Origin of the sequence: Allokutzneria sp. NRRL B-24872, from assembly GCF_002155965.1 — a bacterium.
Lineage (GTDB): Bacteria > Actinomycetota > Actinomycetes > Mycobacteriales > Pseudonocardiaceae > Allokutzneria.
In genome coordinates, this window is record NZ_MUMH01000043.1 from 1 (window position 1) to 57,671 (window position 57,671).

Annotated in this window: 49 protein-coding genes, 1 tRNA gene and 1 riboswitch (1 of these 51 running past the window's edge); of the genes, 19 read left to right on the plus strand and 31 right to left on the minus strand. The window is 71.0% G+C overall.

Going from position 1 to position 57,671, the window contains the following annotated elements; genetic code table 11:
* Positions 1-44: 44 nt before the first annotated feature.
* The gene (locus CCN37_RS12390; protein ID WP_086820894.1) at positions 45-878 is read right to left on the minus strand and encodes a lytic transglycosylase domain-containing protein; all 834 of its coding nucleotides are present in this window, start codon (positions 876-878) and stop codon (positions 45-47) included.
* Positions 879-917: 39 nt separating this feature from the next.
* Entirely contained in the window at positions 918-1,721 is an 804-nt protein-coding gene (locus CCN37_RS12395; protein WP_246842980.1) for a lytic transglycosylase domain-containing protein, read from the minus strand.
* Positions 1,722-1,991: 270 nt separating this feature from the next.
* On the opposite strand from CCN37_RS12395, the gene efeU reads away from it, so the two are divergent.
* From efeU to pip, 4 genes are read left to right on the plus strand one after another with little or no spacing between them, the layout of a single operon-like run.
* A complete protein-coding gene (efeU, locus tag CCN37_RS12400) occupies positions 1,992-2,819 on the plus strand; it encodes an iron uptake transporter permease EfeU (RefSeq protein ID WP_086820895.1) in 828 nt (275 codons plus the stop codon).
* Positions 2,816-3,928 carry an iron uptake system protein EfeO gene (gene efeO / locus CCN37_RS12405; protein WP_086820896.1) on the plus strand — a complete coding sequence of 371 codons (1,113 nt, stop codon included), beginning with the start codon at positions 2,816-2,818 and terminating at the stop codon, positions 3,926-3,928. The genes efeU and efeO overlap by 4 nt, the downstream gene beginning before the upstream one ends.
* Positions 3,925-5,157: an iron uptake transporter deferrochelatase/peroxidase subunit gene (efeB, locus tag CCN37_RS12410; RefSeq protein WP_086820897.1), complete on the plus strand. Its 1,233-nt coding sequence runs from the start codon at positions 3,925-3,927 to the stop codon at positions 5,155-5,157. The genes efeO and efeB overlap by 4 nt, the downstream gene beginning before the upstream one ends.
* Before the next feature lie 47 nt (positions 5,158-5,204).
* Positions 5,205-6,164, plus strand: a complete 960-nt coding sequence (gene pip / locus CCN37_RS12415) for a prolyl aminopeptidase (protein WP_086820898.1) — start codon at positions 5,205-5,207, stop codon at positions 6,162-6,164.
* A gap of 50 nt (positions 6,165-6,214) precedes the next feature.
* Here pip and CCN37_RS12420 read toward each other — a convergent pair whose 3' ends face one another.
* From CCN37_RS12420 to CCN37_RS12440, 5 genes are all read right to left on the minus strand, one after another.
* Positions 6,215-9,415, minus strand: a complete 3,201-nt coding sequence (locus CCN37_RS12420; protein WP_086820899.1) for a S41 family peptidase — start codon at positions 9,413-9,415, stop codon at positions 6,215-6,217.
* A 132-nt stretch (positions 9,416-9,547) separates the two neighbouring features.
* A complete protein-coding gene (locus tag CCN37_RS12425; RefSeq protein ID WP_246842981.1) occupies positions 9,548-10,543 on the minus strand; it encodes a MazG family protein in 996 nt (331 codons plus the stop codon).
* The gene (locus CCN37_RS12430; RefSeq protein WP_086820901.1) at positions 10,540-11,514 is read right to left on the minus strand and encodes a SurA N-terminal domain-containing protein; all 975 of its coding nucleotides are present in this window, start codon (positions 11,512-11,514) and stop codon (positions 10,540-10,542) included. The genes CCN37_RS12425 and CCN37_RS12430 overlap by 4 nt, the downstream gene beginning before the upstream one ends.
* Positions 11,515-11,585: 71 nt before the next feature.
* Positions 11,586-15,149 carry a transcription-repair coupling factor gene (gene mfd, locus CCN37_RS12435; RefSeq protein ID WP_086820902.1) on the minus strand — a complete coding sequence of 1,188 codons (3,564 nt, stop codon included), beginning with the start codon at positions 15,147-15,149 and terminating at the stop codon, positions 11,586-11,588.
* Positions 15,150-15,224: 75 nt separating this feature from the next.
* A complete protein-coding gene (locus CCN37_RS12440) occupies positions 15,225-16,061 on the minus strand; it encodes an SDR family oxidoreductase (RefSeq protein ID WP_168200644.1) in 837 nt (278 codons plus the stop codon).
* Between the two features lie 543 nt (positions 16,062-16,604).
* On the opposite strand from CCN37_RS12440, the gene CCN37_RS12445 reads away from it, so the two are divergent.
* Together CCN37_RS12445 and CCN37_RS12450 are read left to right on the plus strand one after the other, a co-directional pair.
* Positions 16,605-17,765, plus strand: a complete 1,161-nt coding sequence (locus CCN37_RS12445) for a sorbosone dehydrogenase family protein (RefSeq protein WP_086820982.1) — start codon at positions 16,605-16,607, stop codon at positions 17,763-17,765.
* A complete protein-coding gene (locus tag CCN37_RS12450; RefSeq protein WP_086820904.1) occupies positions 17,762-19,717 on the plus strand; it encodes a polysaccharide lyase 8 family protein in 1,956 nt (651 codons plus the stop codon). Before CCN37_RS12445 ends, CCN37_RS12450 begins: the two co-directional genes overlap by 4 nt.
* Before the next feature lies 1 nt (position 19,718).
* Here CCN37_RS12450 and CCN37_RS12455 read toward each other — a convergent pair whose 3' ends face one another.
* Positions 19,719-20,318 (minus strand): TetR/AcrR family transcriptional regulator, encoded by a 600-nt coding sequence (locus CCN37_RS12455; RefSeq protein ID WP_086820905.1) that lies wholly within the window; start codon positions 20,316-20,318, stop codon positions 19,719-19,721.
* 150 nt (positions 20,319-20,468) lie between these two features.
* Positions 20,469-21,431, minus strand: coding sequence for an acyl-CoA desaturase (locus tag CCN37_RS12460; protein ID WP_086820906.1), 963 nt, complete (start codon positions 21,429-21,431; stop codon positions 20,469-20,471).
* Positions 21,432-21,635: 204 nt separating this feature from the next.
* Here CCN37_RS12460 and CCN37_RS12465 point away from each other — a divergent pair, with 204 nt between their 5' ends.
* The 9 genes from CCN37_RS12465 (at position 21,636) to pth (ending at position 31,484) form a co-directional block, all read left to right on the plus strand.
* Positions 21,636-22,856 carry a S9 family peptidase gene (locus tag CCN37_RS12465; protein WP_086820907.1) on the plus strand — a complete coding sequence of 407 codons (1,221 nt, stop codon included), beginning with the start codon at positions 21,636-21,638 and terminating at the stop codon, positions 22,854-22,856.
* Positions 22,857-22,972: 116 nt separating this feature from the next.
* Positions 22,973-23,043 (plus strand) — tRNA-Gln (locus tag CCN37_RS12470).
* Between the two features lie 90 nt (positions 23,044-23,133).
* Positions 23,134-25,098, plus strand: a complete 1,965-nt coding sequence (locus tag CCN37_RS12475) for a GGDEF domain-containing protein (RefSeq protein ID WP_086820908.1) — start codon at positions 23,134-23,136, stop codon at positions 25,096-25,098.
* Positions 25,099-25,235: 137 nt separating this feature from the next.
* Positions 25,236-26,876 (plus strand): diguanylate cyclase, encoded by a 1,641-nt coding sequence (locus tag CCN37_RS42150; RefSeq protein WP_086820909.1) that lies wholly within the window; start codon positions 25,236-25,238, stop codon positions 26,874-26,876.
* A 107-nt stretch (positions 26,877-26,983) separates the two neighbouring features.
* Positions 26,984-28,507, plus strand: coding sequence for a bifunctional UDP-N-acetylglucosamine diphosphorylase/glucosamine-1-phosphate N-acetyltransferase GlmU (glmU, locus tag CCN37_RS12485; protein WP_086820910.1), 1,524 nt, complete (start codon positions 26,984-26,986; stop codon positions 28,505-28,507).
* 26 nt (positions 28,508-28,533) lie between these two features.
* Positions 28,534-29,505 (plus strand): ribose-phosphate diphosphokinase, encoded by a 972-nt coding sequence (locus CCN37_RS12490; protein WP_210407993.1) that lies wholly within the window; start codon positions 28,534-28,536, stop codon positions 29,503-29,505.
* Positions 29,506-29,594: 89 nt separating this feature from the next.
* Positions 29,595-29,915: a hypothetical protein gene (locus CCN37_RS12495; RefSeq protein WP_086820911.1), complete on the plus strand. Its 321-nt coding sequence runs from the start codon at positions 29,595-29,597 to the stop codon at positions 29,913-29,915.
* Positions 29,916-30,186: 271 nt separating this feature from the next.
* Entirely contained in the window at positions 30,187-30,804 is a 618-nt protein-coding gene (locus CCN37_RS12500; protein ID WP_086820912.1) for a 50S ribosomal protein L25/general stress protein Ctc, read from the plus strand.
* Between the two features lie 95 nt (positions 30,805-30,899).
* Entirely contained in the window at positions 30,900-31,484 is a 585-nt protein-coding gene (gene pth / locus CCN37_RS12505; protein WP_086820913.1) for an aminoacyl-tRNA hydrolase, read from the plus strand.
* 3 nt (positions 31,485-31,487) lie between these two features.
* On the opposite strand, the gene CCN37_RS12510 is transcribed toward pth, so the two are convergent.
* The 10 genes from CCN37_RS12510 to CCN37_RS12555 all read right to left on the minus strand — a co-directional run bounded on the left by CCN37_RS12510 (position 31,488) and on the right by CCN37_RS12555 (position 42,842).
* A complete protein-coding gene (locus CCN37_RS12510) occupies positions 31,488-32,045 on the minus strand; it encodes a 3'-5' exonuclease (RefSeq protein WP_086820914.1) in 558 nt (185 codons plus the stop codon).
* 67 nt (positions 32,046-32,112) lie between these two features.
* Positions 32,113-33,753 carry a fatty acyl-AMP ligase gene (locus CCN37_RS12515; protein WP_086820915.1) on the minus strand — a complete coding sequence of 547 codons (1,641 nt, stop codon included), beginning with the start codon at positions 33,751-33,753 and terminating at the stop codon, positions 32,113-32,115.
* A 48-nt stretch (positions 33,754-33,801) separates the two neighbouring features.
* Complete coding sequence (locus CCN37_RS12520; protein ID WP_086820916.1) at positions 33,802-35,604, minus strand: ABC-F family ATP-binding cassette domain-containing protein; 1,803 nt, start codon at positions 35,602-35,604, stop codon at positions 33,802-33,804.
* 112 nt (positions 35,605-35,716) lie between these two features.
* Entirely contained in the window at positions 35,717-36,673 is a 957-nt protein-coding gene (locus CCN37_RS12525; RefSeq protein ID WP_210407989.1) for a 4-(cytidine 5'-diphospho)-2-C-methyl-D-erythritol kinase, read from the minus strand.
* 57 nt (positions 36,674-36,730) lie between these two features.
* The gene (locus tag CCN37_RS12530; protein ID WP_086820918.1) at positions 36,731-37,546 is read right to left on the minus strand and encodes a MetQ/NlpA family ABC transporter substrate-binding protein; all 816 of its coding nucleotides are present in this window, start codon (positions 37,544-37,546) and stop codon (positions 36,731-36,733) included.
* Positions 37,547-37,579: 33 nt separating this feature from the next.
* Positions 37,580-38,263, minus strand: coding sequence for a methionine ABC transporter permease (locus CCN37_RS12535; RefSeq protein WP_246842982.1), 684 nt, complete (start codon positions 38,261-38,263; stop codon positions 37,580-37,582).
* Positions 38,260-39,273: a methionine ABC transporter ATP-binding protein gene (locus tag CCN37_RS12540; RefSeq protein ID WP_086820919.1), complete on the minus strand. Its 1,014-nt coding sequence runs from the start codon at positions 39,271-39,273 to the stop codon at positions 38,260-38,262. The genes CCN37_RS12535 and CCN37_RS12540 overlap by 4 nt, the downstream gene beginning before the upstream one ends.
* A gap of 210 nt (positions 39,274-39,483) precedes the next feature.
* Positions 39,484-39,574: riboswitch (SAM riboswitch) on the minus strand.
* A gap of 147 nt (positions 39,575-39,721) precedes the next feature.
* Positions 39,722-40,588 (minus strand): 16S rRNA (adenine(1518)-N(6)/adenine(1519)-N(6))-dimethyltransferase RsmA, encoded by an 867-nt coding sequence (gene rsmA, locus CCN37_RS12545; protein WP_246842983.1) that lies wholly within the window; start codon positions 40,586-40,588, stop codon positions 39,722-39,724.
* An 86-nt stretch (positions 40,589-40,674) separates the two neighbouring features.
* On the minus strand, positions 40,675-42,006 hold the full coding sequence (locus tag CCN37_RS42155) for a resuscitation-promoting factor (RefSeq protein ID WP_086820920.1): 1,332 nt from the start codon (positions 42,004-42,006) through the stop codon (positions 40,675-40,677).
* On the minus strand, positions 42,003-42,842 hold the full coding sequence (locus CCN37_RS12555; RefSeq protein ID WP_086820921.1) for a TatD family hydrolase: 840 nt from the start codon (positions 42,840-42,842) through the stop codon (positions 42,003-42,005). Before CCN37_RS12555 ends, CCN37_RS42155 begins: the two co-directional genes overlap by 4 nt.
* Before the next feature lie 423 nt (positions 42,843-43,265).
* Here CCN37_RS12555 and CCN37_RS12560 point away from each other — a divergent pair, with 423 nt between their 5' ends.
* Positions 43,266-44,582 (plus strand): aminodeoxychorismate synthase component I, encoded by a 1,317-nt coding sequence (locus CCN37_RS12560; protein ID WP_086820922.1) that lies wholly within the window; start codon positions 43,266-43,268, stop codon positions 44,580-44,582.
* 9 nt (positions 44,583-44,591) lie between these two features.
* Here the strand turns inward: CCN37_RS12560 and CCN37_RS12565 are convergent, their stop codons facing one another.
* A complete protein-coding gene (locus CCN37_RS12565; protein WP_246842984.1) occupies positions 44,592-45,431 on the minus strand; it encodes an inositol monophosphatase family protein in 840 nt (279 codons plus the stop codon).
* Between the two features lie 158 nt (positions 45,432-45,589).
* Here CCN37_RS12565 and CCN37_RS12570 point away from each other — a divergent pair, with 158 nt between their 5' ends.
* Both CCN37_RS12570 and CCN37_RS12575 read left to right on the plus strand, forming a co-directional pair.
* Entirely contained in the window at positions 45,590-46,237 is a 648-nt protein-coding gene (locus CCN37_RS12570) for a TetR/AcrR family transcriptional regulator (RefSeq protein ID WP_086820923.1), read from the plus strand.
* Positions 46,230-47,012: an alpha/beta fold hydrolase gene (locus CCN37_RS12575; RefSeq protein ID WP_086820924.1), complete on the plus strand. Its 783-nt coding sequence runs from the start codon at positions 46,230-46,232 to the stop codon at positions 47,010-47,012. The genes CCN37_RS12570 and CCN37_RS12575 overlap by 8 nt, the downstream gene beginning before the upstream one ends.
* Here CCN37_RS12575 and CCN37_RS12580 read toward each other — a convergent pair.
* The 6 genes from CCN37_RS12580 to CCN37_RS12605 all read right to left on the minus strand — a co-directional run bounded on the left by CCN37_RS12580 (position 47,005) and on the right by CCN37_RS12605 (position 51,716).
* Positions 47,005-47,307: a DUF3017 domain-containing protein gene (locus tag CCN37_RS12580; RefSeq protein WP_246842985.1), complete on the minus strand. Its 303-nt coding sequence runs from the start codon at positions 47,305-47,307 to the stop codon at positions 47,005-47,007. The genes CCN37_RS12575 and CCN37_RS12580 overlap by 8 nt on opposite strands.
* A 14-nt stretch (positions 47,308-47,321) precedes the next feature.
* Positions 47,322-48,173, minus strand: coding sequence for a bifunctional methylenetetrahydrofolate dehydrogenase/methenyltetrahydrofolate cyclohydrolase (locus CCN37_RS12585; protein ID WP_086820987.1), 852 nt, complete (start codon positions 48,171-48,173; stop codon positions 47,322-47,324).
* Positions 48,174-48,191: 18 nt separating this feature from the next.
* Positions 48,192-49,154, minus strand: a complete 963-nt coding sequence (locus CCN37_RS12590) for a DMT family transporter (protein WP_246842986.1) — start codon at positions 49,152-49,154, stop codon at positions 48,192-48,194.
* Positions 49,155-50,393, minus strand: coding sequence for an MFS transporter (locus CCN37_RS12595; protein ID WP_143261574.1), 1,239 nt, complete (start codon positions 50,391-50,393; stop codon positions 49,155-49,157).
* A gap of 94 nt (positions 50,394-50,487) precedes the next feature.
* Positions 50,488-51,102 carry a pentapeptide repeat-containing protein gene (locus CCN37_RS12600; RefSeq protein ID WP_246842987.1) on the minus strand — a complete coding sequence of 205 codons (615 nt, stop codon included), beginning with the start codon at positions 51,100-51,102 and terminating at the stop codon, positions 50,488-50,490.
* Positions 51,103-51,125: 23 nt separating this feature from the next.
* Positions 51,126-51,716 (minus strand): TetR/AcrR family transcriptional regulator, encoded by a 591-nt coding sequence (locus tag CCN37_RS12605; RefSeq protein WP_086820927.1) that lies wholly within the window; start codon positions 51,714-51,716, stop codon positions 51,126-51,128.
* A 44-nt stretch (positions 51,717-51,760) separates the two neighbouring features.
* On the opposite strand from CCN37_RS12605, the gene CCN37_RS12610 reads away from it, so the two are divergent.
* On the plus strand, positions 51,761-52,330 hold the full coding sequence (locus CCN37_RS12610) for a dihydrofolate reductase family protein (RefSeq protein WP_086820928.1): 570 nt from the start codon (positions 51,761-51,763) through the stop codon (positions 52,328-52,330).
* Here CCN37_RS12610 and CCN37_RS12615 read toward each other — a convergent pair whose 3' ends face one another.
* The 5 genes from CCN37_RS12615 to CCN37_RS12635 form a co-directional block, all read right to left on the minus strand.
* Positions 52,331-53,692 carry an RNA polymerase sigma factor gene (locus CCN37_RS12615; RefSeq protein WP_246842988.1) on the minus strand — a complete coding sequence of 454 codons (1,362 nt, stop codon included), beginning with the start codon at positions 53,690-53,692 and terminating at the stop codon, positions 52,331-52,333.
* Positions 53,693-54,041: 349 nt separating this feature from the next.
* Complete coding sequence (locus CCN37_RS12620; RefSeq protein ID WP_086820929.1) at positions 54,042-54,491, minus strand: YciI family protein; 450 nt, start codon at positions 54,489-54,491, stop codon at positions 54,042-54,044.
* A gap of 495 nt (positions 54,492-54,986) precedes the next feature.
* Positions 54,987-56,558 (minus strand): bifunctional phosphoribosylaminoimidazolecarboxamide formyltransferase/IMP cyclohydrolase, encoded by a 1,572-nt coding sequence (gene purH, locus CCN37_RS12625; RefSeq protein WP_086820930.1) that lies wholly within the window; start codon positions 56,556-56,558, stop codon positions 54,987-54,989.
* Positions 56,555-57,172: a phosphoribosylglycinamide formyltransferase gene (gene purN, locus CCN37_RS12630; RefSeq protein WP_086820990.1), complete on the minus strand. Its 618-nt coding sequence runs from the start codon at positions 57,170-57,172 to the stop codon at positions 56,555-56,557. The genes purH and purN overlap by 4 nt, the downstream gene beginning before the upstream one ends.
* 126 nt (positions 57,173-57,298) lie before the next feature.
* Positions 57,299-57,671, minus strand: partial view of a DUF6350 family protein gene (locus CCN37_RS12635; RefSeq protein ID WP_143261575.1) — the 3' end only. 1,202 nt of this gene lie beyond the right edge of the window; 373 of the gene's 1,575 nt are visible here — the last part of the coding sequence; its start codon lies beyond the right edge, outside the window — the gene reads right to left on this strand; the stop codon is at positions 57,299-57,301.

Genomic DNA, 57,671 nt, shown 5'->3' on the forward strand with positions numbered 1-57,671 from the left:
GGGTTTGGGGGTCTTGAAGACTGCCCAACCCCCGGGCGACACCGTCAACGGGGGAGGCTGCGGCGGGCGTAGGTGTCGGCGAGACCGAAGACCTTTTGGCCGTACTCCGTCGAGTTGTTGTAGGCGAAGACGGCGGCCCACCAGCCCTTGGCGTCGCTGAGGTCGCGGTTGGCGGAGCAGAGGTAGCGCGCGGCGGTGACGGCGGCGTCGTCGATCTGCTGGGGGTCGGCGCGGCCGTCGCCGTTGCCGTCGGCGGCGTAGCGCTTCCACGTGCCGGGGATGAACTGCATCGGCCCGACGGCGCGGTCCCACGTGGTGTCGCCGTCGAGGGTTCCGCCGTCGGTGTCGGGGATGGCGCGCACGTTGGGGCCGCCGTCGAGCGGGATGCCGATGATCGGCTTGGACGGCCTGCCCTCCTCGGTGAGGGTGGCCCCGCCGTAGCGGCCGTGGTTGGACTCGATGCGGCCGATGCCGGCGACGGTGGCCCAGGACAGGCGGCAGCGCGGGCGCTCAACGCGCATGGCCAGGTCGGCGAGGGCGTAGGCGCGCAAAGCACGAGCGGGCACGTCGACGGTGTCGGACAGGCGGTTGGCCCACTCGGTCAGGGAGTCGCGCGCGGCGGGAGAGCCCTGCGGGGTGGGCTGTTGCTGGTCGGGCACGACGCCCGCGTCACCGGGCACGACCGAGCCGGGCCGCACGGGGGCGGCGGTGACCGGGGTCTCGGGTCGGTTGTCCCGCGAAGGCGTCACCAGATCGACCAGAACGGCCAAGCCGGCCCCGCCGACGCCGAGCACGAGGACGACGATGAGCAGCCGCCCCAGCAGCGAACGACCGCGACGCGGCGGGGTCGGCGACAGCACGGGGGCGGGGGTTACCACCCGGTCAGGTTACGTGCACTTGAAGCCCAGTGGTCGGGCTCAACGGCTCAACCTGCCATAACGATCAGCGCGGTCGAGGACGTCCTGGGCGTAGCGGCGGCTCTCGTTGTAGGTCAGCACCCCGCGCCACCAGCCGCTCTCCGTGCCCAGGTCGCCGCCGGAAGCGCACAGGTAGCGGGCGGCGGCGAGGGCGGCGTCGTCGAGGTCGTTGGGGTCGGCGCGCCCGTCGCCGTCGGCGTCGGCACCCCAGGAGCGCCAGGTCGTCGGGATGAACTGCATCGGCCCGACGGCGCGGTCCCACACGGTGTCCCCGTCGAGCACTCCGCCGTCGGAGTCCGGGATCGACTTCACACCGGGCCGCCCGTCCAGCGGGAGCCCTCGGATGGGCACGGTCGGCCTGGCCTCGGCGTCCAGTCGCGCGCCGTTGAAGCGGCCGTGGTTGGACTCGACCTGGCCGATGCCCGCGAGCAGGGTCCAGGTGATCCGGCAGGCCGGGCGCTCGCGCTGGAGCCGCGCGGTCGCGTAGCCGTAGGCCTGCATCGCCGCGCGCGGCACGTTGAGCCGGTCGGAAAGCCCACCGGCCCAGCCGGCGAGCTGCCGCTGGGGCGTCTGGCCGAACACGGTCAGGTGCGCGGCGACCCCGAGCATCGGCAGCGCGGTGCCGCCGTTGGGTGGGGCGTTCGCGGGCAGCAGCGGCTCGGTGGGGCCGGTCGGCTGCTGCCTGGCCGTGACCCCGGCATCACCTGCGACCAGCAGCGTCGCGAGCGTGCACGCCGCCACGCCCAAGGACCCGAGCGCGAGGGCGGACCACCGTTTTCGCCTCCAGGGAACGTCGAAACGCAAGGAAGCCTCCTCTCCAACCACCCAGCGTGCCGGTAACGGAACGGTTTCGGCAGAGTAGACGGGAGGACACGCGCATTGGTCACGCCGCCAGGTGAGAAGGTTCGCCCATCCGATTGACCATGATCCGGTCGACCACCGGACATGGGGAAAATTGTCGGATTTGCCGCCTTGTCCGGGGACATCCCACGCAGAACCCTCGAACGGCACTAGACAGCGCAGGTCAGGCTAACCTAATTTCGCCCGTCGGGTTCGCGACGGGAGGACGTCAGAGTGCTGTTCAGCAACGCCCTCATCGGGCTGCGCGAGGGGCTGGAAGCCGCCCTCGTGATCAGCATCCTGGTGGCCTTCCTGGTCCGCACCGACCGCCGCTCCGCGCTGCCGCTGGTGTGGACCGGCGTCGCCGTCGCGATCGGGCTCTCGGTCGCCGCGGGCGCCCTGCTCACCTTCACCGCGGCCAGCCTCAGCTTCGAGCAGCAGGAGGCCTTCGGCGGCTTCGCGTCGATCGTCGCGGTCGCCCTGGTCACCGGCATGATCTTCTGGATGCGCCGGACCGCGCGCTCGCTCGCCGGTCAGCTGCGCGACAAGCTCGACCAGGCGCTGGACATCGGCCCCGTCGCGGTGATCGCGGTGGCCTTCCTGGCCGTCGCCCGCGAGGGCCTGGAGACCGCGCTGTTCTTCTTCTCCAGCGTGCAGGCAGCGGGCGGCGGAACGCTGGAACCGTTGCTGGGCTTCGTGATCGGCATCGTCGTGGCGGTCGTGCTGGCGTGGCTGCTCTACCTCGGGGCCGCGCGGGTGAACCTGGCGAAGTTCTTCACCGTCACCGGCGTCCTGCTGGTCTTCGTCGCGGCGGGCGTGCTGGCCTACGGCGTGCACGACCTCCAGGAGGCCGCGATCCTGCCCGGCCTGTACACCCTGGCCTTCGACGTCAGCGAGTACGTGCCAGCCGACTCCTGGTACGGGACCCTGCTCAAGGGAATCCTCAACTTCTCCCCGCAGACCACCGTGCTCGAAGCCGTGGTGTGGGGCTCCTACGTCCTCGTCGTGCTCACCCTTTTCCTTGCCCCGCAACGCAAGCGCACTCAGGAGACCGCACAGTGAACAGAAAGCCGTACATCGCAGCACTGGCGCTGGTCGCGCTCTCCGGATGCGGCTCCCCCGCAGGGAACGGCGGCCCGATCGCGGTGCGCGCAACCGACTCCGAGTGCGCGGTCGCCAAGAACACGACGGCGGCCGGGACGATCACCTTCGAGGTGGCGAACAAGGGCACCAAGGTCACCGAGTTCTACCTCTACGCAGAGGGCGACCGGATCATGGGCGAGGTCGAGAACATCGGCCCCGGCCTGACCCGCAAGCTCAACGTGGAGGTCTCCGAGGGCGGCAAGTACACCACCGCCTGCAAGCCGGGGATGAAGGGCGACGGCATCCGCGCCGACTTCACCGTGACCGGCGGCGCGGCCAAGGCGGTCGACGGCGACGCGAAGCTGGCCGAGGCGACCAGGAGCTACCAGCGCTACGTGAACTCGCAGTCCGACGCGCTGCTGGCGAAGACGACCGAGTTCGTGAACGCGGTGAAGGCGGGCAAGGTCGAGGACGCCAAGGCGCTGTTCCCGATCGCGCGGACGTACTGGGAGCGGATCGAGCCGGTCGCGGAGAGCTTCGGCGACCTGGACCCGAAGATCGACGGTCGCGAGGACGTGATCGAGGAGGGCCAGGAGTTCACCGGCTACCACCGGCTGGAGAAGGACCTGTGGGTGGACGGCCTGAAGCCGGACTCGAACTCGATCGCCGACCGGCTGCTGGCCGACGTGAAGGAGATCGTCGAGCGCGCGAAGAAGGTCGAGCTGACCCCGTTGCAGCTGGCCAACGGCGCCAAGGAACTGCTGGACGAGGTCGCGACCGGCAAGATCACCGGCGAGGAGGACCGCTACTCGCACACCGATCTCTGGGACTTCCGGGCCAACGTGGACGGTGCGCAGGCCGCCGTCGCCTCGCTGCGCCCGGTGCTCGTCGAGCGCGACGCCAAGACCCTGTCCACTGTGGAGGAACGGTTCTCCGCGCTGGACAAGCTGTTGGAGAAGCAGCGCAAGGGCGACGGGTTCAAGCTCTACACCGAGCTGACCGAGCCGGAGAAGAAGGAGCTGGCCGCGGCCGTCGACGCGCTCGGCGAGCCGCTGAGCAAGGTCGCTTCGGTGGTGGCGAGCAAATGACGGGCGTCTCCCGGCGCAGGCTGTTCGGCTACGCGGGCGCGGGGGTCGCGCTCGCCGGTGCCGCCGGTGCTACGGCCGGTGCCCTTGCCGCACAACCGAAATCTGTCCCGCACGTGGTGCCGTTCCACGGTGAGCACCAGGCCGGGATCACCACGGCGGCGCAGGACCGGCTGCACTTCGTGTCCTTCGACGTCACGACGGACAAGCGCGCCGAACTCGTGGATCTGTTGCGCGAGTGGACGATCGCCGCCGAGCGCATGACGAAGGGCGAGGAGGCCGCCGACCGGGGCGCGGTGGGCGGCCCGCAGCACGCTCCGCCCGCGGACACCGGTGAGGCGCTCGGACTTTCGGCCGCCTCGCTGACACTGACCGTGGGCTTCGGACCCTCGTTGTTCGACAAGCGCTTCGGCCTGGAGTCGGCCCGTCCGGCCGCGCTCGCGGACCTGCCGAGGTTCCCGCTGGACGACCTCGACCCCAAGCGCAGCGGCGGCGACATCTGCGTGCAGGCGTGCGCCGACGACCCGCAGGTCGCGGTGCACGCGGTGCGCAACCTCGCGCGGATCGGCTTCGGCGCGGTGGCCGTGCGCTGGTCGCAGCTCGGGTTCGGGCGCACGTCCTCGACCACGCAGGACCAGGCCACGCCGAGGAACCTGTTCGGTTTCAAGGACGGCACGAACAACATCAAGGCGGAGAACCCCGAGGAGCTGCGCGATCACGTGTGGGCCCGCGAGAGCGACGGTCCACAGTGGATGGTCGGCGGGAGCTACCTGGTCGCGCGGCGCATCCGCATGCACATCGAGACCTGGGACCGGACCTCGCTGGCCGAGCAGGAGGCGATCGTCGGCAGGAAGAAGGGCTCCGGCGCGCCACTGGGCCAGGCCGAGGAGTTCGACCCGGTCGACCTGCACGTGAAGGGCGCGGGCGGGGTGCCGCTGATCGCCGAGGACTCGCACGTCCGGCTGGCGGCGGCGGAATCGCTGGGCGGGGTGAAGATCCTGCGCCGCGGCTACAACTTCACCGACGGCTCCGACGGCTTCGGCCACCTCGACGCGGGGTTGTTCTTCATCTGCTTCAACCGCGACCCGCGCACGCAGTTCGTTCCCATGCAGCAGGCTCTGTCCACTCGGGACACAATGATGGAGTACTTGAAGCACAACGGTTCCGGGTTGTTCGCCTGTCCCCCGGGCGTGCGGCCAGGAGAATTCTGGGGACAGCGACTCTTCCAGTAACCAGGCTGGCTCGTTTCCCCTTTCACCGCAGGAGAAGGAGCCAACCCATGGGTGCGCCCTACCCACCGATCGAGCCCTACGACCACGGTCTGCTCGACGTCGGTGACGGGAACCTCGTCTACTGGGAGACCTGCGGGAACCCTCGCGGCAAGCCCGTCGTGGTGGTCCACGGCGGGCCGGGATCGGGGTGCACGGCCAACCCGCGGAAGAACTTCGACCCCGAGCGCTACCGGATCATCCTGTTCGACCAGCGCGGTTGTGGGCGCAGCCTGCCGCACGCCAGCGATCCGGCGACGGACATGAGCGTCAACACCACCGAACACCTCATCGGTGACATGGAGAAGCTGCGCCAGCACCTCGGCGTCGAGCGCTGGCTGATCTACGGCGGCTCATGGGGCGTCACGCTCGCGCTCGCCTACGCGCAGCGCTTCCCCGAGCGCGTGTCCGAAATGGTGCTGATGTCGCTGAGCACCACCCGCCGCCGCGAGCTGGACTGGCTCTACGGCGGGGTCAGCCGCTTCTTCCCGGAGGCGTTCGAGCGGTTCCGCGACACCGTGCCCGAGGCCGACCGCGACGGCAACCTGATGGCCGCCTACGCGCGCCTGATGGAGGACCCCGATCCCGAGGTGCGCGCGAAGGCCGCGCAGGAGTGGTGTCTCTGGGAGGACACCGTGCTCAGCCTGGAGCCCAACAGCTCGGCGAGCCCGTTCACCGGACGGCCTTCGGACTCCACCCTCGCGCTGGTCCGGATCATCACCCACTACTACTCGAACGCGGGGTGGCTGGAGGAGGGCGTGCTGATCCGGGAAGCCAAGCGCCTCAAGGGAATCCCGGGTGTGCTGATCCACGGGCGCCAGGACCTCAGCTGCCCTGCGGAGACCGCGCACGCGCTCGCGGCGAACTGGCCCGACGCCGTGCTGCACGTGGTGGACGACGCCGGGCACAAGGGCGGCGGCGACACGCGCAAGCACCTCTTCGACGCCTTGGAGCGCTTCGCCACCACCTGACGCAACACGGCGGGCGACCCCCGACTCAGGGGCCGCCCGCCGAGTTCAGGTCAGGACAGTTCGGGCAGCGCGGGGAGGGTGACCGCCGGGGTTTCCTCCAGCGCCTCCAACGCCATCCGGATCGCGGTGTCCAGCTGCGGGTCGCGGTCGTTGACCCAGTCCTGCGGAGCCATCACGACCTCGACGTCCGGGTCGACGCCGTGGTTCTCCATGCCCCACTCCACGCCCTTGATCCACGTGGCGTAGCGCGGCTGCGTGACCAGCGTGCCGTCGACGAGGCGGTAGCGGGAGTCGATGCCCACCGTCCCGCCCCACGTGCGCACGCCGACCACCGGCCCGACGCCCATCGCCTTCGCCGCCGCGTTGACGATGTCACCGTCGGAGCCGGAGAACTCGTTGGCCACCACCACGACCGGCCCGCGCGGGGCGTGCAGCGGGTAGCTGCGCGGGTGGAAGCCATCACGGCCGACCTGCCAGCCGACCACGCGCCGAGCCAGTTTTTCCACCACCAGCTGAGAAAGGTGCCCGCCGCGGTTCTCGCGGACGTCGGCGACGACGGCCTCGCGAGCGGTCTCCACGCGGAGATCGCGGTGCAGCTCGGCCCAGCCCGCCCCCATCATGTCCGGGACGTGCACGTAGCCGATCCGGCCTTCGCCGACCCTGTCCACATAGGACCGTCGGTCGGCCACCCACGCCTGGTAGCGCAGGGCTTCCTCGGAGGCGAGCGGCACCACGACGACGCGCCGGGACTCCCCGCCGTCACGCGGGCCGACGGTCAGCTCGATCGCCGTGTCCGCGGTACCCGCGAGCAGCGGCCCGGGGCCGGACTCCGCGTCGACCACGCGGCCGTTCACCGCGATCAGCGCGTCGCCCTCGCGGACGCCGACACCGGGCGCGGCCAGCGGGGACCGCGCGTCGGGCACGGAGGACTCGCCGGGCAGGACGCGCTCGACCCGCCACACCCCGGCCTCATCACGGGCGATGTCCGCGCCCAGCATGCCCATTCGCCGCGCAGCCGCGTTCGAGCGAGCGGGCGGCATCACGTAGGCGTGCGAGGCGCCCAGCTCGGCCTGGACCTCCCACAGCATGTCGACGAAGTCGTCATGGCTGCCCAGTCGCTCCACCAGCGGCTCGTACCGGTCGAGCACGCCCGCCCAGTCGATGCCGCTCATGTCCGCGCGCCAGTAGTGATCGCGCATGAGGCGGCCGTTCTCGCGGAAGGCCTGGCGCCACTCGGCTCCCGGGTCGATGACCACGCGCACCCTGGCCAGGTCGACCTCGATGCGGTCGTCGCCCGCGTCGCCGTTGGACTTCGCCTTGCGGTTGGCGGGGAGCACTCGCAGCCCACCGCTGTCGCGCACCACGATCCGCTTGCCGTCACCGCTGACCGAGTACCAGTCGAGGTCGTCGACCAGTTCTTCGGCCGAGCGCTTCTCCAGGTCGAAGAACTCCAGCGAGTTCGGCTGCGCGTCGACACCGCTCGCACCGTCGTCGTCGAGCACGCCGTTGACCGGGTAGCGCAGCCACAGCAGTCCACCCTCGGCCGCGCTCAGCCCGTAGTAGCGGCCGGTCGGCACGGGGAACGCGACCACGCGCGCGGACAGGCCCTCGATGTCGACGGTGACCGTGACCGCGCGGTCGTCCTTCTTCTTGCCGTCCTGCTCGTCGTCGGAGTCCGGGGTGTACGGACGCCCGTCCAGCTGCGGCCCGAACGGCGAGCGGGTCGTCGCACCCAGCGGCACCAGGTACGGTCGCCCGCCGTTGGCGAAGGACATGTCGAAGACGTGCTCGTCGTAGATCGGGTCGAAGCTGCGCTTGGACAGGAAGGCGATGTGCTTGCCGTCCGAGGTGAACGCGGGCGAGTAGTCGACGAAGCGCAGCGGCGTGACGTCCACAGTGGACAGATCGTCCACGCGGGCGAGCCTGATCTGCCGCAGCGGCCAGGCTCCCGGCTGCGACCACGCCACCCACTCGGAGTCCGGCGAGAACACCGCGTCGTCCGGGTCGCCCTCGCCACCGGCGGCCAGCTCGCGCAGCCCACCGCCGTCCACGTCGACCAGCAGCAGCCTGCGGTCGTGCGTGGTGACCGCGATCGTGCTGCCGTCGGGCGAGACCGCCAGATCCAGCACCCGGCCGAGCTGGCCGGAGGCGAGCCTGCGCGGGGTCACGCCCGCCGCGCGCCCGGCGACCGGGCTGATCTCCAGCGCGTCCTCGCCGTCCGCGTCGGTCACCCACACCACGCGGTCGTCACCGAGCGGTCGCGGCAACCGGCCGCGCACGCCGGGCTCAGCTGCGAGGGCTCGTACCGGCCCGTCGCGGTGGGTCAGCCAGTGCACGGTCCCGCGCACCTCGACCGCACTCGCGCGTCCCGTGCGGTCCGGAACCGCCGCGCCGAGGTGCTTCGCGGTGGGCACCGGCGTCGGCTGGCGGAACGGCCTCGGCCCGGTGAGCCGCACGTCGAGCTCGCGCGGCTCGGCGTCCAGACCGTCGAGCAGCCACAGCGACCCGCCGCTCTGGTAGACCACCCGCGAGCCGTCCGTGCTGGCGTGCCTGGCGAAGAAGTCCTCGTGCGAGCTGTGCCGCCGCACGTCGGAGCCGTCCGGGGTGCACGAGTAGACGTTGCCGAAGCCCTCGTGGTCGGAGATGAAGACGATCCGCCCGTCCACCCACATCGGCCGGACGAGCGAGGACCGCAGCTCCGGCAGGACGCGGTCGAACTCGCCGTCGCCGGTGGTGTCGACCCAGAGCTTGCCCGCCGTGCCGCCCCGGTAGCGCTTCCACCACGCGGGTTCGGCGTTCGCCGCCGAGCTGAGCACGACCGCTCCGTCTGCCGCGACCGCGACACCGCTGACCGGGCCGTAGGGCAGGCGGGTCGCGGGGGCTCCGTCCACGGGCACGGCGCGCGCCCAGGTGTGCCGGAGGCTCTGCTCGCCGACCGCGCTGAGCGCGAGGACGTCGCCTTCGGGCGTCCAGCCCAGCACGGTGGCTTTGGGATCGCCCCAGTAGGTCAACCGCTTGCCGAGCCCTCCGGCGACCGGGACCACGTGGACCTCGGGGGCTCCGTTGAGCCTGCTGGCCCAGGCGAGCAGTTCGCCGTCCGGGGAGAAGCGGGGATTCGCGGCGGGAACTCCGTCCGCCGTGACCCTCCAGGCGCGGCCGCCGTCGAGCGGGGCCAGCCAGACGTCGTCCTCGGCGACGAAGGTCACCAGATCGTCGTGCACGTGCGGAAAGCGCAGGTACCCATCTGTCACCGCACCGACGTTAGTCCCTGACCCCGTTACCCGGTCGTGAACGGACCCGCACGGTATTCACTCTTCAACACCCACCGAAGCCCTGAACGACCCGTTTGGTGCGTTGAGCGCACTGAACGGGTCGTTCAGGGCTCAAACGGCCGGGGTGGAGGGGGTGGGCCAGTGGGTGCGCCAGCCGGTGGGGCCCATGGTGGCGGGGTCGAGGCCAGCGGCCTTGGCGGCGCGCTCGGCCGCGCGGACGTCCTCGGCGTAGCGGCGGGCGACCACGCGCAGCTCGTTCTCCGGGTCCTCGCCCGCGAGCTTGGCCAGTGCGGCGACCACGAACAGGGTCGCCCCGGTGCCGTCGCCGTCGGGGAGCAGGTCGGCGGGGAAGCCGGCGCGCGCGGTCCGCTGGGCGAGCTTGGCGGCGAGCGCCACCGCGGGCTGACCGAGAGCTACACCGTCCACAGTGGACTCACGGCGCTTCTCGGCCTGCTTCAGCTCCTCCCAGCGCACTTCCTGGGTCTCGGCGTCGCGCACGGCGGGGTCTCCGCCCGCGAAGACGTGCGGGTGCCTGCCGACGAGCTTGGCGACGAGGTCTCCGGCGACCTCGTCGACGGAGAACGGGTCGGCGGGGTCCTCGGCGGCCACCCTGGCGTGGAAGAGCACCTGGAGCAGCACGTCGCCGAGCTCCTCGCGCAGCGCCTGCCGGTCGCCGTCCTCGATCGCCTCCAGCAGCTCGTAGGTCTCCTCGACCAGGTACTGCCGGAGCGAGTCGTGGGTCTGCTTGGCGTCCCACGGGCACCCGCCGGGCGAGCGCAGCGTGTCCATCACCGCGGTGGCCTCGACGAGCGCGGCACCGGCGGGTTCGGGCGTGCCGATCACCCGCGCGCCGGCTTCGTGCAGTGCCGCCGCCGCCGGGTCGGTGAGCACGGTCGCGATCACCACGACCGGCTCGTCGGCAGCGCGGCGGAGCAGCTCGGCGGGGTCCGGGGCCGGTTCCGCCGCGGCTTCCTCGGCGGCGCCGGGGGTGGCGTAGACGGCCGACGCGGCGCGGAGCGCGGGAAGCGCGGCGGCGGGCAGGACGGGGCCGAGTCGCGGGCTGAGCAGGACGATCGCGCAGCCCGCGGCGAGCGAGGAGGACGTCACGACCGGGGCGCGGTGGCCTTGAGCTGGAGGGTGGCTCGCTCCAGCGTGCTCGTCACGAGCTGTGCGGTCGTCAGGTCCCATGCGCCGTAGCGCGGGTTGATCCGCATGCCGAGCTCGTTGCCGAGGATCGAGGCCATGCCCCTGCCGAGGGTGCCGACGATCTGCCCCTGCGCGGCCGCGGCCTCCGGGTTCGCGGCGCTGGTCGTCTTCGTGTCGCGCTTGTGGACGTAGGCGACGGCCCACCGGCTGGTGGGCGTGGCCTGCTGCTGCCGCTGGCCGGAGTTGTCGGCGAGCGGGAAGGCGACGACGGTGTTCTCGCCGGTCGCGAAGAGCGGGCTCACCGCGAGGACCGGGCTGGCCTGGGAGAACGAGACGCGGAAGTTGCTTTCGGCCTGCCGCTTCTTCGCGGCCTCCGCCTTGACGAGCTGGGCGGTGGCGGCCGGCCCCTTGGCCATCTGGTTCGCCTTGGCCACGGCGTCGTCGCGGCTGTCGGTCACGACGATGTCGGTGGTGACGGTGGTGCGGTTGGCGTACTTCTTGCCGATCTCGGTGGCCAGCATGTCGCCGCGGATGCGCTCGCGCAGGGTCTGCGTGTCGTAGGCGGGGAAGGCCTCTTCCGGGAGGCTGTTGCCGGCGAGGCTGGCGATCACCGAGTCCACCATGCCGTTGTCGACCTGGACGCCTTCGCGCTGGGCGAGCCGTTCGAGCAGTTCGAGCCGGACCAGCACGCTGAGCAGGCCCCGTCCGGCCTGGTCCAGCTTGTTCTGGGACTGCAACCGCAGGTACTCGGGGTCCTGGGCGGCGAGGCCGCCGTCGATCCGGCGCTGCACCTCGGCAACGCTGATGACCTTGTCGCCGATGATCGCGGCGGCGTTGGGCTGCCCGGCACCGGTGCTGCACCCGGTGAGCAGGAGACCGGTGGTGGCCGCCAGCGCGGCGACCAGGCGAGAGGAACGGCTGATGGCCTTCACGGTGTCGTACCTTCTCACGCTCGGGGTGGGCATGGGGTGCAAGGGTTGGCCAAGCATCGAATGGTCGCTGCTCAGACGCCTGCGGGCTGGGGTGCGGCGGCGATCGACTCGATGAACTTGGCGCACCAGTCGAGCAGTTCGCGGTCGCGCAGCAGCGGCGCGCCGATCCGCCCGCCCGCGGCGCCCTCGGTGGGCCGGGGCACGGAGACCGTCTTCACGGCGGGCTTGTGCACGGCCTTGGGGTGCAGTCGCTTGAGCCGGACGGTCTGCGAGTCGCGCAGGTCCATCGGCGCGAACCGGACGGTGCTGCCCTGCACGGCGACCTCGGTGACGCCGTGCCTGCGGCAGACCTGGCGGAAGGTGGCGACGGCGAGCAGGTGCTCGACCGGCTTGGGGAGTTGGCCGTAGCGGTCGGTCAGCTCCTCGCGCACCGCGTCCAGCGCGGCGGCGTCCCCGGCGGAGGCGATCTTGCGGTAGGCCTCCAGGCGCAGTCGCTCGCCGGGCACGTAGTCGTGCGGGATGTGCGCGTCGACGGGCAGCTCGACCCGGACGTCGGCCAGCTCCTCGTCCTCCTCGCCGGTGCCCGCGCCCGCGTGCTTGCGGAATGCCTCGACGGCCTCGCCGACCAGGCGCACGTAGAGGTCGAAGCCGACGCCCGCGATGTGCCCGGACTGCTCGGCGCCGAGGATGTTGCCCGCGCCGCGGATCTCCAGGTCCTTCATGGCGACGGCCATGCCGGCGCCGAGTTCGGAGTTCTGCGCGATGGTGGCGAGCCGGTCGTGCGCCTGTTCGGTGAGCGGCTTCTCCGGCGGGTAGAGGAAGTAGGCGTAGCCGCGCTCGCGGCCTCGGCCGACGCGCCCGCGCAGCTGGTGCAGCTGGGAGAGGCCGAGCATGTCGCCGCGCTCGACGATGAGGGTGTTGGCGTTGGAGATGTCCAGTCCGGTCTCGACGATGGTGGTGCAGACCAGGACGTCGTACTCGTTCTCCCAGAAGCCTTCGATGATCTTTTCGAGGCGGTCCTCGTTCATCTGGCCGTGCGCGGTGACCACGCGGGCCTCCGGGACGAGTTCGCGGATGCGGCGCGCGGCCTTCTCGATCGAGCTGACCCTGTTGTGCACGAAGAAGACCTGGCCGTCGCGGAGCAGTTCGCGCCGGATCGCCGCGCCGACCTGCTTGTCGTCGTAGGCGCCGACGTAGGTCAGGACCGGGTGCCGCTCCTCCGGCGGGGTGAGGATGGTGGACATCTCGCGGATGCCCGCCAGGCTCATCTCCAGGGTGCGTGGGATCGGCGTCGCGGACATGGTCAGCACGTCGACGTGGGTGCGCAGCGCCTTGATGTGCTCCTTGTGCTCGACGCCGAAGCGCTGTTCCTCGTCGACGATCACCAGGCCGAGGTCCTTGTAGCGCAGGCCGGTCTGCAGCAGCCGGTGCGTTCCGATGACCACGTCAACGCCGCCGTCGGCGAGGCCCGCGACGACCTGTTCGGCCTCCATCGGGTCGGTGAAGCGGGAGAGGCCCTTGACCGTGACGGGGAAGGCGCGCATCCGCTCGGTGAAGGTGTTGAGGTGCTGCTGCGCCAGCAGGGTGGTGGGCACCAGCACGACGACCTGCTTGCCGTCCTGGACCGCTTTGAAGGCCGCGCGGACCGCGATCTCGGTCTTGCCGTAGCCGACGTCGCCGCAGATGACGCGGTCCATCGGGACGGCCTTCTCCATGTCGGCCTTGACCTCTTCGATCGCGCCCATCTGGTCGACGGTCTCGACGTAGGCGAAGGCGTCCTCCAGTTCGCGCTGCCACGGCGTGTCCTTGCCGAAGGCGTGGCCGGGCGCGGACTGCCGGGCTGCGTAGAGCTGGACGAGTTCGGCCGCGATCTGCTTGACGGCCTTGCGCGCCTTGGCTTTGGTGTTCTTCCAGTCGGAGCCGCCGAGCTTGTTCAGCGTGGGCAGTTCGCCGCCGACGTAGCGGGAGACCTCGTCGAGCTGGTCGGTTGGCACGAAGAGCCGGTCGCCGGGCTGGCCGCGCTTGCTGGAGGCGTACTCCAGCAGCAGGTACTCGCGGGTGGCTCCGGCGACGGTGCGCTGGACCATCTCGACGTAGCGGCCGATGCCGTGCTGTTCGTGCACGACGTGGTCACCGGGCTTGAGCGCGAGCGGGTCGACGGCGTTGCGGCGCTTGGACGGCATCCGCCGCATGTCCTTTGTGGACGTTCCGCCGCGGCCGCCGGTGAGGTCGGTCTCGGTGAGCACGACCAGTGCCACGTCCGGGACGGAGAAGCCGTCTTCCATGCCGCCGCAGGCGACGGTGACGAGTCCGGCGGCGGGTGCTCCGGTGAGCCCGTCCTGGGCGTGCACGGCGGGGACTTCGGCGTCGCGGAGCTGTTCGCACGCGCGCTGCGCGGTTCCGGTTCCCGGGACGACGAGGACCGCGGCTCCCCCGGCCGCGGTGTGCGCGCGGAGGTCGGAGAAGGCCCGGTCGAGTTCGCCGTGGTAGGCGTCGACGGGCTTGAGGCCGAGGCGGATGGCGCCGGTGGCGGGTCCGGCGGAGAACTGGCTGAGGGTCCACCAGGGGCGGCCGCTGGCGCGGGCGTGGTCGGCGATCTCGTCGAGTGCCCGGTAGGCGGTGGCGCCGAGGTCGATCGGGGCGGAGCCGCCGCCCGCCGCCGCCATCCAGGAGGCTTCGAGGAACTCCTGGCCGGTGCGGACGAGGTCGTGGGCGCGGGTGCGGATCTTCTCCGGGTCGGCGAGGAGCACGTGGGTGCCGTCGGGGACCACGTCGGTGAGCAGTTGGAGTTCGCCCGGCAGCAGTGCGGGGATGAGCGCTTCCATGCCCTCGCAGGGGATTCCCTGGGCGAGCTTGGTGAGCATTTCGGCGAGGTGGGCATCGCCCGCGTGCTGTTCGGCGAGCTTCTCGGCGCGTTCGCGGACCGGCGCGGTGAGCAGGAGTTCGCGGCAGGGCGGCGCGTGCAGTTCGGCGAGTTCGTCGGGGAGGGAGCGTTGGTCGGCGACGGAGAAGGCGCGGATCTCGGTGACCTCGTCGCCCCAGAACTCCACGCGGACCGGGTGTTCGGCGGTGGGCGGGAAGATGTCGAGGATGCCGCCGCGGACGGCGAACTCGCCGCGCTTCTCGACGAGGTCGACGCGGGCGTAGGCGAGGTCGACGATCCGTTCGACGAGCTGGGCGAAGTCGTGTTCGGCGCCGACGTTCAGGCGCACGGGTTCGAGGTCGCCGAGGCCGGGTGCCATCGGCTGGATGAGGCTGCGGACGGTGGCGACGACGACCTTGATCGGGGTGCCTTCGCCGGGGTGGGCGAGGCGGCGCAGCACGGTGAGGCGCTTGCCGACGGTGTCCGCGCGCGGGGAGAGGCGTTCGTGCGGCAGCGTCTCCCAGGACGGCAGGGGTGCGACGACGTCGGGGCCGAGGAGGTCGCCGAGGGTCGTGGTGAGTTCGTCGGCTTCGCGCCCGGTGGCGGTGACCACGAGGACGGTGTGCTTGGCGGCGAGGGTGGCGGCGACGAGCGCTCTGGCGGCCGGCGGGCCTTCCAGTTCGACCGAGGTGGTGCCGGCGGCGTTGGCGACCGCGCGCAGCGCCTCCGCCCTGCCGAGGGTGCTGAGCAGGCCGGACAACGATGCCGCCATCGTGACTTTCCCTCCGTATTGCCGTGTGCGTCCCGAGACTACGTCGTGGGTCTGACGGTGGCTCGCCGTGCCCGTTCAGCTGGCGTCGAGGGCGTCCAGCACGGCCTGTGCGCGGTTCCTCGCGTGGTCGTCGAGGTCGCCGTTGGGCAGGACGTGCAGTGCGTCTCGCTCGACCGCGGTGAGGATTCGTTCGGCGGCGACGTCCGCGTCGATCATGGTGGCGGCGGAGGCGCGCAGTCCAGCGATTAGTCCGTCCATGGCGGCCTGGTCGGGGAGGCTGTCGCGGATCATGCGGTAGTGCTCGGAGTCCGGGTCGGCGTCGAGCAGCGCGAAGATCCCGTTGGCCATCGGGGTGTTCACGAATCCCGGGCAGACCACGCTCACGCCGATGCCCGTGTGCCCACGCGAGCGGAGTTCGATGAGCAGGGTTTCGGAGAGCGCGACGACCGCGTGCTTGCTGGGCCCGTACGCGCTTTGCAGTGGTGCTCCGCTGAGCCCGGCGAGGGAGGAGGTGTTGATCACGTGCCCGCGTCCGGCTTCGATCATCTTCGGCACGAAGGCGCGGATGCCGTTCATCACGCCGAACACGTTGACGTCGAAGGTTTTCCGCCACTCCTCGTCGGTGCTCTCCCACAGCATCATGCCGCCGTTGCCGGTGCCCGCGTTGTTGAAGAGGAGGTCCACGCGCCCGACCCGTTCGGCGAGCCCGTGCACCGCTTCCGCGTCGCTCACGTCGAGGACTTCCGCGTGCACGCGGCCTTCCAGCTCACCCGCTGTCTCGTGGAGCGCGTCGCCCTGCACGTCGACGAGCACGAGATCGACTCCGCGGGCCGCGAGCGCACCCGCCAGTGCCCGCCCGATCCCGCTGGCCGCTCCGCTGACGTAGGCGACCTGCCCAGCCTCGATGATCACGCGCTCCCCCTTCCGCACTTCCCACCTCGGGGCCCAGCGCCACACCGCTTCCCGCTTCTTTACAGCCCCCCACCCTCCCGGGGGGCGACCCCGAGCCCAGCCTACCGATGGTCAAGCCCGCGAAACGGCTGCTGGACGCACCTGTGGACAACGCGAGCCGATGTGGACAACTAGGCGTTCCATGTGGTCAGAGGGTTCATCGGTCTTCACACCCCCAACCCGGCCTCGGCGGTCTTCAACGACGGCAAACCTTCGACCGCGTGGGGGTTTGGGGTGGTTAACGATGATCGACACGGGGGTTCGGTGGTCTTGAAGACACCTCAACGCCGTGCTCGGCAGCGCGCGCTGAGCGATTTGGAGCGCCAGGGCCGCACGGCGGAGCGCATCGCAGGCGGTTCCAGCGAGGGCGGATTTCGCGTTTTGGCTACTTGTTGTGATTGAGGAGCGCTCCCATTGACGACGAGTTGCCAAAACGCCGCGAAGGGGAGATCGCGAAAGGGATTCACGGTGGTTGTACGTGAAGAGGAGGAGCATGGAGGGGTGATCAAGCGCGGCGTTGCGGTTGTTGCTGTCCTGGCGTTCACGGCCGGGTGCGCGGGCCAGGGGTCGCCCGAGCCTCGCGGGAACGCGCCAACGGCCGGGAAAGCGCCGGCGCTCAAGGTCGAAGTGGTGACCGCGGGGCTGCAGCACGGGTGGGACGTCGGTTTCCTGCCGGACGGCAAAGCGCTGGTCACGCAGCGGCCGGGCAAGCTGACGCTGCTGTCGGGCACCAAGCCGGGAGCGACCGCGACAACGGTGCGGGCGGACTTCGGCGACCTGATGGCGCGCAGCGAAGGCGGGCTGATGAGCCTGCTCGTGCACCCGGCGTTCGCCACCAACCGGCGGTTCGTGACGTGCCAGACGACGCAGGCGGACACGCGCCTGATCACCTGGCGGTTGTCGGAGGACGGCGCCCGCGCGGAGCGGACCGGCGAGCTGCTCACGGGAATCCCGGTCAGCAGCGGGCGGCACTCCGGCTGCCGGATGGAGCTGGCCAACGACGGCGCGCTGCTCGTCGGCACGGGGGACGCGGCGCGCGCGGACTCGGCGCAGGACCGCAACGGCTTGGGCGGCAAGGTGTTGCGGCTCGACCTGGAGACCGGCGGCCCCGCGCCGGGCAATCCGTTCGCCAACTCGGCGAATCCGCGCGAGCGGCTCTTGTGGACCTACGGGCACCGCAACGTGCAAGGCCTCGTGAAGCGGCCGGGGACCGACCAGGTGTTCTCCGCCGAGCACGGGCCGGACGTCGACGACGAAGTCAACCTGCTGCGGCCAGGCGGAAACTACGGGTGGGACCCCTCGCGCGGGGGCACGATCGGCGGGTATGACGAGGACGTGCCGATGACCGATCTGAAGCGCTTCCCCGACGCGGTGGCGGCGACGTGGAGTTCGGGTTCGCCGACCGAAGCCCTGTGCGGCGCGGCGTTCCTGTCGGGGCCGAGCTGGGGCGAGCTGGACGGAGTGCTCGCGGTGACGGCGCTCAAGGGCAGCAAGCTGCTGCTGTTCACCCTCGACCAGGCCGGAGCGGTGCGCCAGGTCTCGACGCCCGCTGAGCTGAACGACACGCACGGCAGGCTGCGCGGCGCGCGGCTCGGGCCGGACGGCGCGCTGTACGTGACGACGTCCAACGGTGATGACGACAAGCTCCTGCGGATAAGCCGGTGAGCACCGGGCGCTGGCTCGACCTGCTCACCGGTGGCGCGGAAGCCGATCCGACCGATCCGCTGATCGCCACCGCCATCGAGCGCACCGAGGCCCGCGCCCGCGCGTTGATGTCCACAATGGACAGATCTCCCGGTAGGACATCGCTGTGGCCGGACCTCGCGGGGCCTGGCGTCGAGCGGACGACCGCGTCGCTGTCCCGGTTGCGCGCGATGGCGCTCTCCCCCAGCACCAGGGACGTGGTGATCGAAGCGCTCGATTGGCTGGCGCGCCACCGCTACCGGGAGGACATGGACGAGGTCGGCAACTGGTGGGAGTGGGAGATCGGCATCCCAGACCTGCTGCTCGACACGCTCGTCCTGACCGGCGCGCGCATCCCGGAGCTGCTTCGCGCGGTGCGGCGGTTCGTCCCCGACCCCACGCGCCGGACCGCCAATCCCAGTGAGGAGGAGGTGGGCGCCAACCGGGCGGACAAGGCGTACATCCACCTCCGGCGCGGCCTGCTCAGCGATTCCAGCCTCATCCCGGAAGCCCGCCGCGCGCTCGACCAGGTCTTCGAGCACGTGGTCACCGGCGACGGCTTCTACCGCGACGGCTCGTTCGTGCAGCACCAACGCCACGCCTACACCGGTACCTACGGCGTGGTACTTCTCGGCAGCGTGGCCAGAACCCTTGCGGTGCTCGGCGATCCGGTTCCGGAGGTGGTCGAGCGCTGGGTGTTCGACGGCGTCGAGCCGATCACTTTCCGGGGTCAGGTGATGTCCTTCGTGCGCGGTCGCTCGATCACCAGGAGCAGTGACGACCACGCTTGGGGACGCCAGCTCGTCAGTGCGCTGACCTTGTTGGGCAGCAAGAAGTTCGGCCCGCTCATCGGCAGCCTCGTCGAATCCGGCACCTACGAGCGAACCGCTGGCCCGGCCGAGATCGTGTTGCTGCGCAAGACGACAGCACCACCCAAGACACGGAGGGCCGCACACCACACGTTCACGAGCATGGATCGCGTGGTGCACAAGCGCCGCGACTGGGTGTTCGCGATCGCCGCTCGCAGCAACAGGATCAACGGCTACGAGTCGGGCAACGGCGAGAACCTGCGCGGGTGGTACACCGGCGAAGGCATGACCTACCTGTACAACGACGATCTCCAGCACTACTCCGGCGATTTCTGGTCCACAGTGGACATGTACCGGCTGCCGGGGACCACAACCGCAACGCATCCCCGGACGCCCGCGGACAACCTGTGGTTCGACGGGTTCCGCGGGCCGGACAAATGGGTCGGCGGAGTCACACTGGACAACGACACCGGTAGCTTCGGAATGCGTTTCACCGCAGGACCGGACCAGCTCGACCACGGACGTCCGGGAAGACCGAACTCGTTGCGCGGCACCAAGTCCTGGTTCATGTTCGGCGACGAGATCGTAGCGCTTGGCGCGGGCATCACCAGCGAGGACGGCGACATCATCACCACGGTCGAGAATCGCAGGACTTCGGCGAAGTTCACGAACGGACCGGGCTGGGCCCATCTCGCCGGAGTCGGCGGCTACGTCTTCCCGGCGAGCACGAGAGTCCACACCGAGACGGGAAAGTACGCCGTGCTCGTGTTCGACCATGGCCGCAATCCCCGGTCCAGCCACTACGAATACGTGTTGCTTCCCGGCCGAACAGCCGAGGAGACAGCCGAGTACGCGAGCAACCCGAAGACTGTCGTACTCAGCAACACGGCCCAGAAACAGGCCGTGCGGCACGGCGACATCCTCGCGGCGAACTTCTACGAGCCGGGCACGGTCGAGGACGTGAGCGCGGAGAACCCTGCCGCCGTCGTGCTCGATCGACGCACGCTGGCGGTCTCGGACCCGATGCGATCACAGGAACCGTTGGTGCTCAACGTGTTCCGCCCCAGCCTGCGCATCAGGGTCGACGCCGAGCACGGCAAGACCTACCGCGTGCGGTTCGGCTAGCTCAGGACCGGGCGCGGCGCTTGGGCTTGTGGTCCAGATGGGACAAGCCGTTCCAGCACAGGTTGACCAGGTGCGCGACGACGTCGTCCTTCTTCGGCTTGCGCGCCTCCAGCCACCACTGGCCGGTCAGCGCGACCATGCCCACCAGCGCCTGCGCGTAGAGCGCCGCCAGCTTCGCGTCGTAGCCGCGCGCGGAGAACTGCTGGCCGAGGATGTCCTCGACCTGGCTGGCGATGTCGTTGAGCAGGCTGGAGAAGGTGCCGGTGCTCGCCGCGACCGGGGAGTCCCGCACCAGGATGCGGAAGCCGTCGGTGGAGTCCTCGATGTAGTCCAGTAACGAGCTGGCCGCCCGCTCCAAGAGCTCCCTGGGGTGGTCGGCGACGGAGAGCGCGGTGACCATGCCGTTCAGCAGCACCTGCATCTCGCGGTCCACGACGACCGCGTAGAGCCCTTCCTTGCCACCGAAGTGCTCGTACACCACGGGCTTGCTGACCCCGGCGCGGTGCGCGACCTCCTCGATGGAGGTCCCGTCGAAACCCTTCTCCGCGAACAGCTTCCTGCCGACGTCCAGCAGTTGCTGCCGCCGCTCCTTGCCGGTCATCCGTACACGGGCCACCGGAGCTCCCCCTCCTGCGATGGCTTCACGCGCGTGCCGGAACCTGTCGCACGTGGACTGTGGCGAGAGTTTATGCGCTTCGCCAACGAATTACCGGGGACCCCTGAGAAGGGGCCCCCGGCATCGGTGCTCGTGTCAGTGCTGGTCGACGGTGATCCGCGCCAGCCGGGCCTCGGTGGGCCAGCGGACGTTCCACACCCAGCCGAACTTCTCGAAGATCCAGATGACCCGCGCGGAGGTGTCGATCTGGCCGCGCTTCACGCCGTGCCGGGCGGAGGTCGGGTCGGCGTGGTGCAGGTTGTGCCAGGACTCGCCGAAGGACAGGATCGCCAGCGGCCAGAAGTTCGCGGCCTTGTCCTTGGACTTGAACGGGCGCTCGCCGATCATGTGGCAGACCGAGTTCACCGACCAGGTCACGTGGTGCAGCACGGCGATGCGCACGACACCGGCCCAGAAGAAGGCGGTGACGGCACCCCACAGGGACCAGGTGATCAGGCCGCCGAGCAGCGCGGGCAGGCCGAGGCTGAGCACGATCCAGACGACGAACAGCTTGTCGACGCGGCGGATGTCCTTGTCCGCCAACAGGTCCGGCGCGAAGCGCTCGGCGTTGGTGACGTCCCTGCGCAGCATCCAGCCCATGTGCGCGTGCCAGAAGCCCTTGGTGAGCGCCCACGGCGAGGTGCCGTAGAGCCACGGCGAGTGCGGGTCGCCCTCCTTGTCGGAGAACGCGTGGTGGCGCCGGTGGTCGGCGACCCAGTGCAGGATCGGGCCCTGCACGGCGCTGCTGCCCGCGATGGCGAGCATGACGCGCACCCAGCGCTTGGCCTTGAAGGAGCCGTGGGTGAAGTAGCGGTGGTAGCCGACGGTCACGCCGAGCCCGCCGATGTAGTAGAAGACCAGGGCGAGCGCCACGTCGACCCAGCCGAGACCCCAGCCCCACGCGAAGGGGACGGCCGCGATGAGCGCCAGCGTCGGAATGATGACGAACGCGAACACGACGACCTGCCCGACGCGGGTGCGGGGCTCGTCGAACATCGGCTTGGGGCCACGCGCTGGTTCCGCGCCGGGGCGCGTGGAGGGCTCGGATGTCAGCGTCATGCGTTGGCTACCTCTATCACTCAGGGGACACTTCCCTACGGCTACGGAACCGTAACCTACGCAAGCGTAAGTAGAGCGTGAGCACCCGTCACCCCCCGAGTGACAACTCACGGCGTGTCGCATCAAATCGGGCGTGTCGGGCACCGAGGGCGAAGATTTCACGACCACACCGGCGACACGCGCGCGATCGCGCATGATCGGCGCATGACGACTTCACCCGTCGCCGAGGCCCCGGTGGCGCGGCCGAGGGCGCGGCGCTCATCACCACGCCGCCGCGTGACCATCTTCGTGCTGGTCACGGCGCTGCTGGTGGGGCTGGCGACGGTGGGTGGCTCGTACTACTACTCCTCGGTGCTGCTCGTCCCGAACCACTCGGAGCCCCGGTACTACGACGAGGTCTTCGCGGTGCACGACAGGGGCGGCGTGAGGAGCGTCACCCTGGCCGAGAACGAGGGCACCCTCCGCCCCGGCGTCTGGGACCTCCGGTGGTCGACCGAGCTCTCCGGCTCCGCGCAGATCGGCGAGATCCTCGGCCGTTCGGCCGGACGGGTGGAACGGCGCCTGCTGAGCGGGGCTTCTCCGCCGATCGGCGCGCGCGTGCGGGTGAACACCGACGTCTGGGGCGCCGGCAACCCGCGAACGGCCTTCGGGCTCGACTTCAGCGAGGTGATGGTGCCGACGGAGCTCGGCCCGGCCAAGGCCTGGTACGTCGGCCCGCCCGCCGGGATCGAGCCGGACACCTGGGTGATCGGGGTGCACGGGCACAACGCCAGCTACACCGAGACGCTGCGGATGATCGGCCCGGTGCACCGGGCGGGCATGGCCTCGCTGTCGGTCAGCTACCGCAACGACAGGGACGCCCCGGGCTCGGCGGACGGCCTGCACCACCTTGGCGAGTCCGAGTGGCGGGACGTGGAGTCCGCGATGCGGATGGCGCTGGGCAACGGGGCCAAGCGGTTCGTGCTCTACGGCTACTCGATGGGCGGCGCGGTGGTCGGCCAGCTGCTCGCGCGCTCGGCGCTGGCCTCGCGGGTGGCCGCGGTCGTGCTGGACTCGCCGGTGGTGAGCTGGAGCAAGACCCTCGTCTTCCAGGCCGAGCAGCGCGGCCTGCCGACCTTCCTGGTCCCGGTCGCCAAGGCCATCAGCTCCTGGCGGGCCGGGGTGGACTTCGACCGCTTCGACCTGGCCGACCGGCCGCCGACGGTGAAGCCGGAGACCTTGCTGCTGCACGGCGACGCCGATCAGACGGTCCCGGTGAGCGCCGCGCGGGAGCTGGCGTGGGCGGCGGGGCGGCTGAACTGGCCGCTGCGCTACACCGAGGTGCCGGGGGCCGGGCACGTCGCGCTCTGGAACCACGACCGGGCGAGCTACGAGCGGACGGTGACGGACTTCATTACCAACTCGGTGGCGGCCGCGGGGCGCTGACCGGGGAAAAGCTGTCGGAAAACAGCCAGAAGTGTGGCCTGCCTGCCACGAACGGCGCGCGCATGCCACCATGTCGTTGCGTGCGGTAGCGATACCGTGCGCGATGTCGCCCACTATCCGCCGTGGTGTAACGGCAGCACCTCAGATTTTGGTTCTGATGGTTCAGGTTCGAATCCTGGCGGCGGAGCGGACGGGCCCACCCGGTGTACCCGGCACCGGAGCGGAGCGCCCGGCACGGTGCCCACGACCACGTCGTGGCTGTTCACAAGGGGGGTGAATGCACCTGCAGCAGGAGACCGGCATCGACGGTCCCGCGTACAGCCCGGAGGAGTCCCGGACGGGGCGCCGGCGGCTGGAGCACCTTCCCCCGGAGCAGACCGATCTGGAGCTGTCCGCCCCGGACCTCCCGATCCTCCCCATCAGCGCGGTGCCCGAGCCCGGAACCCCGGACGCCTCCGAACTCGTGGAGAGCCCGGCTGCCGCCGCGGTGTCCGTGAGCGCCCCCGTGGAACCACCAGAACAACCGGAAATCCAGCCGGAACGCCAGGACGCACGTCCGCCCGCACTCGCCGAGGTCTCGGACGCGTGGCTGGTCGGCCGCGCCCGCGAACTGACCGCGACCGCGCAGTCCAGCGACCTGGAAGCCCAGCTGTCCATGGCCCGCGAGGCCGACGACCTGCTGACCGAGGCGCAGCGGCGCGGCGAGCCGAGGATGGTCGCTCAGATCCTGCGCGCCTCGGTGATCGTCCGCCTGGTCACGCCGGGGCTCGGCGAGCTGACCGATCCACTGCTGGAGGAACTGCTCAGCCACACCGGCAGGCACGGCCTGATCGTGTTGCAGGCCGACGCGCACGCGCTGGCCGGGCGCCGCGCGCTGATGTCCGGCTACGAGGACACCGCGCTCTCCGAGGTCGCCGCCGCGCTGGTGATGCTGGAGGGCGACCCGGTCCCCGACGTGCTCTTCGGCGGGCGCACCTGGGCCAGGCTGCTGGCCGCGGCGTGGGTCGACATCGGCCTGGTGCTCACCCAGCTCGGCGTCTACGAGCTCGCCGACGAGGTACTGGCCAGGGCGAACCTGTGCGTCCGGGAGAACGGCGGACCGCACGAGATCGCCGTGCACATGATCAACCGCGTGCGGCTGCTGCTCGGCTGGGGCCTGCGGCTGGAGCGGGTCGGCAAGGGCGAGGAAGCCGTCGACCGCTTCGCCACCGCTTCCGCGCTGGCCGTTTCCGTCGAGGGCCCCTGGCGGGAGTCGCTGTTCCCCAGGCGCAGCGACCGCCCGGCCGCCGTGCAGGTGCCGATGCTGGGCGCCGCGCACGCGCTGGCCCGCCCCAGCACCGAGCACATCGAGCGGCTGGAGGAGCTGCTCACCCTCTCGATGTACCCGAGGGAGCAGATCGTCACCGCCATCGCGCTCTCCCGCTGCCTCGAACTGGCGGGCCGCGACGAGCAGGCGCAGCGCGTCCTCGGCGACACCCGCGTGCAGCTGGCGCGCGACACCAGCGAGCCGACCCTGATGCTGTGCCTGGTCCGCGAGTACGCGCGGCTGTGCGGGCCGGACGGTGGCAGGGAGACGAGCAACGCGCTTGAGGCGTACGCGACCGCGCTGGAGCACGAGCTGTGGACGCTGCGCGAGGCCCGTGTGGCCACGCTGCTGACCAGGCTGGAGCACGAGCGGCTGAGCCGCGAGCACGGCGCGATCGCGCAGCAGGCGTTGCAGGACCCGCTGACCGGTCTGCCCAACCGGCGCGCGTTGGACGAGCGGATGGACACGCTGGTCGCGACCCCGTCGGCCTACCCGCTGTCGGTGGCGCTGGTGGACCTGGACGGCTTCAAGAGCGTCAACGACCGGTGCTCGCACGCCGAGGGCGACGACGTGCTGCGGGTGATCGCGAGCACGCTGCGCGACGCGCTGCGCGGGGACGACCTGGTCGGCCGCTACGGCGGGGACGAGTTCGTGGTGCTGCTGCCCGGCGCTCCGCTCGGGGCGGCTGAGGCGGCGCTGTCCAGGGCGGTGGAGGCGGTCTCGCGGCTGCCGGTGGACTTCTCCCGCGGGGTGACGCTGTCGATCGGCGTGGTCTCCGTGCGGCCGGCCGAAACGCCCGGCCAGGCGCTGGCCCGCGCGGACGCCGCGATGTACCAGGCCAAGCGCCAGGGCGGCTGCCGGGTCGCGGTGAGCGGGGCCGACACCGCCGACGATCTGCCGCACTCCTCCAGCTGGGTGCCGCCGCCCTGCCCGTGACCCCGATCTGGGCGAACACCGGAATCGGACCCACAGGATTTTCACTTTCCTGATGCGGTTGTGGTCCTGGCCACAGCGCTCGTCCTAGAGTGCGGTGGTCCGATCGGAGCAGAAGATCACGCGAGGGGGTGCCGCCGATGCCCCGCGACCACGGGACCGACAGCGCCTCCGAGGACTTCCCGAGCGGCGAACGGCTGAACGAGCGCGGGAACGTGCTGCTGGCCCGCGCGCAGAGCGTGCCGCTGCCGGAGCGCTGGGCGATCCTCGCCGAGGTCGACGAGCTGCTGGCCCAGGCGCGGCAGGTCGCCTCCAGCGAGGTGCTCGCCGCGACGCTGCGCAGGGCACTGCTCCTGCGGCTGCTGACCAACCCCGAGGACGAGGCCGTCGAGCCGCTGCTGGACGAGCTGGACGCGACCGCGCGCGCCCACGACCTGCCGCTCTACGAGATCCACCACCACGCGCTGCGCGGGCGGGTCGCGAACCGGCGGGCGCGGCAGAGCGACGCCCTGGTGGCCGCGGCGCGCGGGCTCGCGGTCATGGCCGAGCCGCTTGATCCGCCGGAGGGAACTCCGCCCGCGGTGTGGGGCAAGAAGGTCGCGTGCGCGCTGCTGACGCTGAGCAGCGCGTTGTCCGGACTCGGCACCTACGAGCTGGCCGAGGAGACCTTGGACCTCGCGGAGCGGCACATCGCGCCCGAGGACGTCCACCAGCGCACGGTGCTCACGATCAACCGGCTGTGCCTGACGCTGGACTGGGGTCTGCGGCTGGAGCGCGCGGGCTTCACCGAGCAGAGCACGGAGCGCTTCGCCGCCGCGGAACGGCTCGCCCGCACGGCCGAGGAGCTGTGGAGCGGCTCGATGTTCGCCGAGGACGCCACGGGCAAGGCCGCAGACGAGGTGGTGTCCATCGCGGTGGCGCTCGCGCTGGCCGAACCGGACATCTCGCACGTCGACCGGCTGCTGCGGCTGCGCGAGAGCTCGCGCGAGCCCGGCAAGCTGATCCACCTGACGGTCGCGCTGGCCCGCTGCCTCGACGACACCGCGACCGGGATCGCGATGATCTCCGACCTGGAGCGCGAGCTGGCGGGCAGCACCGAGGTGCGGCTGCTCCGGCTGACGCTGAGCTGGGAGCACGCGCGGCTGTTCGCGCTCCAGGAGGGCATCGACCCCGTCGACCACCCGTCCTACCTGCACGTGAGCGCGATGGAGGAATACCTCTGGGGCGCGCGGCAGGCGTTGATCGGCACCATCAGGGCGCGGGTGGAGCACGAACGGCTCGCGCGGGTGCACGGGGCCGTGACCAGGCAGGCGTTGCAGGACCCGCTGACCGGGCTGGCCAACCGCAGGGGGCTCGCCGAGCGGCTGTGCGCGGCCGCGTTGGCGCCCGGTGGGCCCGCGGTGATGGTGGCCGTGCTCGACCTCGACGGCTTCAAGGAGGTCAACGACCGGCTCAGCCACATGGTCGGCGACACGGTGCTGCGCGCGGTCGCGGACACGCTGCGCGGCGCGGTGCGGGCGGACGACCTGGTGGCGCGCTACGGCGGGGACGAGTTCGTGGTGGTGCTGCCGGGCAAGAGCACGGAGCAGGCGCGGTCGGCCCTGGTGCGGGCCGTGCGGGCGGTCGAGGGGCTGCCCGCGCCGGTCGGGCACGGGGTCACGCTGTCGGCCGGGCTGACCCGGCTGCGCACCGGCGAAGCCGCCGAGGAAGCCCTCCGCCGGGCCGACGCGACGATGTACGTGGCGAAACACCAGGGTGGCAACCGGGTGGCGGTCGGCTGACGACGCGGGGCGGGGCCCGGTCGCGGCACCCGTAGGATCGCCGGGCCGGGGTCACCGGTTGGTGCGGCCCCGCGTGTCTGCTGCGAAACGACCCAAGGAGAGCTCTGATGCCACAGGGCGCACCCGCCCCAGGCTCCTCCAGCGTCCCCACCACCCCAGGACCGGTCAACGCGATCGTCCTCGCCGCCGGCGAGGGCACCAGAATGCGCTCGGCCACCCCGAAGGTGCTGCACCCGCTGGCCGGACGGCCGCTGATCGACCACGCGGTCCGGGCCGCCGCCGGACTGGACCCCGCGCACCTCGTCGTGGTCGTCGGCCACGGCAGGCAGGCGGTCGGCGAACGGCTGGAGAGCACCGGGCACCAGCTCGACCGCAAGATCGTCACCGCCGTGCAGGAGGCGCAGAACGGCACCGGCCACGCGGTCGGCTGCGCGCTCGCCGCCCTGCCCGCCGGCGCCGACGGCACCGTCGTGGTGACCTACGGCGACGTGCCGCTGCTCACCACCGAGACCCTGGAGGGGCTGCTCACCGAGCACCGTGACCAGGGCAACGCCGTGACTGTTCTCACCGCCGTGGTGCCCGATCCGTCCGGTTACGGCCGCGTGGTCAGGGACCCCGACGGCGGTGTGCTCGCCATCGTCGAGCAGAAGGACGCCACCGAGGAGCAGCGCGCGATCCAGGAGATCAACTCCGGGGTCTACGCCTTCGACGCGGCGGTGCTGCGCGACGGGCTCGGCCGCATCTCCAGCGCCAACGCGCAGGGCGAGCTGTACCTGACCGACGTGCTCGGCATCGCCAGGGGCGACGGCCGCCGGGTCGGCGCGCTGGTGTGCGAGGACGTCTGGCAGGTGGAGGGCGTCAACGACCGCGTGCAGCTGGCCGCGCTCGGCGCCGAGCTGAACCGGCGGCTGGTCACCGGCTGGATGCGCGAGGGCGTCACGGTCGTCGACCCGGCGTCGGTCTGGCTGGACGCCGACGTGGTCCTCGCCCGCGACGTCGTGCTCGAACCGGGCGTGCAGCTCAAGGCCGCGACGCAGGTCGGCGAGGGTGCGGTGGTCGGACCGGACACCACGCTCAGCGGCTGCTCGATCGGCGCGGGCGCCTCCGTCGTGCGCACCCACGGCACTGACGCGGAGATCGGCGCGGGCGCTTCGGTCGGCCCGTTCGCCTACCTCCGCCCCGGCACGAAGCTCGGCGTGAAGGGCAAGATCGGCACCTTCGTCGAGACCAAGAACGCCACGATCGGCGAGGGCTCCAAGGTCCCGCACCTGACCTACGTCGGGGACGCCACGATCGGCGACTTCAGCAACATCGGCGCGGCCACCGTCTTCGTCAACTACGACGGCGTGACCAAGAGCCGCACCACCATCGGCTCGCACGCCCGCACGGGCGCGGACAACATGTTCGTCGCTCCGGTCAACGTGGGCGACGGGGCCTACACCGCGGCCGGCTCGGTGATCATCACCGACGTGCCGCCGGGCGCGATGGGGGTGGCCCGCGCGAAGCAGCGCAACGTTGAGGGATGGGTCACACGCAAGCGCTCCGGCACGCCTGCCGCGGACGCCGCGGCGCGAGCACTCGCGGCGAACAGCGATGATGTGGCCGGCAACGACGCGGAGGACGGGAAGTGAACGACATGACCGTGAGCGCGAGCGCGATGTCGGCGACACCGAAGAAGAGCCTGATGCTCTTCGCCGGGCGCAGCCATCCGGAGCTGGCCGAGGAGGTCTCCAAGCACCTGGACGTGCCGATCACGCCCCAGTCGGCCTACGACTTCGCCAACGGCGAGATCTTCGTCCGCTTCGAGGAGTCGGTGCGCGGGTGTGACGCCTTCGTCATGCAGAGCCACGCCGCTCCCATCAACCAGTGGGTGATGGAGCAGCTGATCATGGTGGACGCGCTCAAGCGCGCCAGCGCCAAGCGGATCACCGTGATCATGCCGTTCTACCCCTACGCGCGGCAGGACAAGAAGCACCGCGGCCGCGAGCCGATCTCGGCCCGGCTGATCGCCGACCTGTTCAAGACCGCGGGCGCCGACCGGATCATGACCGTGGACCTGCACACCGCGCAGATCTCCGGTTTCTTCGACGGCCCCGTCGACCACCTGCTGGCGATGTCGCTGCTCGCCAACCACGTGCGGAGCAAGTACAGCGACGCCAAGATGACCGTCGTCTCCCCCGACGCCGGTCGCACCAAGCTGGCGGAGAAGTGGGCCAACACCCTCGGCGGCTGCCCGATCGCCTTCATCCACAAGACCCGCGACCCGCTCAAGCCCAACGAGGTGGTGGCCAACCGCGTCGTCGGTGAGGTCAAGGGCCGCACCTGCGTGGTCATCGACGACATGGTCGACACCGGCGGCACCATCGCCAAGGCGGTGGAGCAGCTGCTGGACGAGGGCGCGGCGGACGTGATCATCGCGGCCACCCACGGCGTGCTCTCCGGCCCGGCCACCGACCGCCTCGCCAACTGCGGGGCCAAGGAGGTCATCTTCACCAACACGCTGCCGATCCCGGACGAGCGCCGCTTCCCGCGGATGACGGTGCTCTCGATCGCGCCGCTGCTGGCCAAGGCGATCCACCAGGTCTTCGACGACGGTTCGGTGACCAGCCTGTTCGACGGCGAGGCCTGAGTTCGGGCCGTGCCGAAGCGTCGGTGCGGGGGTGGCCCGGTGTCCGTAGGGTGCCCCCGCACCAGCTCAGGCAACGCTTACGGAGAAACATGATCGTCTGGACCGGCTGGGGAATCCTGGCCCTTCTCATCGCGGCGCTCGGCGGGGGCGGCGGCAGCGGCGTCGGTGTCGCGCTCGGCGGCCCCAGCGACGCGCCCAACCTCGGCACGGTGATCGGCCTGGCGCTGGCCGCCGTGGCCATCTGGTTCGTCGGGGAGCGGCTGAACCGGCCGGTCCAGGGCTTCGACCAGAACACCGGCCAGCCGGTGCTCCACCGCAACCGGCACCGCCTCTTCTGGGTGCCGATGCAGTACTTCGGCCCGATCCTGGGCCTGACCGCGCTCGGCCTCGGCGTCGGTCTGCTGTTCTGAACCGCGCTCCCGAAGGGCCCCGTCGATCCCGGCGGGGCCCTTCGCTTTCGGCCCGCCCAGTTGGGGGATTGCGCGAAACGGCCCCCGGTTAGGCCCTGCGAGAACCACGGCCTACACTTGCCGGGTTGTCTCGGCGAGGTCGGGTCGTCGCACCCGGCGTGATCGACGCGGCGGCTCATCGGCCGCGCGCATTCACACGTTTCCGCGCCGCCCGCCGCCGCAGACCGCCAGCTACGAAGTTGATCACTCGACGTCGCAAGGGAGCACCACCGTGTCCGAGGTCCGTCTGGCAGCCGAGCCGCGCACCGAGTTCGGCAAGGGTGCCGCTCGCCGCACCCGCCGCGCAGGCAAGATCCCCGCCGTCCTCTACGGCCACGGCTCCGACCCCAAGCACGTGGCCCTGCCCGCGCTGGAGTTCGCCCGTGTGATGCGCCAGCACGGCACCAACACCGTGCTGTCCCTGGAGGTGGGCTCGGACACCGAGCTCGCGCTCACCAAGACCGTTGTCACGCACCCGCTGCGCAACTACATCGAGCACGTCGACCTGCTGCTGGTCAAGCGCGGTGAGAAGGTCACCGTCGACGTGACCGTCGCCGTCACCGGCACCGCCGCCTCGGGCACCCTGATCACCCAGGAGGCCACCGAGATCCAGGTCGAGGCCGACGCGCTGAACATCCCCGACGGCTTCGAGGTCTCGGTCGAGGGCGCCGCCGCCGGCACCCAGATCCTGGCCGGCCAGGTCGAGCTGCCCGCGAACGTCACCCTGGTGACCGACCCGGAGGCGCTGCTCGTGCACGTCCTCGCGGCCCCGAGCGCCGCCCAGATGGAGGCCGCTGTCGACGCCGAGGGCGCCGGTGTGGTCGAGGACGCTCCGGAGACCGAGAGCTGATCACGCCCACGACGTCGGGCACACAGCACTGCTGACGGCGCGCCGCCCGCGAGGGTGGCGCGCCGTTTCGCTTTCGTTCAGGGAAGTTGGGAGTCATGGTCGGCACGGACGAGCTGGCGCTGGTGGTCGGGCTCGGCAACCCGGGACCGGGCTACGCGGGCAACCGGCACAACATCGGTTTCCTGGTGCTCGACGAGCTGGCCGGGCGGATCGGCGGCAAGTTCAAGTCGCACAAGGCGGGCGCCGAGGTGCTGGAGGGCAGGCTCGCCGGCAGCCGGGTCGTGCTCGCCAAGCCGCGCTCGTACATGAACCTCTCCGGCGGGGCCACCGCGGGCGCCGCGCGCTTCTACAAGGCCGAGCCGGGCGCGATCGTGGTCGTGCACGACGAGCTCGACCTGCCGTTCGGCCAGGTGCGGCTCAAGCTCGGTGGCGGCGAGAACGGCCACAACGGGCTGCGCAGCATCTCCAAGTCGTTGGGCACCAAGGACTACCTGCGCGTGCGGTTCGGCATCGGCCGCCCTCCCGGTCGCCAGGACCCGGCGGACTACGTGCTCAAGGACTTCTCCAGCACCGAGCGCAAGGAGCTGGCCTTCGCCATCGACCTCTGCGCCGACGCCGTCGAGGGCCTGGTCTCCCAGGGCCTGGAACTGGCCCAGAACAAGTTCCACCCGTTGTCCTGAGGGCTAGCCGCGCGAGGGGCGGAGCAGGCCCGCGAGCAGGGCGGCGATGTTCCACGCGTCGTCGACGCCGCGGTGGTGGGTGCCCTCCAGGGCCAGGCCCGCGAGTCCGATCGCGCGGTCCATGCCCACCTCGCTCTTCAGGTTGTGCGCCAGGGCGAAGAGCGTCTTCACGTTGATGTGCCGAGGCCCGAACGGGTACTTCGCGCCGGTGGACTCGCACTGCCGGTGGAACTGCTTGCGGTCGTAGTCCCCGTAGCTCGCCCACACGAGCCCCTGGGCGCCGTACTCCTCGCGCAGCACAGCGCAGGCGTCCACAAAGGACAGTCCACTTGCGACGTCGTCGGCGGTGAGCGTGGTCAGCTCCGTGCAGAAGGCGCTGACCTCGGAGTGCTCGGGCCGCACGAGGATCGCCCTGCGCTCACCGCGTTCGAGCGTCGCGGTGTCGAGCACGCAGAGCCCGATCTCGATGATCTCGTTGACCTGACCGGGAGGCGGCGCGCCCGCCCAGCACGTCGCTTCGACGTCCACGACCAGCACGCGCGCCAGGCTTCGCTTCCCCATGCGCCCATCCTCCTCCGCCCCGCCATCGCGTTTCGGCTCCGAAACGCGACGGCGGGGCGGCTGCGCGTCAGGAGGGGATGAACTTCCTGGCCTCGGTGCGGCGGAGCTTGCCCGACGGCGTCTTCGGCAGGGTGGCGGGCGGTAGGACGACCACGGCGGCGGGGCGGACTCCGACGGCGTCCATCACGCGAGCCGCGATCTCCTTGCTCATCGCGCTCTCGGCGGCGGCGTCGCCCGCGTGCTTGGACTCCACGGCGACGGCGAAGCGCTCGCGCCGCTGCCCCGCGTCGAGCCGGACGGCAACGGCGTTGCCCGCGCGCACACCTTCCACCGCACCCGCCGCGCGCTCCACGTCGGTCGGGTAGATGTTGCGGCCACCCATGATGATGACGTCCTTGCGGCGCCCGCAGACCACGACCTGGCCGTCGACGAGATAGCCCTCGTCGCCGGTGTTCAGCCAGCCCTCACTGTCCTTTGTGGCCAGTGGACCGTTCATGGTGAGGTAGCCGTCGGTCACCGCGTCGCCGCGGATGCGCAGCTCGCCGACCTCGCGCTCGCCGAGCACCCGGCCGCCCTCGCCGACCGCCTGCACCTCGAGGCCGGGCAGCGGCGGACCGAGCAACGGGAACTCGCGGGACTGCGCGCCTTCCGCTGCGGGAACGGCGATGTGCTTGTCCGCCAACGACTCCGCGTCCACCACATCGACGGCGAGCCCGGTGTCCAGCGGCGCGAAGGACACGCCGAGCGTCGCCTCGGCCATGCCGTAGGCGCTCACCATGCACTCCGGGCGCAGCCCGAATCGCGCTGCGGCGTCGGTGAATCCGCGCACCGAAGCGGGGTCGATCGGCTCGGCGCCGTTGAGCGCGAAGCGCAGCGTGGACAGGTCGATCGCGCCATCGTCCAAAGTGGACAGACGACGACCGGCGACCGCGTAGCCGAAGTTCGGCGCGGCGGTCACGGTGCCCTGGTAGGTGCTGATCATGTCCAGCCACATCAGCGGTCGCCCGACGAACTCCGCCGGCGATGCCTTGACCAGCTCGGCGCCGATGGTCATCGGCACGGTGAAGAAGCCGACCATGCCCATGTCGTGGAACAGCGGCAGCCAGGACACCAGCACGTCGCGCTCGGCGTCGATCTTCGCCGTCGTCACCATCGCCTGGATGTTGGCCCACAGCGCGCCGTGGCTGATCCGCACGGCCTTCGGGTCCGAGGTCGAGCCGCTGGTGAGCTGGAGCAGCGCCACGTCGTCCTCGCCGGTCCGCACCGGTTCGGCCAACGGCTCGGCGTGCGCGCGCAGCTCCTCGATCAACAAGAATTCGATGCCGTGCTGGCGCAAAGTGTCCGCCAGGGCGTCGAAGGGCGCGCCGAGCAGCACCCGCCGGGCGCCGATCATGCCGAGCACCTTGAGCGTGTCCTCGGCCCACACGGCCAGATCGGTCCTGGGCGTCGGCTGGTGCAGCATGGTCACGCTGCCCCCGGCCAGCCAGCTCGCCTGCACGGCGGCGGCGATCGGCGCGGGATCGGCGGCGAGCACGGCGAGGGAGTCTCCCCTGCGCACGCCCGCTGCGACGAGGGCGGCTGCGGCCCTGCTGGCTTCTTCGTGCACCTCTCCCCAGGTTCTGCGCTGGGGGGCGGCGGGAACGCCGGTGACCAGGCCGCGGTCGGTCGACCGCGCCCTGCTCACCAGTGCGTCGATGAACTGGCTCATGGTTTCGGAGCCTAAGCCAGTCCGACGATCAGTGGACAGCGGTTCCGATCAACCCGCTTCAACGACCTCGGCCGCGGCCATCCACTGCTCCTCGACCTCGGACTGCTCGGCCTTGACCGCGCGCAGCTCGGTGTCCAGCTCGACCAGCTTGCCCACGTCGGAGCCTGCCGCGGCGAGCTTCTCCTCGATCTTGGCGGCCTTGCTGTCCAACTGCGCGAGCTTGCGCTCAAGGCGGGACAGCTCCTTGCGCGCGGCGCGCTCGTCGGCGGCGGAGGACTTCGGCTTCTCCGCGATCACCTGCGGCGCCACGGTTCCGGAGCCGACGGAGGTCGCGATGCCCGCCGCGCGCATGGCCGCGCGCCGCTTCAGGTACTCCTCGATCCCGCCGACCAGCTTGGCGATCTGGCCGTCACCGAAGAGCGCGACCACGCTGTCGCAGACCCGCTCCACCAGGTAGCGGTCGTGCGAGACCACGATCATGGTGCCGGGCCACGAGTCGAGCAGGTCCTCCAGCTGCTGGAGGGTGTCGATGTCCAGGTCGTTGGTGGGCTCGTCGAGCAGCAGCACGTTCGGCTCGGACATGAGCAGCCTGGTCAGCTGCAACCGCCTGCGCTCACCACCGGAGAGGTCGGAGACCGGCGTCCACTGGCGGCTCGCCGGGAACCCCATCCGCTCCGCCAGCTGCGACGCGGACAGCTCGTACTTGCCGAGCACCACGCGCCGCGCGACGTCCTCGACCGCCTCCAGCACGCGCATGTTCTTCGGCAGGTCGTGCAGCTCCTGCGACAGGTGCGCCAACCGCACGGTCTGCCCCTGCTTGCGGGTGCCGCCGTCCAGCTCGCGCTCGCCGGCCAGCGCCCGCAGCAGCGTCGTCTTGCCGGAGCCGTTGACGCCGACCAGCCCGACGCGGTCACCCGGGCCGACGAGCCAGGTCGTGTCCTCCAGCAGCGTGCGGCCGTCCGGGATGCGCAGCGTGGCGTCTTCCAGGTCGATCACCGTCTTGCCGAGGCGGCGCTTGGCGAAGCTCATCAGCTCCACCGAGTCGCGCAGCGGCGGCACGTCGGCGATCAGCGCCTCGGCCGCCTCGATCCGGTAGCGCGGCTTGGACGTGCGGGCCGGAGCGCCGCGCCGCAGCCACGCCAGCTCCTTGCGCGCGAGGTTCTGCCGCTTCTCCTCCAGGGTCGCGGCGAGCCGGCTCCGCTCCGCGCGCGCGTAGATCCAGTCGGCGTAGCCGCCCTCGTACTGCTCGACCCCACCGCCGACGACCTCCCACGTGCGGGTGCACACGGTGTCCAGGAACCAGCGGTCGTGCGTGACGACCACCAGCCCGCAGCGCCGCGCGCCGAGGTGGTCGGCCAGCCACTGCACGCCCTCCACGTCGAGGTGGTTGGTCGGCTCGTCGAGGATGATCAGGTCGAGGTCGCGGACCAGCGCGGCCGCCAGCGCGACCCGGCGCCGCTCGCCGCCGGAGAGCGGGTCGATCACGGTGTCCAGGCCCAGCTCGCTGACGCCGAGCCCGTCCAGCACCGAGCGCACCTTCGCGTCGGCGGCCCACTCGTGCTCGGCGTCGAAGCCCAGCGGCTCGATCACGTTCTGCCGGATCGTCGAGCCCTTGGGCAGCTCGCTGCGCTGGGTGACCACGGCGAAGTTCAGGCCCCGGTTGTGGCTGACCCGGCCGGAGTCCGGCGGCTCCAACCCGGCGATGACCTCCAGCAGCGTGGTCTTGCCACCGCCGTTGAGCCCGACGACGCCGATGCGGTCGCCCTCGTTCACGCCGAGCGAGACGGCGTTGAGCAGCTGGCGCACGCCGAAGCTCTTGCTCACGGACTCCAGGTTGACCAGGTTGGCCATCGATCCTCACATCGCAGTGGTCCACCTGAATGACTCGTTCAGTCCGTTGACCGTGCTGAACGAGTCATTCAGCACGGTCAACCACATCAACGAGTCATTCAGCACGAAAAGGTCAGGCGTGGACCTCGGGCGGGACGGGTCGCGGCGTGTCGTCGCCGCCGATCACCCGAGCCCCGTGCACCGGGCCCTGCGCCACCCGAACGCTACGGCAGACGCCCGCGCCGGAGAGCTCCGCGGCCACCCGGACGGCGGCGTCGGCGGAGGAGCAGAGGAAGGCGCAGGTCGGGCCCGATCCGGAGACGATCCCGGCGAGCGCGCCCGCGTCCACCCCGGCGCGCAGCGTGCGGCGCAGGGAGGGCCGCAGCGAGACGGCGGCGGCCTGGAGGTCGTTGCCCAGCAGCAGCGCGAGCTGGCGGGGGTCGCCGGTGGCGAGGGCTTCGAGCACGGGCTCGACCGAGCCGACGCGGGGCGGGCGGCCCTCGGCGCGCAGCCGGTCCAGCTCGGCGAAGACGGTCGGGGTGGACAGGCCGCCCTTGTCGAGCGCGATCACCCAGTGGAAGGTGTGCCTGGTCAGCACGGGCACCAGCCGCTCGCCCCTACCGGCGCCGAGCGCGGTCCCGCCGTGCAGGCAGAACGGCACGTCGCTGCCGATGGTGGCGGCGATCTCCGAGAGCTCGTCCCTGCCGATCTCCATCCGCCACAGCGAGGCGGCGGCGACCAGCGCGGCGGCGGCGTCGGCGCTGCCGCCCGCCATCCCGCCCGCGACGGGGATGCCCTTGCGGATCACCACGCGCACGCGGGGGTCGTCGGGGTCGCGGCCCGCGCGCTCGGCGAGCGCCTCGATGGCGCGCCACGCGAGGTTCGAGGCGTCGTCGGGCACCAGATCGGCGCCGTCACCGACGACCTCGATGCCCGGCTCGTCGGCCTGGGCGACGGTCACCTCGTCGTTGAGCGAGAGGGACTGGAACACGGTCATCAGCTCGTGATAGCCGTCTTCGCGCAGGTCACCCACCGCGAGGTGGAGGTTCACCTTGGCGGGGGCGCGGACGGTCACAGGGGGCGGGACCACGGCAAGCACTCTGCCAGCCTACGGCCCCGCGCCCGCTGCTCACGTCTTCACCGATTTTCAGGCGGGGATCACACCGCCCGGGAAGGTCTTGCCGATGAACTCGCGCACCTGCTGCGAGCGCAGCAGCTCCGCCAGCGCCTTGATCCGCTTGTCCTCGGCCAGCTCCGGCCGGGTGACCAGCAGGTTGGCGTAGGCGTTGCCCTCGGCCTTCTCCACCACGAGCGCGGTCTTCAGGTCGAGCTTGGCCTCCAGCTGGTAGTTGCCGTTGACCACGGCGGCGTCGGCGTCGTCCAGGCTGCGCGGCAGCTGGGCGGCCTCGGTCTCCAGCAGCTGCACCCGCTTGGGGTTCTCGGCCACGTCCTGCTTGGTGGCCTTGGCCTCGGTGCCCGGCTTGAGCTTGATCAGGCCGGTCGAGGCGAGCAGGTTCAGCGAGCGGGAGAGGTTGCTCGGGTCGTTGGGCAGCGCGACCTTGGCGCCCTGCGGCAACTCGTCGACCTTCTTGACCTTCTTGGAGAACACCGCGAGCGGCTCCACGTGCACAGGGGCCACGGACTGGAGCTTGATGTTGCGCGCGCCGGTGAACTCCTCCAGGTAGGGCTTGTGCTGGAAGTAGTTGGCCTCCAGCTGGCCCTCGGCGAGCGCGGTGTTCGGCGTGACGTAGTCGTTGATCTCGACGACGTCGACCTTGATGCCCTTGTCCTTGGCCAGGTTGTCCGCGACGTAGCGCAGGATCTCGGCGTGCGGGACGGGGCTCACGCCGACGCGGATCGCGGCGTTGGGGTCCTTGGCGGGGTCAGCGCCACCGCAGGCGGCCAGGACGAGGGCGCTGGCGGTGACGACTGCGGCGGCGGCGAGCGTGCGGATACGACGCATGGGAGTTCGGTGTCCTTAAGGAGAAGAAGAGGCTCAGGCGGTGACCCGGCGGCGGCGGTCGATGCCGCGCGAGCCGAGGTCGAAGAGGAACTGCACGAGGCGGGCGAAGACGCCGAGCACCACGACGGTGCTGATCAGCACCTTGGTGTCGAAGCGCTGGTAGCCGTAGCGGATCGCGAGGTCACCGAGACCACCGCCGCCGACGACGCCCGCCATGGCGGAGTAGCCGATCAGCGCGATCACGGTGACGCCGATCCCGGCGACGAGCGCGGGCGCGGCCTCGCGGAGCAGCACGCCCCGCACGATGTGCGGTTTGGTGGCCCCGGTGGTGATCGCGGCCTCCACGACGGAGGTGTCCACCTCGCGCAGCGCGCCTTCGACGAGCCGGGCGAGGAACGGGATCGCGCCGACCGTCAGCGGGACCACGGCGGCGGTGCTGCCGAGCGTGGTGCCGACGATCGAGCGCGTCACCGGGAGCAACGCGATCAGCAGGATCACGAACGGCAGTGACCTGCCGATGTCCACGACGAAGTTGAGCACCCGGTAGGTCAGCGCCTGCGGGCGCAGTCCTCCCGGCGAGGTGACGTGCAGCAGCACGCCCAGCGGCAGGCCGCCGATCAACGCGAACACGGCGGAGAGGACCACCATGTACAGCGTCTCCCACCCCGTTTCCGCGAGCAGCTCAAAAACGGTGGACCAGGGTGTTTCGGTTCTCACGCAGCAGTCCCCGCAACCAGGGTGGGCTTGTGGCGGACGACGGCGCCGCGCTCGCCGATCCACTTGAGGGCGGCGTCGGCCCGCTCGCCGTTGAGCGCGATGCGGAAGCGGGCGACGGGGGTGTCGTTGAGCCGGGTCATGCCGCCGCCGAGCAGCGAGAGCTCGACGTCGTGGCGGCTGGCGGCCTCCGGCAGCAGCGCGCCGACCGCGGCGAAGCCGACCAGCACCACGTCGGCGACGCGGTCGTGCTGGGCGGTGTGCTGCTGGGAGACCTGGTCCAGCTCGGGCAGCAGCGCCGAGGCGGTGCGGCTGCCGGGCTCGGAGATCAGGTCGAGGACCTTGCCGTTCTCCACGACGCGACCGTGCTCCAGCACGGCGATGTCGTCGCAGATCCGGCGGACCACGGCCATGTCGTGGGTGACAACCAGGACGGTGAGGCCCAGCTCGGAGCGCACGCGGTCGAGCACGGTCAGCACGGAACCGGTGGTCTCCGGGTCCAGCGCTGAGGTCGGCTCGTCGGCCAGCAGCACCGAGGGGCTCGCGGCGAGCGCGCGGGCGATGGCAACGCGCTGCCGCTGGCCACCGGAGAGCTGGTCGGGGTAGTTCGCCGCTTTGTCAGACAGGCCAACGAGTTCCAGCAGTTCGGCCACCCGCTGCTTGCGCTGCGGTCCGGGAACCTTCGCGGCCTCAAGGGGAAGCGCGATGTTGCCAGCCGCGGTGCGTTGGCGCAGCAGGGAATCCGTCTGCGGGACGACGCCGATCTGCCTGCGGGCCGCGCGCAGCGAGGCACCGGAGAGGCTGACCAGGTCCGTGCCGTCCACCCGGATCGAGCCGGAGTCCGGCTGCTCCAGCAGCGCGATGCAGCGCGCCAGGGTCGACTTGCCGGCACCGCTGGTGCCGACGACGCCGAGGATCGTGCCGGCGGGAACCTCCAGGGAGACGCCGTCCAGCGCGCGGACCTCGCCCCCCTTTCCGGGAAAGCTCTTGGTCAGGTTCTCAACAGTGATCACGATATGACTCCATGGCACGGCTGCCGCTCGTGGCGGCAGCGCTCCGAGACCGTCCACAGTGGACGGTTAAGGGGGTGGGGTGTGCGGTGTGGTCAGGCGGCGGCGCGGAATGCGCGGCGACAACCACTCACCGTGCGGAGGCACTGGTCGACACAGCGTCGACGGACCAGGTTGGGTCGACGCGCGGACATCGGCTGGCGAGACATGAGGACTCCATCGGTCCTGGCGTTAGCACCTGCCCGTTTCCGGGTGGTTGCTGCGGCGTCGCTGAGCCAGGTCTCTCGGCCGCTCGGGATGGATTGCTGCGAACAGTAGAACCGACGATGACGGACAGAGGCAAGTCGTTTCGGGTCTCAAACCGTGGATCGTTCGGCACGTCACACTCATGGCCGAATGCGCAGGTGAACGCCCCGGGAACGTGAACTATTCCCGAATGGTGATACCAGTCTCAGAGCGAGGTACGGGCCTGCGCGATGCGCGCGAAGTCCGCGACGTCCAACTGCTCCCCGCGCGTCGAGGGGTCGATGCCCGCCGCGACCAGACACTGCTCCGCGAGCGCCGCCGAGCCCGCCCAGCCAGCGAGCGCGGCCCGCAACGTCTTGCGCCGCTGCGCGAAAGCCGCGTCCACCAACGAGAAAACAGCCTGGCGGTCCACTGTGGACGGTTCTTCGCGGCGGACGAAGGACACCAGCGCCGAGTCAACGTTGGGCACCGGCCAGAACACCGCGCGCGGCACCGGTCCGGCCCTGCGCACATCGGCGTACCAGGCGGCCTTGACGCTGGGCACTCCGTAGATCTTGCTGCCGGAGCGCGCCGCGAGGCGGTCGGCGACCTCCGCCTGGACCATGACGAGCCCGCGCTTCAACGACGGCAGCTCGGCCAGCAGGTGCAGCACCACGGGGACGGAGACGTTGTACGGCAGGTTCGCCACGAGCGCGGTCGGCGGCTGCGGGAAGTCCGCGGCGGTGACCCGCATGCCGTCGGCGGGCAGGACGGTCAGCCGGTCCGCGTGGGCGGGAGCCTGCTCGGTGGCGGTCTGCTCGAGGCGGGCGGCGAGCACGGGATCGATCTCCACCGCCACCACGGCCTTGCAGGCGTCCAGCAGCGCCAGCGTCAGCGAGCCGAGCCCCGGGCCGATCTCCAGCGCGACATCGTCCTCGGTGAGGTTGGCGCCGTTGACGATCCGCCGCACGGTGTTCGGGTCGTGCACGAAGTTCTGGCCCAGCTTCTTGGTCGGCCGAACCCCCAGCTCCCCGGCCAGCCGCCGCACATCGGCGGGCCCGAGCAGCCGCACATCCCCTACCCGCTCATCCACACCCGAACCCTAGCCGCTCACCCCGACCGCCCCGTTGCGCCCTGAATGACTCATTCAGCACCGAAGGCGTTGACGGTGGCGAGGGGTCAGCGGAGGCCGAGCTTGGCGGAGCAGTGCGGCCACGCGCTGTAGCCACCGCGGCGGTCGCGGACCTTGGTCGCGATCGCGATCTGCTGCTCGCGCGATGCCTGGCTGGCCACCGGGGCGTAGGCGCCGCCGCCGTAGGCCTGCCACGTCTGCCGGTCGAACTGCAGGCCGCCGTGGTACTTGCCGTTGGCGCTGACGATCGACCAGTTGCCGGTGGCCTCGCACTGCGCGAGCCGGTCCCACACGGCGGCGTCGGCGATCGGCTTGGTGCCGACCTTGATCTTGCGCGGCTTGGGCTCCTTGAGCACCTTGCTGCGCAGCTCCTTCTTCTCGGCGCGCTTACCGTTGACGGTGATCACCTTGAAGGTGACCTCCTTCTCGCCCGGCTCGCCCTCCTCGATGACTTCCTTCTCGCCCTTGTTCATCGAGGAGTCCTCCTGCTTCTCCTCGGGCGGGTCGATCTTGACCTTCTCGACCACCTCGGTGAAGCGGCTCCTGGTCACCTCGACGGTCATCTTCTCGCCGGTGAGCGGGGTCTTCGGCTCGGGCTTGACGGTGTCGTCCTGTTCCAGGGCGACGTTCTGCTCGCGGAGCAGGTCCTCGACGGAGGTGGCGTTGGTGGCCACCTCGCGGGCCGGCTGGCCGCCGTCGACGAGGGTGATGAGCTTGGCGGTCTTGAGGTCCAGCGCCATGCCCTCCAGCGGGATGCGCTGGTGGCGGTCGGCGGAGAGCAGCGCGCCGTCGTGGCGCATGCCGAGGTGGCGCATGGCCTCGTCGACGGTGAGCGCGGTGGTCCACACCTCGCGCTTGCGGCCGTCCACGGTGAGCATGAGCTTGCGGCCGCGCTTGAGCACGATCCGGCTGCCGTCGATGATCGAGGCGTGCGCGGCGGGGGCGAGCGCGTCCTTGGCGCCCGCGCTCAGCCCGGCGCTGTCCAGGGCTCCGTCGACGGTGCCAGCGAAGGTGTGCACCTGGCGCTGCTCGTCGTCGACGGTGATGGTGATCGTCTTGTCCATCGCGATGGCGGTCGCTCCGCCGGTGGTGACGACCAGGAGGGTGGCGGCGGCTGCCGCCCTGACCATCGTGCTCTTCACAGGTGGTCCAGACGTCGGGCGTCCGGGCAGGGGCGGGCGGTCGTGCGGGTCGCCGTCGTTCCCCCGACAGGACTCCGGCGCCTCCCCCACCCAGGTGGGGGGCAGACCGCCCGGGATGTCCCCACCCCGGCTGTCGGTCACGGGACCGTAATCGACATCGGCGTCGTCGACAACCACCGGGATCTCGACCGTGCGCTCGGTCACGTCCTCGGGATGCTCGTAGCCGGGATCAGTCACGGAGCGACTACCTCCTGGAACCGGAAGACCCGTTCAGCGGTGGCGGTGGTGGCCGCGGCCAGCTCGGCGAGGTCGTCCCCGCGCAGCTCGGCGAGGCCGCGCAGGGTGTACGCGACGCAGTACGGCTCGTTCGGCCTGCCCCGGAACGGGTGGGGAGTGAGGAAGGGGGCGTCGGTCTCGACGAGCAGCTGCTCGGCCGGGACCAGCAGGGCTGCTTCGCGCAGCGCCTTGGCGTTGCGGAAGGTCACCGCGCCCGCGAAGGACAGCACGTAACCGGCGTCCACGCAGCGGCGGGCGAAGTCCGCGTCACCGGAGAAGCAGTGGAAGACGACCGTGTCCGGCGCGCCCTCCTCGTCGAGCACGCGCAGGACGTCCTCGTGCGCGTCGCGGTCGTGGATCATCAGCGGCTTGCCGACCCGCTTGGCCAGGTCGATGTGCCACCGGAACGCCTCGGCCTGCGCGTCGTGCGGCGCGTAGTCCCAGTAGTAGTCCAGGCCGGTCTCGCCGATCGCCACGACCTTCGGCTGCCCGGCGAGCTTCTCCAGCTCGGCGCGGTCGGCGTCGGTGAACACCGAGGTCCTGGTCGGGTGGATGGCGACCGCGGCGAAGACGCGCTCGTCCCACGTCGCGGCTTCCGCTGCCCAGCGCGCGGCGGCAAGGTCGTCCGCGACGGTGATCGCCCGCGCGACGCCGACGGAGTTCGCCCTGTCCATGGCGGCGGCGACGTCCTGCGCGGTCACGCAGCCGCACGCGTCCAGATGGGTGTGCGAATCCACGGCGGGAGCCGGGAGCGGTTCGGGGAGCGGCGGGCGTTCGCCCTTGCGTTCCCCGCTCACCTCGGCACCGCCGAACGGCGACGGGGAGTCAGCACAGGGGTGGACACGGCGGCATAGCCTACGGTCGCCGGAGTTGACCGCCTTATCCGGCTCCGTTCTGGTGAGGTTCTCTCAGCTCTTCCCCCTTCTGCTTCGCGAAGAGCGGTGGTGGTTGCTGGCTGCGTGATCCAGGCGCAGCCGTCGTGCGTCGGCCTCGTCCAGTGTGGGCATGCGCGGGCCCCGGCACACTGAGGTTTTCTTCAAGATTCCGCTGTGGTCGTCCACCCGGGTTTCTCCGGTTTTCCTCAGTGACCCGACGGTCCCGGCTGCCTAATCTCAGTGGTGTGCGCGGCAACGGCGTCGTGGTCCGATCCCACGCGCTGAAATTCACACAACGGCGCTGGGCCTACCAGCGGCGGGATTCCTGGCCCATGATGGGCGATCGTGCGAGTCGTAGCGTGGCCCCTGGCCTCCGACACCGCGCCGGAGCGGGTGTTCCGGCGCCTGTCGGAGCGCGCGTCGGTGCTCGGCATCGCCCCGCCCGCGGCGCTGGTCGGAGACTGGTTCGGCTCGCGTGCGGTGCTCGCCCCAACGCTGTCGGCGGAGCCGGTCGACGACGTCGAGGCGTTCGCGTTCCCCGGACAGCAGCCCTCCGTCGCGGTGACCTCGGCCCCGGCCGACGCGATCGGCGGCGGGTGGTTCGGTTACCTCGGCTACGGGTTGACCGATCCAGGGGTGTGGGAGCGGCCGAGGCGACTGCCGAACGCGGTGTGGGGCTGGGCGGATCACGTGCTGCGCCAGGACCGGCGTGGGCGGTGGTGGTTCGAGGCGCTCGTGCCGGACGGACAGCCGGCACCGGATCAGCTGGCGACCGAGCTGATCGCGCTCGTCGACCGCGGCGAGGACCCGCCCGTGCGCCCGTGGGTGGTCGACCGCCTCGCGCGGCCGTCCGCCGAGCTGCACATGGACGCCGTGCGCGCCTGTGTCGACTCGATCGGCGAGGGCGAGATCTTCCAGGCGAACGTGTGCTCGGAGTTCTCCGCCGTGTTCGCCGGTGATCCCGCCGAGGTCTACGCGGCCGGGGTCGGCAGGCTGCGGCCGACCCGATCCGCTTACCTGGCAGGCGAATGGGGCGCACTGTCCTCGTTCTCGCCGGAGTTGTTCCTCTCGCGCAGGGGAAACATCGTCCGGTCGAGTCCGATCAAGGGCACGCTCCCCCGCAGGCTGCCCGAGCACAACGGGAACGCGCTGCTGCTCCGGCAGTCCGCGAAGGACGTCGCGGAGAACGTGATGATCGTGGACCTGGTGCGCAACGACCTCGGCAGGGTGTGCGCGACGGGCAGCGTCACCGTGCCCGAACTGCTCTCCGTCCGCCCAGCACCAGGGGTGTGGCATCTGGTGTCCACTGTGGAGGGTCAGCTTCCGTCCACAGTGGACGATGACGAACTGCTCGCTGCCGCGTTCCCGCCCGGCTCGGTCACCGGCGCCCCGAAGCTGCGGGCGCTGGAGATCGTCGCCGAGCTGGAGGCGAGCCCGCGCGAGGCGTACTGCGGCGCGATCGGACTCGCCTCCCCCGTCGCGGGCATGGAGCTCAACGTCGTGATCCGGACGCTGGAGTTCCACGGCGACACCGTGCGCCTCGGCGTGGGCGGCGGCATCACCGCGGACTCCGATCCCGCCGCGGAGTGGCAGGAGTGCCTCACCAAAGCGGCCCCCATCGAAACCCTCCTCGCCACCCCGCTCCCCACGGCGCTGCGATAACCCGGCGGGTCAGCCCGCGATGAGGGCGAGGAGTTCCTCAGCCAGCGCGGGGGTGGCGGCGGCAACTCCGGACCAGCGGCGGGACAGATCCGGGTCGAGCACCAACGGACGACCGAAGGCGTCGAGCACCACGCCACCCGCGGCGGGCACGGTGACCATCGCGGCGGCGAGGTCCATGATCCGGTGGGTGTCGGAGCCGGGGTCGACGAAGCCGTCCACCGAGCCCTCGGCGACCAACGCGCACTCCAGGGCCGTCGTCCCCAGCACCCGCACCCGGTCCGCGCGCGAGGCCACCCGCATCCACGCGTCACGCGCACCGGGCTTGGGCCGCAGCATGCACAGCTCCGAGCCCTCGACCGACGTCCGCCCGGTGGTCCGGTACGGCGTCGGCTCCCCGGCCTTCGCCCACCACACGCGCCCGGTGTCGAGCCAGCAGGTGACGGCCTCGGTCGCGACGCCGTCCACGGCGACCACTCCGGCGACGCAGGACAGCGGCACCCCGGCCGCCGCGTTCGCCGAGCCGTCGATCGGGTCGAGCACGAGGGTGGTGGCCGAGCCGTGGTCGAGGAAGCCGATCTCCTCGCTGAGCAGGTTGACCCCGTGCCGGGCGGCGGCCTCGGCGATCGCGCCCTCCACGAGTTCGTCGACGCGCATCGTCGGCGTGCCGTCAGCGCCCTGGGCCACCACAACGGCAAGATCGTCCCTGCCGAACCGGTGCCTCGACGCGCGGTAGGCGGTCGCGGCCGCCCGCACGGCGTCGGCGAGCGCGGGGTGGATGTCGTCGGACAACTCGGGCTCTGGGACCGGCCAGGAGATGCGGCGTTCGATGTCCAGGTCCAGTTCGCTCACAGGGGCTCCTCGATGACGACAGCGACGGTGTGCTCACCGGGTGCCCAGACGGGTGTCGTCCTCAATCATCCGAGGTGACCCTTGCACGAGGCCCCGACCAGGCGTAGTTTTCGCTGCGAACAAGAAATTTGTTTGTTCACGGGTTCATTGGAGATCGCATGCCCACGCCGTTCAGCGCCGCAGACCGCACCAGGATCACCGAGATCCTGCTGCGAACAGGCGAGAACCTGTTCACCACCCAGGGCCTGCGCAAGACCTCGCTGGACGACCTGGTCCGGCCCGCGAACATCGCCAAGAGCAGCTTCTACGCCTTCTTCGAGTCCAAGGAGGCGCTGTACCTGGAGCTGATGCTGCGGCAGGCGCCCGAGGTGCAGAAGCAGCTGCTGGACGAGGTGCTGACCAAGGCGCCCGACCTGCGCACGGCGATCAAGGACTTCCTGCGCGCGACGCTGCGGGTGCTCGACGACAACCCGCTCTACCGCCGCCTGGTCACCCACCCGGAGGAACTCCAGACGGTCAGCAGGCGGATCGACCCCGAGCGCGCCGCCGAGGTCCGCGAGCAGGTGAACCTGCCGCTGGGCGAGTTCTTCCGGCGCGCCCAGCGCAGCAGCAAGCTGATCGACATCAGCCCGGAGGCGGTGATCGGCCTGATGCAGGCGGTCCTGCTGCTGCCGTTGCACCGCGACGAGTTCGCCGAGGACGTCTACCCCGTCGTGCTGGACCAGCTGATCGAGTTCGTCGCCAACGGCCTCACCACCGCGCCCGTCCGCGCACTGGTGACGGAGATGTCGCCGATCTATGTCTGAGGGAGTGCTGCCTGGCGGCCTGCCGTACTTCACCGTCGGTGAGGGCAGACCGCTGGTGTACCTCCCCGGTTTCAACCCCACGCACGAGAACCCGTCCGGTATCGCCAGGAAGATCAGCGAGCGGACGGTGCGGCCGTTCGTGCGCGCGGGGCGAAAGGTCTACTTCGTCAACCGCAAGCCCGGCATGGCCACGGGCAGCACGATGGCAGACATCGCCGCCGATCACGCCAGGGCTCTGCACGAGTACTTCCGCGAGCCCGTCGACGTGCTCGGGCACTCGACCGGCGGCTCGATCGCGTTCCAGCTCCTGCTCGATCACCCGGACGTAGTCCGACGCGCGGTTCTCGCCAGCACCGCCTACGCGCTCGGACCGGTGGCCAAGCGGGCGCAGATGGCGATGGGCAGGAAGCTCGCCGAAGGCAGGCCCGGCTACCAGGAACTGGTGCCCGGCATGATCAAGCACCGCGCGCCCCAACTGGTGGTGAGCGGGCTGATGTGGGTGGCCGGAATGCTCGCGCCGAAGATCAAAGACCCGTCGGACATGATGGCGGTGCTGACCGCCGAGGACGGCTTCGACGTGCGCGACCGGCTCGGCGAGGTCACCACGCCGACGCTGGTCATCTGCGGGGCGCGGGACTACTTCTGGACGCCGGAGATGTTCGCCGAGACGGCCGCCGGGATGCCCGGCGGCACGCTCGTCATGTACCCGAGGGCCGGGCACGCGGTGACCACGAAGCGGGAGTTCTACCGCGACGTGCTGGAGTTCCTCAGGTGATCGTCAGCGCCACGTAGGTGATCAGCAGGCCGAGCCCGCCGTAGGTGAGGATGTCGGTCAGCCTGGTGCGGATGACCAGCAGGCCGCAGCGCTCCGGCGGCAGCACCGCGCGGAAGGTCGCGGCCAGCAGCAGCGCCCCCGCGATCGCGCCGGAGCCCATCCGCCAGCGGTAGAGCATGATCAGCACGAAGCCGATCAGCACGACGCCCATCACCACCATGTAGGGCAGGTGCACCTGCCACCGCTGCGACTTGGGCGGCGGGGGCGGGAGGTCCGGCTCGTGGTCGTCAAGCAAGTGCTGCTCCGCGTTCATCGCGCCGCCCGCTCTGCTGCCTCGACGACGTTGCTGACCAGGATGGCCCTGGTCATCGGCCCGACGCCACCGGGCATCGGAGCAACGTGGCCCGCGACCTCCCGGACGCCCGGGTGCACGTCGCCGACCAGACCCGCCTCGGTGCGGGTGATGCCCACGTCGAGCACGGCCGCGCCCGGCTTCACCATCTCCGGGGTGATCAGCGCGGGGCTGCCCGCCGCCGCGACCACGATGTCGGCGCGGCGCACCTCGGCGGCCAAGTCCTTGGTCCCGGTGTGGCACAACGTGACCGTGGCGTTCTCGGAGCGGCGCGTCAGCAGCAGGCCGAGCGGTCGGCCCACGGTCACGCCGCGACCGACGACCACCACGTGCGCGCCCGCGATCGGCACGTCGTAGCGGCGCAACAGCTCCACGATCCCGCGCGGGGTGCAGGGCAGCGCGCCGGGCTCGCCGAGCACGAGGCGGCCCAGGCTCACCGGGTGCAGGCCGTCGGCGTCCTTGGCCGGGTCGATCCGCTCCAGCAGCGCGCCGGAGTCCAGGTGCTTGGGCACCGGCAGCTGGAGGATGTAGCCCGTGCAGGCGGGGTCGGCGTTGAGCTCGTCGAGCACCGCCTCCACCTCGGCCTGGGTGGAGTCGGCGGGCAGGTCCCTGCGGATCGAGGTGACCCCGACCTTCGCGCAGTCGTTGTGCTTGCCGCGCACGTAGGCGTGCGATCCGGGGTCGTCGCCGACCAGCACGGTGCCGAGGCCCGGCGTGACACCCCGCTCGCGCAGTGCCGCTACCCGGGTCCGCAGATCGTCGAAGATCGCGTCTCTTGTGGCTTTGCCGTCAAGGATCGTCGCACTCACGAACTCCATCGTGGCAGATCAGCGAGTGGCCCTGCCGGGCAGCGCCGCGATGCCGACGGCGGCGACGGTGAGCAACGTGCCGACGACCGTCGCGGTGCTCAGGTGGTCACCGGCGGCGGGAACCACGAGGTCGAGCAGCAGTGCGCCGATGAGCTGGCCCGCGACCTGGCCGAGTCCGAACAGCAGGACACCGGTCGTGGAGACCAGCGCGGCGGCCGCTCCGATGGCGACCGTGCCGAGCAGACCGCCGACGTAGAGCCAGGGTTCGCCCGGAAAGGTGATCTCGGCGCCGCCCACGAGCAGCCGCACCACCAGCACGGCGGTCAGCGCCAGTGTCCCGACCAAGAAGTTGATCATCGCGGTGGGCAGCGCGGAACCCGCCCGCGCGCGGACGATCCCGTTGGCCGCCTGCTGCCAGCCCATGCCGATCCCGGCCAGCAGCGGCAGCGCGGCCAGCCACAGCAGCGACGGCTGCTCGAACCGGTCGGACACCGCGATCATCACCGCGGCGACGGCGAGCACGGCACCGGTGATCCTGTTGCGGCTCAACGGTCTTGGCCCGTCCGAGCCGAGCCCGGCGCGGTCGACCGCGAGGCTGCTCGCCGCCTGGCCGGTCACCACGGCGACGGTGAACACCGCCACGCCGAGCGAGGTGATCGTCAGTCCCTGGCTGAGCACGAAGACCGCGCCGCACACGCCGCCGGTGCAGTGCCACCACGACAGCTGTCCGCCGCCGAGCGCCTCGCGCACCCGGCGCACGCCGCGCCTGCCGACGGGCAGCGCGAGCACGAGAACGAGCAGCACCAGGAGCCCGGTGCTGAAGGAGATCAGGGCGGCCGTGAGGCCGTCGCCCATCCGGTCGGCGAGTTCGCCGTTGATCCGGGACTGGACCGCCAGCAACGTGCCGGTGCCCAGAGCGGCGAGCACCCCGAGCCCTCGGGCGAACCCGCGAATACGCGGTGCTACAGCGGTTTTCTGCACCTAGGCATCGTTGCCGACCTCCACGCGACGAGTCTGTTCCGAAAGCGCAACGTTCCGTACACGGCCTGCACGGATCGCCAGAAGGGTGCCCAGAACGGCCAGCCCGCCGCTCACCGCGACAGCGGCCGCCGGGCCGGAGGAATCGAGGAGGTACCCGGCCAGCGGAGAGGCCAGCGCTCCGGCCGCCGTCGTCGCGGTCGCCTGCCAGCCGAACGCCTCGGCCAGCCTGCCCTCCGGGACCAGGTCGCCGAGCCAGGTGTTCGCGGTGGCGATGGCGGGCGCGATGGCCAACCCGGTGATCACCAACAGCCCGGCGAGCAGCCACGGCGACGGGTCCAGCAGCGGTGGCAGCACGAGCGCGACGGCGATCATGCCCGAGGTGAACAGCCCGGCGCGGCGGGCCAGGCTCGGCTCGCCCTTGAACGAGCCCGCCGCGAGGCCGCCGATCAGCGAGCCGATCCCCCACACCGTGACCATCACGGCGATCAGCTCCGGAGTGCCGCGCTCGCGCGCCCAGCTGATGATCGCGATGTCGGTGATGGTGAAGGCGCCGAGCATCACGGTGGCGACGGTGAGCAGCGGCACCACGCCCCGGTTGCGCAGGATCGAGGTCTTCGCCTCCTGGCTGGCCTTGATCGACTCCGCGTTCGGCGTGCCGTGGCCCGAGCGGTGCACGGTCAGCGCGAACCCGAGCACTCCGGTCGCCACCATGGCCGCGCTCAGCAGCAGCCCGGCGCGGCCCCCGCTGAAGCCCACGGCGACCGCGATCAGCGTCGGCCCGATCAGGAACGCCATCTCCTGGACGATGGCCTCGATGGAGAACACCGCGTTGTGCTTGTCGCGCTCGACCGCCCGCGTGCACACCGCGCGCACGATCTGCCCGACCGGAGGCATGAACAGCCCGGTCGCGAGCCCGATGACCGGCGCGATCGGCCACCAGGCAGCGGGTAACGCCGCGAGGACGAGCAGCCCGGTCGTGTGCAGGGTCCCGCTCACCGCGAGCAGGCGCGGGGCCGATCCCCGGTCCGCGGCCTTGCCGCGCAGCGGCCCGGAAATGCCCTGGCCGAGCGTGACCGCGCCGACGATGAGCCCGGCGATCAGGTAGGAATCGGTCCACTCGACGGCCAGGAAGGTGATGGCGATGGAGATGCCCGCCATGTGCAGCCTGCCGACGATCGACCAGCCCAGCAGAGCCCGCAGGTGCGGTGTTCCGGCGAGGTCTTTGTAGGGGCTGCTCACCACGACAGTGTCACCGCGCCACTTGGCTCTGGCGACCCTCTTGGGGTGAGTGCTGTACAAACGACGGCATTCCGAGCTGCGGGGATTGCCTGGGCTACTCGATCACGAGACCATGCGCGGCCGCGAAGCTGACCGCGATCTCCAGGTCCACCTTGGTGCCGCGCAGGTCGGCCTGCACCAGGATGTCCGCGCCGAGCTTCGCCCCGCGCAGGTCCGCGTCGGCCAGTTTGGCGTCCAGCATCCGCGCGCCGGTGAGGTCGCACTTGGTCAGGTCGGCGCCGCGCAGGTCGCTCTCGTTGAGGTTGGCCTCGCGCATCCGCAGCCCGGACAGCGAGGAGTCCTTGAGGTCGGCGCCGCTCAGGCCGACCAGGGTCAGGTCGGTGTCGTGCAGCTGCCACTGGCGGAGTCGGCAGTCGCCGAACTGCGAGCCCATCAGCGAGCACCCGCGCAGCTCCGACTCGCTGAGGTCGGCGCGGCGGAAGGTGCACTGCCGGAACGCGGTGATCCGGTGCTTGGACTCCGACAGGTCCGCGCCGGTGAAGTCGCACGCCACGAAGGTGCAGTTCTTGGTGATCAGCCCGCGCAGGTCCGCGTCCACGAAGGAACATCGCTCGAAGGCGCAGTCCTCCCACACCTCGTTGGCGAAGACGGCGTCGGCGAAGTCCTCACCGACCACCGGTGGCACTGAATCCTGGGTCGCCTCGTCCACGCCCAGCACCCTGCCACAGGTGATCAGTCAGCGGGGATGGCCCTTTCCACGAACATCCGGACGAGTCCGTCGAGACCGTCGAGTGCGTTGCCGTCGAGCACCTCGGGCAGCGTCAGGTGCTCGACGATCAGCGCGGTGAGCGAGAAGTACAGCAGCACCACCGAATCCGCATCGCCAGGCAGCCCGGAACCCGTGTGCTGCTTGATGTTCGCGTCCAGGTTCGCGCGCACGGTCGCGGTCAGCGCGGCGCGCAGCTCCGGCCGCCGCGTCGCCTCCAACCGCAGCTCCTGCAAGGCCAGGTAGCCCGTGCGGTCGTCGATGATCCGTCGCACCATCTCCGTCATCAGCCACACCACCGCTTCCCGCGTGCGCGGCGCGAGGGTGTTCGCGGACAACGCGGTGGCGGTCGGCCCGAGTCGCGTGTGGATGCGCCCGCCGACCTGGTTGAACAGGTCCTCGCGGCTGGCGAAGTAGTTGGAGGCCGTGCCCTTGGGCACCTCCGCCGCCTCGTCGACCGCGCGGAAGGTCAGCCCGCGCGCGCCCTCCGCCGCCAACACCTCGATCGCCGCGTCGACCAGCGCGGTTCGCCGTTCAGTGTTCCGCTTCCTGACCACTCTGCGTACAGTACTACAGACATAGTGGTTATGGGAGGAGCGGCATGCGCAAGCTGAGCTACTACATCGCGTCCACAGTGGACGGTTTCATCGCGACCCCGGAGGGCGCCGCGGACTTCTTCCCCTGGGAGGGCGATCACAACGCGGTCATGACCGCCGAGTACCCGGAGACCGTCCCCACCCACGTCGCCGCCATGGTCGGCCTGCCGGTCCCGGAGCCCAGGCACTTCGACACCGTGGTGATGGGTCGCGGCACCTACGACGTCGTGCTCAAGGAGGGCGTGCCGAGCCCCTACGAGCACCTTCGGCAGTACGTGTTCTCGAACAGCCTCACGCGGCAGCACCCCGACGTCGAGGTCGTGCCCGGCGATCCTGTCGCCAAGGTCAGGGAGCTGAAGGCGTTGGAGGGCAAGGGAATCTGGCTCTGCGGCGGCGGCGCGCTCGCGGGCGCCCTGCGCGAGGAGATCGACGAGCTGCTGGTGAAGATCTACCCGATCGTCGCGGGCTCCGGCGTACCGCTGTTCAGCGGCGAGTTTCGCGCGACCGGCTTCAAGCTCGCCGCGCACCGGATCTTCGACAGCGGTATGGCGTTCATGACGTACACGAAGCAGTGATCACGCGCATTCGCGGGCGCGGCCGAGCAGCAGCTCGCGCTCGCGGGTGTTGCGCGTCAGCCCCGCCGCCCGCTCGAACTCCGCCTTGGCCTCGTCCATCCTGCCGAGCTTGAACAGGAAGTCCCCGCGCACGCTCGGCAGCAGGTGGTAGCTCTTCAGCGCGGGCACGTCCACCAGGCCGTCCGCCACCTCAAGTCCGGCCGCGGGGCCGAAGGCCATCGAGACCGCCACCGCGCGGTTGAGCTCCACGATCGGCGACGGCGTGACCTCCACCAACACCGCGTAGAGGCTCGCGATGCGCTCCCAGTCCGTGTCGGCTGCCGTGCGCGCGCGGGCGTGGCAGGCGGCGAGCGCGGCTTGGAGCGCGTAGGGACCGCGCGCTCCGCCGAGCTTTTCCGCCTGCTCCAGCGCCGCCAGCCCGCGTCGGATGAGCAACTGGTCCCAGCGCGCGCGATCCTGCTCCAGCAACAGGATCGGCTTGCCCTCCGCGTCCGTGCGCGCTCGCGACCGCGAGGCCTGGATCTCCATCAGCGCGACCAGGCCGTGCGCCTCCGGCTCCTTCGGCACGAGTCCTACGAGAACGCGGCCCAGCCGCAACGCTTCCGCGCACAGCTCCGGTCGCAGCCAGTCTTCCCCGGCGGTGGCCGAGTAGCCCTCGTTGAAGATCAGGTAGATCACTTCGAGCACCGAGGACAGCCGCTGCGCGCGGTCCTCCCCCTGCGGCACCTCGAACGGGACCTTCGCCTTCTCCAAGTTCTTCTTCGCGCGGACGATCCGTTGCGCCACAGTCGCTTCCGCGACCAGGAAGGCTCGCGCGATCTCGTCCGTGGTCAGCCCGCCCAGCAGGCGCAGCGTCATCGCGACCCGTGCCTCGGTGGACAGCACCGGGTGGCAGGCCGTGAACACCAGGCGGAGCAGGTCGTCGCCGATCTCCCCGTCCAGCGCGGGGTCGTACTCCAGGTCCGCCCCATCGCCCTCGGTCTCCAGGCGGTGGCCGACCTCCTCCAACTTGCGCGCGAAGTTCTCCTTGCGCCGCACCAGATCGATCGCGCGCCGCTTCGCGACCGACATCAGCCAGGCGCCCGGGTTGTTCGGCACCCCCGACTCCGGCCACTGCTCCAAGGCCGCGACCAACGCGTCCTGCGCCAACTCCTCGGCGAGCCCGACGTCCCGGATGAACCGCGCGAGCCCCGCGATCAACCGCGCGGCCTCGATCCGCCACACCGCCTCAATGGCCCGGTGCGCCCGGTCCCCCGCAGCCCTGTCACTCGCAACACTGCCGCTCGCAGCACTGCCGCTCGCAGCACTGCCCTCGGCCACGTCGTCCGCAGCCCCGCCCATCACCGCCCCGGTACCCGCCACGACGCGCAATCACAGCAGCCCACCCCACCACTCGCAACCTCCCCGATGTCCCCCAAATCCGTTTCGTACTCATAGCGGCGAAGTGAAGCCACACCGCTATGAGTACGAAACGGGTACCCCTGGCTGCGTTGACGAAGGGGTGCTCGACGGTCTTCACCGGCAACGCGGAGGGTTTGTGGTGGTTAACGATGATCGACAGGGGGTTTGGCGGTCTTGAAGACACCGCAACCCGGGTCGTGCCGTCACCAGGACCTGCGCCTCGACCACGTGCAGAACAAGCCCCTGTGCGTGCGCGTGCTTCGGCGCGCCGGACAGCCCGGCAGACCAGACGGCTTCGGCCGCGCGGTAGCTACGACGTCACCGAAGGCTCCGGCGGCGCAGAGCCGAAGTCAGCTGGCCTCAGCCGGTGTGGAGCCGAAGTCGGCAGTCCTGGCGGCGCAGGGGCTGAGGCGGCGACCTCGACGACGGGGCGGACCTCGACCTCGGCCTCCGAGTCCGGACCGCAGGGGATGCGTCCCACCCACGCAATGGCCTCGTCGAGCGACTTCACGTCGATCAACCAGAACCCGGCGAGCAGGTCCCGAGCCGCGGGGAACGGGCCGTCGACCACGGTCCGCCGAGCGCCGGAGAACCGCACCCGCGCACCGCAGGAGCTGGGCTTGAGCACTTCCCCAGCGAGGAGCACACCGGCGTTGACCAGGTCTTCGTTGTACTTCTCCAGCGCGGCCAGCACCTCGGCGCTCACCGGTTGACCGGCTTCGGACCGGGCATCCGCCTTCACCATCACCATGAACCGCATCAGCGCCTCCTCCAGTGGTCGTCCCCACTGGAGCGTCGATCGGCGGCCACCCGGATCGACAACACCGATCGACGAGCACTGAACTGTTCGCCACCGCACCACCGGGTCGCAGGTCAGGCGGACAGCGACACGGCGGCGAACGAATCCACACCTCTTCGGTCACACCCGCCCCGCGAACCGCCGCCGGAGGTCATGACCACCCCGTTGGCCACGACCACCCCGTCCGGCGACAACCCGCGGAGCGAGTGCCACACCGAACACCCGCTTCCTCTTCCCCGGCGAAGGAGCCCGCACCCAACGAACACACACGCCACAAGAAGCCGGTGACCACCACGGCTGATCCCGCACCAGCCCTGGCGTTCGTTCGAACACGTGTTCGAACGATGGGACTAGTAAACCGGGGCCCGCCGCCCCCGTCAAGTCACTCGGACGAGGGTTTCCACACCATAGGAGAAGGGCCCGACAACGCCGGGCCCTTCCGATCAAAACCGCAGGTCAGTGCGCGAAGTGACGCGTCCCCGTCAGGTACATCGTGACCCCGGCCGCCTGGGCCGCCTCGATGACCGCGGAGTCCCGCACGGAGCCACCCGGCTGGACCACCGCGCGCACCCCGGCGGCGGTCAGCACCTCGAGCCCGTCGGGGAACGGGAAGAAGGCGTCAGAGGCCGCGACGGAGCCCTTGGCGCGGTCCCCCGCACGGGAGACGGCGAGCCGAGCGGCGTCGACGCGGTTGACCTGGCCCATGCCCGCCCCGACCGTGGCGCCCCCGCTGGCCAGCAGGATCGCGTTGGACTTCACCGCGCGACAGGCCCGCCAGGCGAACACCAGGTCGGCCATGGTCGCGTCGTCGACCGGCTCTCCGCACGCGAGCGTCCACTTCGAGGCGGAGTCGCCCTCGGCGTCGATCGCGTCAGCGGCCTGGAGCAGCAGGCCACCGGAGACCGCGCGCATCTCCAGCCCGCCGCGCACCGGGGCCTCGGCGACGAGGATGCGGACGTTCTTCTTGCGGGTCAACACATCCACGGCACCGTCGGCGTAGCCCGGGGCGACGATCACCTCGGTGAAGATCTCCGCCACCTGCTCGGCCATCTCCACGGTCACCTCGCGGTTGGCCGCGATCACGCCGCCGAAGGCGCTGACCGGATCGCAGGCGTGCGCCTTGCGGTGCGCGTCCGCGATCACGTCACCATCCACAGTGGACACCGCGATGCCACAGGGGTTGGCGTGCTTGATGATCGCGACGCACGCGTCGGAGTGGTCGTGCGCGGAGCGCCACGCGGCGTCGGCGTCGACGTAGTTGTTGTACGACATCTCCTTGCCGTGCAACTGCTTCGCGGTGGCGAGGCCAGCGGCGCCGGGGGTGAGGTAGAGCGCGGCGCGCTGGTGCGGGTTCTCGCCGTAGCGCAGCACCGAGGAGCGCTCCCACGTCGCACCGGCCCAGCTCGGGAAGCCGGACTCGTCGGCGGCGATGGTGCTGCCCATCCACGAGGCCACCGCGACGTCGTAGCTCGCGGTGTGCCGGAAGGCGTCGGCGGCGAGGCCCTGGCGGTCAGCGAGGCTGAACCCGCCGCCCCGCACGCGCTCCAGCACCCACTCGTAGCGCGCCGGGTCGACGACGACCACGACGTTGGCGTGGTTCTTGGCGGAGGCGCGGACCATCGCCGGTCCGCCGATGTCGATCTGCTCGACGCACTCGTCCTCGGACGCGCCGGAGGCCACCGTCTCCCGGAACGGGTACAGGTTCACCACGAGCAGGTCGAAGGCGGCGATCTCCATCCGCTCCAGCTGCTCGACGTGCTCGGGGCGGCGGACGTCGGCGAGCAGCCCGGCGTGCACACCGGGGTGCAGCGTCTTGACCCGGCCGTCCAGGCACTCGGGGAACCCGGTGACCTGCTCGACCGGGGTGACGGGAATGCCAGCGGCGGCGATCGCCTTCGCGGTCCCGCCGGTGGAGACCAGCTCCACCCCGGCCTCGTGCAGCCCGGCGGCCAGCTCGACCAGCCCGGCCTTGTCGGACACGCCCAGCAGCGCCCTGCGGACCGGCCGCAGGCCATCTGTCGCGGTCACGGAATGTTCACCTCTCGTCCCGTTGTGGTGCAGCCTTCTCGCGCGAGCCGGGCGAGGACGTCGACCAGCATCCGCCGCTCGACCTCCTTGATCCGCTCGTGCAGGTCTGTCTCGGCCTCGCCGGGCAGCACGGCGACCGCCTCCTGGGCGAGGATCGGCCCGGTGTCCACGCCCGCGTCGACCAGGTGCACGGTGCAGCCGGTGACCTTGACGCCGTAGGAGATGGCGTCGGCGACGGCGTGCGCGCCGGGGAAAGCGGGCAGCAGCGCGGGATGCGTGTTGATCACGCGACCGCCGAAGCGCTCAAGCACGGCCGGCCCGAGGATCTTCATGAACCCGGCGGAGACCACCAGGTCGGGCTCGTGCGCGGCGATCTCCTCGGCCAGCGCGCGGTCCCACGCGGTGCGGTCGGCGTGGTCGCGCAGTCGGACGGAGAAGGTCGGGACGCCGTGGCGCCGGGCCCGGTCGAGCCCTTCGAGCTTGCTCCGGTCCGCGCCGACCGCGACGACGGTCGCCGGGTAGTCCCCGGCGTCCACCGCGTCCAGCAGCGCCTGGAGCAGGGTGCCCGAACCGGACACGAGGGCAACGACGCGGGCGGGGACCGGCACGCTCAGCCGCTGTGCGAGCGGCGTCACATCCGGGTGCGATGGGCTCAGCTTCGTCTCCTGGCAAGCCGGATCAGGGGCGTGACCAGCGTAGTTCCTGCCGTGTGGATCACATCGAGCAGGGCGGGCGGCGCGTCAGCGCTTCGGCGGTGGGGGCGGGTCCTCGTCGTCGATCGTCAGCTCCTCGCCCAGCTCCTCCGCGAGTTCCCGCGCGAGCCGGTCCTCCTCGTCCTCGAAGTCCTCGGGCAGCGGCTCGAACCGGTAGCCCTCGGTCTCCTCGACGTCGTCGTACTCCTCGTAGTCCTCGAAGTCGTCAACGTCCACTTCGGACAGTTCCGACGTCTCCGGCGCTTCCGGCGCCTCGGCCTCGTCGGATTCCTCAAGCGCCTCAGGCTCTTCGGCGTCCTCGGGCTCGTCGACGGCTTCCGGCGCCTCGGAATCCTCTTCGGCGTCTTCCGCAGAGTCTTCGGAGTCCTCGTCCGCGTCCTCTGCTTCGAGAACAGCCTCC

Coding starts and splice junctions, on each gene's coding strand:
- efeB (WP_086820897.1), top strand. CDS start 3,925: ATGACGGGCGTCTCCCGGCGCAGGCTGTTCGGCTACGCGGGCGCGGGG.
- pip (WP_086820898.1), top strand. CDS start 5,205: ATGGGTGCGCCCTACCCACCGATCGAGCCCTACGACCACGGTCTGCTC.
- mfd (WP_086820902.1), bottom strand. CDS start 15,149: ATGGCGGCATCGTTGTCCGGCCTGCTCAGCACCCTCGGCAGGGCGGAG.
- CCN37_RS12455 (WP_086820905.1), bottom strand. CDS start 20,318: ATGACCGGCAAGGAGCGGCGGCAGCAACTGCTGGACGTCGGCAGGAAG.
- CCN37_RS12460 (WP_086820906.1), bottom strand. CDS start 21,431: ATGACGCTGACATCCGAGCCCTCCACGCGCCCCGGCGCGGAACCAGCG.
- CCN37_RS12465 (WP_086820907.1), top strand. CDS start 21,636: ATGACGACTTCACCCGTCGCCGAGGCCCCGGTGGCGCGGCCGAGGGCG.
- CCN37_RS12475 (WP_086820908.1), top strand. CDS start 23,134: ATGCACCTGCAGCAGGAGACCGGCATCGACGGTCCCGCGTACAGCCCG.
- CCN37_RS42150 (WP_086820909.1), top strand. CDS start 25,236: ATGCCCCGCGACCACGGGACCGACAGCGCCTCCGAGGACTTCCCGAGC.
- glmU (WP_086820910.1), top strand. CDS start 26,984: ATGCCACAGGGCGCACCCGCCCCAGGCTCCTCCAGCGTCCCCACCACC.
- CCN37_RS12490 (WP_210407993.1), top strand. CDS start 28,534: ATGTCGGCGACACCGAAGAAGAGCCTGATGCTCTTCGCCGGGCGCAGC.
- CCN37_RS12495 (WP_086820911.1), top strand. CDS start 29,595: ATGATCGTCTGGACCGGCTGGGGAATCCTGGCCCTTCTCATCGCGGCG.
- pth (WP_086820913.1), top strand. CDS start 30,900: ATGGTCGGCACGGACGAGCTGGCGCTGGTGGTCGGGCTCGGCAACCCG.
- CCN37_RS12510 (WP_086820914.1), bottom strand. CDS start 32,045: ATGGGGAAGCGAAGCCTGGCGCGCGTGCTGGTCGTGGACGTCGAAGCG.
- CCN37_RS12515 (WP_086820915.1), bottom strand. CDS start 33,753: ATGAGCCAGTTCATCGACGCACTGGTGAGCAGGGCGCGGTCGACCGAC.
- CCN37_RS12520 (WP_086820916.1), bottom strand. CDS start 35,604: ATGGCCAACCTGGTCAACCTGGAGTCCGTGAGCAAGAGCTTCGGCGTG.
- CCN37_RS12530 (WP_086820918.1), bottom strand. CDS start 37,546: ATGCGTCGTATCCGCACGCTCGCCGCCGCCGCAGTCGTCACCGCCAGC.
- CCN37_RS12570 (WP_086820923.1), top strand. CDS start 45,590: ATGCCCACGCCGTTCAGCGCCGCAGACCGCACCAGGATCACCGAGATC.
- CCN37_RS12575 (WP_086820924.1), top strand. CDS start 46,230: ATGTCTGAGGGAGTGCTGCCTGGCGGCCTGCCGTACTTCACCGTCGGT.
- CCN37_RS12610 (WP_086820928.1), top strand. CDS start 51,761: ATGCGCAAGCTGAGCTACTACATCGCGTCCACAGTGGACGGTTTCATC.
- CCN37_RS12620 (WP_086820929.1), bottom strand. CDS start 54,491: ATGCGGTTCATGGTGATGGTGAAGGCGGATGCCCGGTCCGAAGCCGGT.